Here is a 57,671-nt window from a genome sequence, read left to right on the forward strand (position 1 = left end):
TTTAGAGTAACTTATTGATTAAATTCTATTAACAGTAAAAAAGTAAAATATACTGAGTGAATATTCATTTTTGAATCAATCTATTTTCACATTTTTGTCAAGATAATACTAAAATAAAATTATTACTGCTATTTTAATAGTTTTTTAATTAAAATATTAATGAATATAGATTTATTAAATCATTAATTAAAATGCTCTTTTTTTAAATATTGCATAATTATCATACTAATAAAATTAGTAATAAATAATATTCAATTTTTTGCATATAAGAAAAAAGCTATTTTTACCAATACAAGAACACAACATTAGGTTTTATTTAGCATTTTAAATGTGTAGAAGCAAAATAAATAAGCTATTCTTTGAAGCCTTGAAATACAGCTATTGCGGAAGAAATAGAAACTACGAAAACGTTTTAATTGGCTGTATAGTTTTTGTACAGTTATATAAAAATGATTATAAATAATATAAAATTAAATTTGAGTGTCTAAAAATCAATTTAAAAATGAAAAAATTTACTTTACTTATTATGTTATTCTTATCGATGATAGGAATCTCGCAGAACTTACTCACCAACGGTGATTTTGAAAATGGCACGACAGGTTGGGCATTTGGCTCTCCGGGTACAGTTGCAGGTGGTGAGGCTTTTTACAGCAGTACTAACGCTGGAGGAAATCTTTGGGATACCCAGTTAGTGCAAGCCGGAATGTCATTTACCTCAGGCACAGAATATACATTGACTTTCAAGGCTCGAGCGAATGCTAACAGAAACATAACTGTTGCTATTCAAAATGTAGGCATTTGGAATGATCAATTCAGACAAAGTTATGCCCTTACCACAACAATGCAAACATTTACGGCAACCTTTATTGCTCCTTCTACCAACGGAAACGTTCAAATCGGTTTCTTGATGGCTGGACAAGGTAGTACAGATGCCGTCTATTTTGATGACGTTGAAATCGTTGAAAACGAAGGTGGTGGTGGAGATATACCACCTGCACAACCAGTTGGATTCGTGGCAAATACACCAACTTCTTCAAGTGTATTTATGGCCGTGGGCCCAAATAATGTTGGTGGTGAAATTGAATACCGATTATTTTATTCTCCAACAGCAACAGCTCCTGCAAATCCTTTAAATGCTACTCAATACTTTTTTGGTAGTACGCCAGGCGATGGAAATGGTTTTAGTGCATTTGGATTTACATTGACAGGACTAGATTCAGGAACAAATTATACATTTTGGTTGTATCAATATAACTCTACAACCGGATTATATTCCTCTCCCAATGCTGTAACTGCAACAACTACTTCTGCTGGTACTGTACCACAACCTGTTGGTTTTGTTGCCATTAACCCAACTTCAACGTCAATGTTTTTAGCAGTTGGGCCAAATAATGTTGGTGGAAATATAGTTTATAGGTTATTTTATTCACCAACTGCAACCGCTCCAGCAAATCCTTTGAATGCAACTGAATATGTTTTTGGATCCACTCCCGGTGACGGTAACGGAACAGCTGCATTTGGATTTAATTTATCAGGACTAAGTTCATCCACAAACTATACATTCTGGTTGTATCAATATAATACGGCAAGTATGATTTACTCCACTCCGGGTATGTCAACAAATACTACATTATTTGCTCCGGCTCCGCTAGTGCCTCCAACTACAAACGCACCGGTGCCAACACGTAATCCAACTAATGTTGTTTCAATATACAGTGATAGTTACAGTGATATTGCAACAAATTATGATCCAAACTGGGGACAATCAGGACATAATTTAGTGAATCCAACTTTTGAAGCTGTTTCAGGATCGGGAAATAATATTTTACACTATGCAAATTTTAATTACCAAGGAACTGAAGTTACTGCAACTGATTTGTCTTCAATGGAATTTTTGCATATTGATCTTTGGACAAATGCTGCTACCTCTAATGCTATAATCCAAGTAAGCCCAATTAACGCAGGCTCTGGTCCTGCAGAAGTTTTAGTGACTATTAGTCACATTCAAGGACAATGGGTTAGCGTAGATATCCCTAAAAGTGCATTTGGAGGCATGACATGGGATAACGTTGTTCAAATGAAATTTGCCGCGAATGGTCCGGGAAGTACAACACCAATTGATATCTATTTGGATAATGTTTATTTTTGGAACAATCCAGGTGTTAGCACAGATGCAACTTTAAATGATTTACAAGTAGATTTTGCATCAGTTGATGGTTTTGATTCAGCTCAACTTACCTATACTTATAATATTCCATTTGGTACAACCGAAATCCCACAAATAACATCAGCTACACCAAATAGTGGAGCTGCTTCTGTGGTAATTACACAAGCTTCAACTTTACCTGGTAGTGCTACTGTTTTAGTTACAGCAGAAGATGATTCAGTACAACAAACGTATACTGTTAATTTCTCGTTTCCGCCACCTCCTGCTCAACCGGTTGGTTTTGTAGCATTCAACCCAACGGCATCAACTGCATTTTTAGCTTGTGGCCCGAATAATGTTGACGGAAATATAATTTACAGATTGTTTTATGCTCCAACTGCAACCGCTCCGGTTGACCCCACTACCGCACCAGAATATAATTTTGGTGACACAGCTGGTGATGGAGGCGGAGCTGGTCCTTTCGGATTTAATATCCCAGGACTAAATTCAAGTACAAATTACACGTTTTATTTATATCAATATAACATTGAAACCAGTCAATTTTCTTCTCCTGGTACTGCTTCTTTAACAACTTTATGTTTACCTGTAGATTGGTATAATGATATTGATGGAGATGGCTTTGGAGTTGATTCAACAGTAATTAATAGTTGTGATTCACCGGGCACAACCTATGTATTAGTTGGCGGCGACTGCGACGACACTAACAACACGGTTTATCCGGGAGCGACAGAAATCTGCTACGATGGATTAGACAATGATTGTGATGGTATTATCGACAATGGTTGTACACCAATAGTATCGGTTGTTCAACCGGCACAATGTGGAATAACCTTACCAACGATTGACAGTTATGTTTATGCTAATTTGGTTGCAGGAGCACAAGGATACCGTTTTAGAGTAACCAATTTATCAACCAATGAAGTACAAACCATTGACAGAGCCTTACGTGTTTTCCGTTTTACACAATTAACAAACTATGCCTTTGCAACAGAATATTCGGTTGAAGTTTCAGTGCGAATCAATAATGTTTGGCAACCGTTCTACGGGACACCATGTAATGTTTCTACACCGGATACTACTACACAAGTCCAAGCTTCTCAATGTAACACGGTTATCAGTAACGTGAACAACGCTATCTTTGCTGATATTGTACCGTTTGCAACGGGTTACCGCTTTAGAGTAACCAATACGTTGAATCCAATCGATGTACAAACTATTGATCGTCCGATTAGAGATTTTAGAATGAATTTGTTGTCAAACATTCAATTCAACACAACGTACAATGTAGAGGTAGCGGTTAGAAATACAGACGGAGAGTATTTATCGTATGGTCCTGTTTGTAACATCACTACACCATTGTTCCCAACAGTAGGATTAGAAGATGCACAATGTGATGAGTACTTAGTAAGTTCAAATACAGAAATCTTATATGCGGAATCCTATCCGGGTGTTGAGCAATACAGATTCTTATTGGAGAATGTTGGTTTAGCTTACAGCCAAACGGTTGATAGAGCCACAAGAACAGTTACATTGAATAACTTCTCAGGTTTAGTACCGGGTGAGATGTATACTGTACGCGTAGCAATTCGCTTAAACGGCGTATGGGGACCTTACGGAAAATCTTGTAGTATTATTACTCCCGGAGGAGAAATTATACTAATCCGTCCAGGGGACTCAATGGGAGGAACAGAATTTAAAGCAATTGCTTATCCAAACCCATTTGAAACAAGCTTTACCATTGATGTAAGAACGTCAAACACTGAAGCAGTAAGTTTGACTGTGTACGACATGACGGGCAGACTTTTAGAAGTGAAAGAAGTGAAAGCTCAAGATGTAACTAACTACCAATTCGGAGAGGGTTACCCTTCAGGTGTTTACAACTTGGTTGTAACACAAGGGGAAGAAACGAGAACCGTACGAATGATTAAAAATTAAGTTCTAAAAATTTAAGCAAAATAAAAATGCCTCTCTTCATTGAGAGGTATTTTTTAATTTGTATATTCTACGAAATTTTTTATATTTTGAGAAAGTAAAAGAGAGTATGTCACGAAAGGTGAAAACAAAAACAGTTATGAAAAACATTAAAATCTTACTCGCTACATTTAGTTTTATTGTATCCGTAAACAGTATTCAAGCACAAGTGGGAGTCGGTACAACCAGTCCAAATGCTGCTTTAGACATCACTTCTACCAACGAGGGTTTATTGATTCCCCGAGTAGCTTTGGTAAATACAACAACGGTAACAGTTTTAACCGGAACGACTTCTGAATTGGTTTATAACACAGCCACGACCGGCGATGTAACCCCAGGATTTTATTATCTAAGCACGGCTACAGGCCCTTGGATAAGATTAGCCACAGGAGGTTCAGGTTGGCAAATTACAGGAAATACCGATATTGTAGACAATGTTAACTTTATGGGAACTGCTGCAGGAAACAATGTAGACGTAGCTTTTAGAAGAAATAATGTGGCTGCCGGAAAAATAGCTTCGACCAGCACTTCGTTCGGTGTGGGAGCCTTGACTGCCGGAACAGCATCCAATAGTACTGCTTTTGGTAATAATGCTTTATTACTTAATACAGGAGACAACAATGTTGGTGTAGGAAACGCAGCATTAGCAGCTAATGTTTCCGGGATTCAAAACACGGGAATTGGAAACAGTGCTCTTACATCTAACACAGGAAGTGCTAATTCTGCACTTGGATTTGAGGCATTACGAACTAACTCTAGCGGTAATAACAACACAGGAATTGGTTTTGAAGCCATGCGTGGAAATACCACTGCAAGCAACAACACCGGTATTGGTTTTCAAGCCTTGCGAAATAATATTGTAGGTACAGATAACACTGCTGTTGGTTTTCAAGCATTAAATAACAGCAGATCTAATTTTAACACTGCAGTAGGTGTTCAGGCAGCTACGTCAAATTTTAATGGTACATCTAATACTGCGGTTGGTTATCAAGCGTTATCAGACAACACCAATGGTTCTCAAAACGTTGCTATTGGTGAGCGTTCCCTAGGAAGAAACTCAGGAAGTGCGAATACTGTAATTGGGTGGGAAGCCATGTTTGGCACCGCATCCACTTCTAGTAATTCAACAGCAATTGGATGGCATGCGTTGTTTGCCAACCGAGGCAATAACAATACTGCGGTAGGTTGGAATGCTTTACAAGGCAATACAACCGCCATTGGTAATACGGCTGTAGGTTCAGAAGCACTAAACAATAACACTACCGGAGCAAACAACACAGCCGTTGGACGTTTTGCAGGCTTTGCCGCAACTTCTTCCAATGGAACATTTATTGGATATAATGCCGGTGCCTTTTCAACAGGAACTCAAAACACTGCTGTTGGAGCGAATGCATTAGATGAAAACGCAGCTACAGCACGAAATGTAGCTATTGGTTATAATGCCTTAACAAGTAACACCGCTAGTAACAACACTGCAGTGGGCCATAGTGCTTTACAAACTGTTGGAGCAGGCTCCGGAAATGTGGCCATAGGTTATCAAGCAGGTTTTGCCGAAACAGGTTCAAATAAATTATATATTACAAATTTTAATTCAACACCTACAACATCCTTGATTTATGGTGAGTTTGCTCCAACAAGAATTCTAAGAACAAATAGCACTTTTCAAATTGGTGACCCGACCGGAACGGGGTACCAATTTCCGGTGGCTCGAGGAACAAACGGACAAATTTTAGAAACGGATGGAACAGGTGTTTTGAGTTGGGTTGACCCAAATGCTTCAAAATCAGTAGCGAGAGCTACTTTATTGGCTAATCAAGCTCTTGGAACGGGTGGCTGGGAAAAGATTAGTTTTAATAATGTAGTATTTGACACTAACACTGAATTTGCGGTTGCCAATAACCGATTTGTTGCTTCACAAGCCGGTTATTATCAAATTAATGCCGGTATGCATACAGACAATCAAAGTAACAATCAATTTTATTCAATTGGTGTATATGTAAATGGTGTTTTATATCAAGAAACAAGTGGAAATCACTTTGGTAACGGCCCGGTTCATCGAAACATTAATTGTATGGTAAACTTAGCCGTTGGCGGATATGTTGAAATTTATGTTCAAAATTATCAAACCGGCGTGGTCGTAGATAGTTTTCCGGCTAAAACATTTTTTGAAGTGCAAAGGGTGAGATAAATTCAATTATTTCACAATAAACAATGTGTAAAGAAAAAAAATCGATACACTTTCAACCCGATAATCGTAAACCGTGATTATCGGGTTAATTATTTTATTTAAACATAATTCTTCTAAATTAAACCAACTTTGTCAATCAGTAATTTCTATTTTCAAACATAGCTCTCTATTTTTTAGCAAAAATTTGATAGAATCTATATATTTGAAGTTTATTATCTATTTACATTTTCTTGTAATCAAAAAAGATTTTCAATGTCAATCTACACTCGCTCATTATTATTTCTTATTTCAATTCTTTTTTGGGGTTGTTCTTCTACATTACAAGGCAATGAAAAAAAATGCTCTAAAATTTTAAAGAATAATTTTTCTGAGATTCAAGAAGCTAAGTTTATATCCGTTATCAATAAAGATTCGTTATTTCTAAATGAAGTACAATACGTTTGCGTTTATTCTTCAATGTATACTAAAAAAGGAATGTATGATCGATTTGGTAAATGGAATAAAGTAATTTATCCTCAGAAAAGTACTCATCCTATTTTGGTTTGGGAAAATGTGGCTCTATTTCCTGCTGACCCTACTTTATTTACCGTTGCAGCTTTGGGGTTAGAAAGTAGATCGAGCATTTATGCCTCCGTGCTTGTTTTTGACCAAAATAGAGAAGATATGCTACGGGAAAACAGTCCTTATAAAGCAAAATTAATTGATTATTTTGGTGAAATGATTAAATCAGACGACAGTTTAAATAGTAATTTTTATGAAACGTATTGGAAAATGGTTGATTCTGAAAGATGGGAATTGATAAAGAAAAGTAAAAAATAAAATAATGACCAAAAACATTTTCACCCCCGAAGTAACTCAAGAATTAATTAACCGCATCAATCAAATCACTCCAACCCAGCAGACTTTGTGGGGAAAAATGAGTGCCGACCAAATGTTGGCTCATTGCAATGTGGCTTATGCGTATACGTTTGAACCCGAAAAGTTTAAAAAACCTGGCTTTTTAATGGGTTTTATGCTAAAGACTTTCGTAAAAAAAATGGTGACCGGAGAAAAGCCTTATCCCAAAAACAGCCGGACATCTCCTGAGTTTGTTGTGGTTGGTTCAAAAGATTTTGAAGCAGAAAAAGCAAAACTCATTGCGTATGTTTGCAAATGTCAAGAATTGGGGGAATCGTATTTTGAAGGAAAGGAAAACCATTCGTTTGGAAAAATGACTTCCAAAGAATGGAATGTTTTATTTTACAAACATTTGGACCATCATTTATCGCAGTTTGGAGTGTGATTTCCATAAAATAAAATACTATATAATTTTAAAAGTGACTCCTAGAAACTAGGTTTTTTTTTACTTTTCTAGTAAAAACTATTAAATTGCAGCTCAAGATTACAAAAGAAAATAAAAGAAATGAAAACTACTTTTTTATTTATAACCTGGCTTTTTATTCATTTTAACGAAACCTATCAATTTGATTATCGGTTAGTGTATGAAAATATTTCCGTAAAAAATAATACTAGAAAGATTCAACACTTTTATACCAACAGCGAAAATAATCATTTTCATGCCGTTACTTATAATCTTGAAAAAGACACCATGAAATTCTATTTCCGAGACAATAACAAAATGACGATAATGCTAAATTTGGAAGGGAATTATAAAAGCCCGGGGAAAGTTGTTATTCCGGACTCCCTCACAACTAATTGGAGTGGAAAAAATATAGCTAAAGAGCATTATTTTTTTTCTAAAATGAACGATACAATTTTAGGTGAAAAAAAATATACTCAAATTAAACTTTCCCCTCTAAATCCAAAAAGAGCAAAACGCAAAAAAATTGGTTATGAAATCTATTTAGTAGATACAAATATCAAGATGAAACCCTTTTTTAACGAATCGCTTGCGTTTGAGGTTTGGAGAGAGAAAAAAAACTTTCCAGATGGACTTGTCGTTGAAAAACATTATTATTCTTATGACGGAAAACTTTCCTACAGTCAAGTTTTAAAAGAAGCATCTCCGGTTAGTTTTGAATTGATAATTAAAAAGTAGGTCTATAAAAGTTTATACCGTCTAATATAATTAAAATATAAATATATGAAAAACATTTATGTATTCTTAGCCTGTTTATTATTAATCGCTTGCCAAAACAATGCTCAACCGCAAGATCCGATTCCTACACACGAGTCATTTACTATAGAATCCAAAATACTGACTGAAACACGCACCATTAATGTGTGGACACCACCAAATTATAAATCAAGTAGTGATTCACTCGCTGTTTTATATATGCCGGATGGTGGCATAAAAGAAGATTTTCCGCATATTGCCAATACGTTGGCAGAACTTATCGCAAGCAAACGCATTAAACCGGTTATTTTGGTTGGTATTGAAAACACAGTGCGTCGCAGAGACCTTTCGAGTCCAACCGAAGTGGAAGAAGACAAGAAAATTGCTCCCGTGATTGGCGGTGCTGAAAAGTTTAGAGAATTTATTGCAAGCGAACTTTTTAAAGAAGTTAACCAACGCTATCGCACCAAAACTGAAAAAGGAATCATTGGCGAATCGCTTGCCGGGCTTTTTATCGTGGAAACACTATTTAATCATCCTGAACTGTTTGATTTTTATATTGCGATGGATCCTTCACTGTGGTGGAATAATCAACATTTGGTAAAAAATGTAAAAACCAACTTAGCTCAATTTCCTGCATCGCCAAAACGGTTTTGGTTTGCGGGTTCCAATGCGAAAGACATTGCGAAACACACGAAAGAATTAGCCAAAATCCTAACCGAGGTAAACCCGACCAACCTAAAATGGACCTATTCCAACGAACCTAAAGAAAAACACCATACGATTTATCGGGCCACGAAAGAAAAGGCTTTGGTTTGGGCGTTAGGGAATTAATGGGGAAATTAGTCAATGTGCCAATTAGTCAATCGGAGGAGATTTTTGGTAGATTAGTGTTTAAAAGAAGATGAATAATACTAAATAAATCCATTTTCATCTATTATAGCAAAGCTATTAAAATCAGCTTGAATCTATTTCATCCGTTCAATCCGTGTTCCATTAACAATTAAGTAGTTTATGAAATCTACAAAAAAGAACAAGAGCGACAAAACTCAAACGTGGAGTGTCGCTCTTGTCAACCTAACCAATAAATAAACAAACTTTATATAAACAACTAAAATTTAGTTGGTAATGTATTTTTCAAATTCTTTGGTCTTCACTCTTGCTTTTAAATCGTGAAGCAAATTATATAAACCAAAGAATGTTCTGTTAATGTATAAAAAGTGTTTTGAACCTCTGTTGCCGTTCATTTTTCGCAATTGGGTGTCTTTCGAGAACTCCTCGCCCATTTTGGCAATCGCTCCAAAAAATTTTTCATCTGAAAAATCAAAGAAATCGCCGTGAAACGGTTGCGTAAATAAACTCAACAACTGATGAAACAGCTTGGTGAAATACTCGATTTCTTTGGGTGAATCATCGGTTCGTAATATTTCTAATTCAAATAACTTTTCATTAAATAATTTTGGGTTTCCAATGATTTCCGGACGAGCCAATTCAAAATACGGTACATAAAACTCTTCCGGAACTTGTTTGATACAACCAAAATCAATCGCAATTAAATTCGCATTCTCATCAATTAAAAAATTTCCCGGATGCGGATCGGCGTGCACTTGTTTTAAATGATGCATCTGGAACATATAAAAATCCCATAACGCTTGACCTAACTTATCGCCTTTTTCATGGTTAGAATTGTGAGCTGTAAACTCTGATAGATGTTCACCTTCCATCCAATCCATCGTTAAAATTCGTTTTGACGAAAGTTCTTCATAATACTTCGGAAATCGCAAATTCGGAATCATTGCACATGCTTCGGCAATAAATTTTCCTTGTTTTAGCTCCAAGTCATAATCTGTTTCTTCCATTAATTTATGTTCAACCTCCTTGAAATATTTCTCAGAATCTTTTCCTTGAAGGTTGAACATTTTAATAGCAAAAGGTTTCACTATTGCCAAGTCTGAACTGATACTTTCCGCTACGCCCGGATATTGAATTTTCACAGCAAGATTTTTCCCATTCTTTGCGGCTTTGTGCACCTGACCGATGCTGGCCGCATTAATTGAATCAGGCGTAAACGAATCATATAGTTGTTCAGGATATTTTCCCAAATAATTTTTAAATGTCTTTCTTACCAAGGGAGCACTCAACGGCGGCACCGAAAATTGTGCCAGCGAAAACTTTTCAACATAGGCTTTCGGCATAATGTTTTTCTCCATGCTCAGCATTTGAGCCACTTTCAACGCACTTCCTTTCAAATTCTTGAGTCCGTCATAAATATCCTCTGCATTGTTCTCGTTCAATTTATCTTTTGTCAAACTCGGATTCACTACTTTCTCGCCGTAATAAGCAATGTAATTTCCTCCTACTTTCAAACCGGTTTTCACCAATTGTCCCGCACGTTCAATTTTGTTGGTTGGTATTTTATCTAAAGTTTTCAACGGCTAATAATTAAATTTTTCTTTCCAAACAAATTTTCCCAAATCCATTAAACTGTCCAATGGAGTGGTGTCTAACACATCAAAAGTAGCTTTCACTGCTTTTTCAATCATCACGTCAGTTTTTTCAAATCCTTTGGAAGTATCTTCCAACCAAAATTTCAATATAAATAAAAACTCAACCCAAGCACATTCTATATAAAGCGGTTTTGCAATCTTGTTGACTTTAAAATCCTCTTCCGAAGTCTGCGTGTTCATCATATCTACGATAAAACTTTTAAAATGGTTTCGAAAAGTTTTTAATTGTTGTAAATTTTTCAACATGTTCTTTTCTTCCTTCAAAGCGAACACCACATAACTTCTATTTAATGTCAAAATTTCAATCAGTGAAAAATACAACGTAAGCAATTTATTTTTGTTAGAATAAGTATCATAATTCTTATCCGACTCCACTGCATTTTTTACATTTTCAAAAAATTTCAACCATATGTCTTGTTTCAATGCTTCCAACGAGCCATAAAAAGCATAAAAATCACTTTCTACGATTTTATTTTCTTGACAAAATTGATATACATTTTTAGGTTCTGCATTGTGTTGTAACACCTGATCCATGTATATGCTTATAATTTCATCGTCGGTAATCGGCTTTTTCTTTGATGATGCTTTCTTTGTTGCTGTCATTATTGGTCTAATTTATTGACTGTAAAGATACTGCTTTGTTTAACTTTTATCAAAATTATTTAAACAAAATATTTGTTAAAGTTTTTTCAAAAAAATTAAGTAGATATAGAAATTAATCTCTACGTCAATTTGTCAGGTTCATTGAATTGGTATTGCTTTTGTGTAGGGAGATAGTAATAATGTTTAACTTAAAATTCAAAATATGACAACCGGAAAAATTAATGTTTCTGTAGAAAACATCTTTCCTTTAATTAAAAAGTTTTTATACAGTGATCACGAAATTTTTCTTCGTGAATTAGTGTCTAATGCAACCGATGCTACTTTAAAATTAAAACACTTAACCAGCATTGGTGAAGCCAAAGTGGAATACGGCAATCCGAAAATTGAAGTGAAAATTGACAAAGAGAACAAAAAGCTTCACATTATTGACCAAGGTTTAGGGATGACAGCTGATGAAGTGGAAAAATACATTAACCAAGTAGCATTCTCCGGTGCTGAAGAATTTTTAGAAAAATATAAAGATTCTGCCAAAGATTCAGGTATCATCGGACATTTTGGACTTGGTTTCTATTCTGCTTTTATGGTGGCTTCCAAAGTGGAAATCATCACCAAATCCTATAAAGACGAACCGGCTGCTCATTGGACGTGTGATGGAAGCCCGGAATTCACTTTGGTTCCAAGTGATAAAACTGAAAGAGGAACCGAAATCATTCTTCACATTGCTGAAGATTCTTTAGAATTTTTAGAAGAATTCAAAATCCGTGAATTGTTAAAAAAATACAACAAATTCATGCCTGTGCCGATTAAATTCGGAACCAAAAAAGAAACACTTCCAAAACCGGAAGATGCACCTGAAGATTACAAAGCAGAAGAAATTGAAGTTGATAATATCATCAACAACCCCACTCCGGCTTGGACAAAAGCTCCCACGGAATTGAAAGACGAAGATTATAAAGAATTTTACCGCGAATTGTATCCAATGCAATTTGAAGATCCGTTGTTCAGCATTCATTTGAACGTGGATTATCCATTTAATTTGACCGGAATTTTATATTTCCCAAAAATGTCGGCGGATTTACAAATTCAAAAAGACAAAATTCAATTGTACCAAAATCAGGTTTTTGTAACCGATAATGTGGAAGGCATTGTACCTGAATTTTTAGTGATGCTTCGCGGAGTGATTGACTCTCCGGATATTCCGTTGAATGTTTCGCGTTCGTATTTGCAATCGGATGGCAATGTGAAAAAGATTTCCAACTACATTACCCGAAAAGTAGCGGATAAATTGAAGTCGTTATTCAACGAAAACCGAGAAGATTTTCAACAAAAATGGAATGACATTAAAATTGTGTTGGAATACGGAATGCTGTCTGAACCGAAATTCTATGAAAAAGCAGGCGAATTTGTGTTGTATCCAACTGTTGATGAAAAGTATTTCACGTTAGCTGAATTAAAAGAAAAAATTGCTGCCAATCAAACCGACAAAAACGGAAAAGTAGTGGTGTTATATGCATCCAACAAAGAAGCACAACACGGCTACATTGACATAGCTAAAGAAAAAGGGTATGAAGTATTGTTGTTAGACAGTCCGATTGTATCCCATTTAATTCAAAAATTAGAAGCCGATAATGAAAACTTGACGTTTGTTCGTGTCGATTCGGATCACATTGACAAATTGATTCAAAAAGAGGACACACAGATTTCAAAATTATCGGAAGAAGAATCAACCAAATTGAAAACAGTTTTAGAAGAATTGGTTCCTAAAGCAACATATACCGTTCAATTAGAAGCCATGGATAGCAATGCAGCACCCTTCATGATTACACAACCGGAATTCATGCGAAGAATGAAAGAAATGAGTCAAACCGGTGGCGGTGGAATGTTTGGAATGGGGAACTTCCCGGAAATGTATAATTTGGTGGTGAATACCAACTCGAATTTGGCATCGACAATACTTTCAACAGAAGACAAATCAGCTCAAGAACATCTGGTCAAACAAGCGATGGACTTAGCCAAAATCTCGCAAGGATTGTTGAAAGGCGAGGAATTGACAGCTTTTGTGAAGAGAAGTTTTGAGATGATTAAGTAAAAGTAATAAGTAACTAGTAATTAGTGATTAGTGATTAGTAAAACCTGTGAGTAGAAACTTGCAGGTTTTTTTTATGGCAATATTTTAAGATTTTTAACGTATTGTATTGTATAGTCTATTAGAAATGAAATATATTTTTGCTTTTTGTTACATTTTATCGACTTCATTTGCTTTTTCGCAGCATGGAATTTCCAGATTCAGAGAGTTTAGCTGTGATTTTGATAAAAATGGTACGTTGGATAAAGCCTATTGTACTTTAGAAAAAGGTGAATCTTTCAGTTCCATACAAACAACCATTTATTTTTATGAGGAAAACGAAATCATTAAAGAGTGCATTTCAAAAAAAATGATTTTTGAGGCAAATGATACGGAGAATAATCCTCAATTAATTTATGTAGCAGTATTTAATTACAATGAGGAAGATAATTCGATCTCGTTACTTATTCGTCGAAATAAAATCGATTATTTTTTTAGTTTTGTATATGATAATTATGATTTTGACTTACTATATCACAACGAAACTGACAAAAACGATTATTTTCGATACTTCAAACAAATAAATTTTCGAGAAAAAAAAATCATTATAAACAAAATAGATCCGGAGTCTAATGAGAATTTAATTTATAATTTTCCTTATGTAAAAAGTACTATCCCGAAGCTATCTGATTTTGAATTTCGTTCTATTGAATGGCCTAAAGTAAAATAAATTCTTATTGATTTAATTAATAGAGTTTTAAACTTCGTAAAAGTTCTGATTTTTACAAATTAATTTTCAATTTAATTATCGAATAATGAATGAAGATTAACGAACTTTGAACTTGAAACTTCAAACCTGAAACCTGAAACCTGAAACCTGAAACCTGAAACTTGAAACTTGAAACCTGAAACAAAAAAAATGACCCTCACTATCGACACTCCCGCTCTACTCTTTTCTGCCACATCTTTGATTTTATTGGCGTATACCAATCGTTTTTTAACCATTGCACAAATTGTACGGGGTTTAAAAAAGACCTATGATGAAAAAGAAAACAAAAGCATTTTGATTGAAATAGCTAATTTAAATCTGCGATTAACATTGATTCGCTATATGCAATTGGCTGGTGTACTCAGCTTATTTCTATCTGTTTTTGCAATGTTAGTATTGTTTTTTGAATATCAAATGCCGGGTATTATTCTTTTTGGCGGTAGTCTTTTGATGCTGCTCATTTCCTTAGGAATTTCGTTTTGGGAAATTAGTATTTCTGTCAAAGCCTTACGGGTACATTTAAAAGATTTAGTAGATTAAAAAGCATTGATTACACCTAAATAAATAGGCATTCCAATGGTGATATTGAATGGGAAAGTGACTGCTAATGCCATAGGTACAAAAATACCGGGATTAGCTTTGGGTACAGCCATTTTCATCGCTGCCGGTACGGCAATGTAAGAGGCACTGGCCGCTAGAACAGCAAACATAAATCGGTCACCGTTGGATTGTGTTATAAATCCACTCAAAATGGCTACAACAATTCCGTTGATTAAAGGAATTAAAATGGCGAATAATGCAGTAAACCAACCCCCTTTTAAAAAGTCACCTATTTTCTTTCCACATACAATTCCCATATCCAATAGAAAAATGGCTAAAAATCCTTTAAAAATATCCGTTGTAAAAGGTTTAATTCCCATGGCTTCTTTATCACTAGCTAAAAATCCGATAATTAAACTTCCTATAATTAAAAAAACACTTCCATTTGTGAATGAATGTTTTATAATAGAACCCATTTTTCCATTACAAGAATTTTTTTGTCCAAATAATCGAATCAAAATGACTCCAACTATAATTGCCGGTGCTTCCATCAAAGCCATGACTGCAACCATGTGACCGTTAAAGGAAATATTTTGAATTTCTAAAAAAGAAACTGCAGTTACAAATGTTACGGCACTGACTGAACCATATGCCGCTGCTATCGCTCCAGAATTTTCAATTGATAATTTTCTTTTCAAAATAAAGAAAGTATAAAGCGGAATAGCAATAGCTACAATTATTCCAAAAAACAAAGCCCATAATATGGAAAGATTGAGTTCACTGTGAACTAATTCCTGACCACCTTTGAATCCGATTGAAAACAAAAGATATAATGAAATGAACTTTGAAGAATTATTCGGAATTTCCAAATCGCTTTTAAATCGTACTGCTAAAATTCCAAGTACAAAAAAAAGTAAGGCCGGATTGGTTAAGTTTTGAAGTAAAAGATCTAGTTTCATTAAATAAATATGTTATTAGGTGTAAAATTAGTGTCTCTCTTACAAGCTCTTATCAACCTGTCATTGATGGCTTTTCCTAGGCCAACCTCCGGAAACTTTTGTGCAATGAGCAAGTCAAACCCTTTGTCATCAAACTTATGCATGGCTGCATATAGATTTTTTGCTGCTTCTTCTAAATCACCACCAGGTGATAAAACTTCAATTTGATAATCGGTGCAAAGTGTTTTTTATCAAATACAATTAGGCCAATGTTTTTCCCGATTAAATTTGATGCCGTTTTAATAGGATTGTCACATAAAATCATTGGGGTTTTTGGAGCATAATGTTTGTCCAACATTCCCGGTGCAATGGGGGTTTTTTGAGTATGTTTTCTAACACTAACGGGGCCTACTACTGACTCTAACATTTCTATTGAAAGAGATCCTAGGCGATAAATTACAACTTCATTATTTTTAAAACCGATGATGGTTGATTCAATTCCTTTGGAACAAGGTCCCCCATCCAAAATAACATCGAGTTTGTTTTTGAAATATTTTTCAACGTGTTTGGCCGAAGTTGGACTTATTGACCCAAATGGATTAGCACTTGGTGCTGCCAGTGGAACATCAACTGTTTTTATTAATTCCAAGGCGAGCGGATGATTAGGCATTCGTACGGCAATAGTATTCTTTCCGCCTGTAATTATAGTTGAAATAGATTTATTTTTTTCAAAAATCATAGTTAACGGACCCGGCCAAAACTTATCCGCTAAACGGTAGGCAACTTCAGGGACATTAATTGCGATTTTATTTAAAGACTGCAAAGAATCAATGTGCACAATTAGCGGATTAAAATAAGGGCGATCTTTTATTTCAAATATTTTTTTTAGTGCATTTTCATTGTAAATTGATGCTGCTAATCCATAAACCGTCTCGGTGGGTATGGCAACCACCTCGCCTTTGTTTAAATAAAAAGCTGCTTTTTTAACAGATTTTGTAATGCTTCCTCTTTTGTTAGGGGTTGCAGTTGGAGCAGAATTCGGGTGATTCATAGTGTTTTCCATTTGGATATTCTTCAAGCGTTGTGTGACTACATTTTTGACAGGCATAGCGTAAAGCTAAAGTTGATGAAGTGGGAGATTTACACCAATTGCAAGGAAGTCCTTTAACAACTTCCCTAACATCATAGCCTGGTGTTTGACAATTTGGGCAAAGTGAAGCAACTTTCTTTATCAGCTTTTGTGTTGCTTGCTCAATTATTTGCATTCGAGTTGGATTTCGGTGAGCCCGCATGTCTGTCTCCGCCCAAATCTCTTTCGAATGTTCAGTAAGAGAATCATAACTTAGTTTTAACTGTTCCCAATCCAAAATGTCTTTATGAATTTTTGAAAATTGGTTTTCCCCATCTTTTAAAAGTAAACCGTGCGATGGAAAGTGAACCTGTTTGGCAAACTCAATCAATTGTTCATAAGATTGAATTTTTTCTCCGGAAAAATTAGTTTCTAAACTAACCGCTCGAGCAATAATTTCAAGATTATTTTTTTGATCAATCAGAATTAATAATTCATCATCTGCTTGAGCAAAAAACAAACTGGGATGCGGACCAAATGAACCCTCAGAAGCAATTCCTAAATCATATCCATAATGGTTCATAGCATCAAGGCATTTTTTCCTTACTGTTTCCAAGGCGTTACTAGTTCTGGTAATCTCGCCCGAAAAAGTGCCAAACTTGTCCGTATCATAATCCGTCGGTACAAAAACATCAACATGCATATTCGCTTTGACTAATGGTAAAATCACTCTTTCTTTTTGGTGTTTTGTAGCAATGATGAGTTTTCTTCCATTAAAAAACTTCATGTTTCTCTTTCTTTTCAACAGCTATTATTTCAATTGTTCCAGTAATTTGAATATCAGCATTTGACTTTTCTAATTCTTTGATGGTTTCTTCAATTTTGAGTAATGAATTCTTTAGTTCAGCAACCCTTTTTTTAGAATGAGGTAATTCTATTCCATATCTTTCATAGGCACTGAACATTTCCAATTCATGAAAATTAATTTTATCTTTTACCAATGTAAACAAAACATTTTTGGCTTCTGTGGGTTGGAATGTTCCGTTGATGAGATCGAAGGTTAAATTTGTTTTCATAGTGATGTGTTTTTAAAATGTTCAATTTTTGATTATTCAATTTTCAGTTTCTTGGACTTAAAAAAATAGAGTGTAAACAAGATTCCGAGTCCTAAATAAAAATTTAAAATAACATTATTAGGTTGTATTAAGGTTGCTATTAAACCTGTAAAAAGCCAGACTAAAGAGTAAATAAAACCGAATTTGTTAATTATTTTTTTCATTAGATAAAATTTAATAGTGCAAATTTCCTTAAAACATTTTATATATTTTTATTTATATTTGTAATGAAATACATAAAAAATATTTATGCATTATACGTTACACCAATTAATCATCTTTTTAAAGATTACAGAAACCAAAAGCATTACTAAGGCTTCGGAGGCGTTACATTTAACACAACCGGCTGTTTCTATTCAATTGAAAAAATTTCAGGATCAGTTTGATATTCCGCTAACAGAAGTAATTGGTAGACAATTGTATGTAACCGATTTCGGCAAGGAAATTGCACTTGCTGCCCAAAAAATTGTTTACGAAATTCAGGCCATAAACTATAAAACTTCCTCGTTTAAGGGACAATTATCCGGTCGTTTAAAAATATCGGTGGTATCTACGGGTAAATATGTAATTCCCTATTTTATTACCGATTTTCTGAAAGAAAATTCAGCCGTAGAATTAGAACTTGATGTAACGAACAAACTTAAAGTGATTGAAAGTTTGCAATACAATGAAGTAGACTTCTCTCTCGTTTCCCTTTTACCGGAAAATATGGATATTGAAAAAATTGATTTGATGGAGAACAGGCTTTATTTTGTAGGAAACAAAGAATATATTTTTTCGGAAAAAATGAATAACAAATCCATCATTGAAAATATTCCTATCATTTATAGAGAAAAAGGTTCCGGTACTAGACAGGTGATGGAGCGATTTTTAGAATCGAACAAGCTTCAATTGGTTAAAAAAATGGAATTAACTTCAAATGAGGCAGTAAAACAAGCTGTTATTGCTGGTTTAGGTTGTTCCATTATGCCGTTGATTGGTATTAAAAATGAGTTAAACAATGGCGATTTACATATTATTCCAATCAAAGGATTGCCTTTAAAATCAACTTGGAGTTTAATTTGGCTCAAACAAAAAAATCTCTCTCCTGTTGCAAAAGCATTCACGGAATATTTATTGAGTAATAAAACAAAAATAATGAAAGAGAAATTTTCTTGGTTTTAAAATTACTCGACAATCCACAACAAAACCGGTTGCTCAACGGTTTTAATTTTTCATCCAAAACTGTCATAAATTAATCGAAAACAGCTGGACAACCCCAACTTAATGGTGAATATCTTGGATAAATTTCATCTTTAAAACTGCATTCCATGTGTGTAAAACCACTATACGTTTAACCTTATTATTGTTGGTTGATTCCAAACCGTGCAACCAATATTTCACATTAATACCCCATGAACTGTAATCGAGTTTTTTAATCTTAAATTTGCTTTCATTGAGCAATTGCTTTTGGAAACATTACTAAATCTTGCTGTTTTATATTTATCAGGATTATCTTGAAATACATCACAGACACAGTGTGTCACTGAATTTTTATCAAAAATTGTTTTAGATTTAAAATCATATACAAAAAAGCGATTTTTTACCGTGTAGATAAAAATATCTATTTAAAATAAAAATTTTGATTGAATTGCTTTTCTTTACAAAAAGTCATTACTTCATTGTGAATAGGAGTGTAATTTTTCATCTCCATTGTTGTTGACGTATGGTTGAGATAGAAGAAACTCAAAACGAAGAATAAGAGTAACTTTTTCATAGACTTTTTTAGTTCTAACTAAAAATTATTTAAAAAAAAGTATTATCAGCACAAAAAACCCTAAACCCTAAAACTTGAAACCTGAAACTTACCTCCTTAAACTCACAACTTTTCCTTATCTTTGCCGGCTTTTTAAAATAAAATTATGTCTACAAACCAAGTTTTAAAAGGAGTTTTTTTAGTTGGTTTAGGAGCCACCAGTTATGGTATGCTCGCCACTTTTGTTAAACTTGCTTATCAAGAAAGTTTCACCACTGCCGAAGTAACTACGGCTCAATTTATATTGGGTATAATTGGTGTTTTGATTATCAACTCTTTTCAGCGAATTAAAAATGATAACACCCTTGTAAAAGCCACAAAAAAGAACATTTTTCAGTTAATGTTGGCAGGAACTTCATTGGGAATGACCAGTGTTTTTTATTATTTATGTGTTAAATATATTGATGTTTCTGTTGCCATAGTCTTATTAATGCAGACCGTTTGGATGGGTGTACTACTAGAAATGATTTTAGACAAAAAACTTCCTTCTCTACAAAAAATGATTGCTGTTTTGATTGTTTTGATAGGAACTATTTTAGCAACAAACCTTTTTAAAAACGAAATTAGCTTAGATTGGAGAGGATTGTTTTGGGGAATTCTTGCCGCTGCTTCTTTTACCACCACAATGTTTACTGCCAATCGAATTGCGTTAGGAATTTCTGCCGCTCAAAGGAGTTTTTATATGCTATTAGGAGGAGCTGTGATTGTTTTTTTCTTTGCTCTAATCACGCAAAACACACCATTTAATTTTGAGATTTTTTTTAAATGGGGAATCATTTTAGCTCTTTTTGGTACAATAATCCCTCCGCTGTTACTGAATGCAGGGTTTCCCTTAACCGGAATTGGATTAGGAAGTATAGTATCTTCATTAGAATTACCGATTTCTGTTTTCATGGCTTTTTTTCTTTTGAATGAAGAGGTCAATTACATACAATGGATTGGAATTGCTTTAATAGTTCTCGCTATTATAATTATGAATCTTAACTTTACTAAAAATATTTAAGCAATTTCTTAATAGAATTAATTCTACAAATATAATTTTTTAACATTTTTTTTATAAATTCGCAATACTGATTTTGGTTTTTATGAATTTACCTTGGCATCTTTATTGCATGGCGGCTATATATATTTTAGCCGGATTCAATCATTTCAGACGTCCTCAAATTTATATAAAAATAATACCTCCCTATTTTTCCAATCCTAAAAAATTGAATTTAATTGTAGGATTCGCCGAGGTAATTCTAGGAATTCTTCTGTGTGTACCACAAATTACAATGTTCGCTTCATGGGGAATTATTGCTTTGCTCATAGCCGTTTTTCCGGCAAATCTATATATGTATCAACATAAAAAAGTCTCTTTCGGACTACCTAAATGGTTACTTTTCATACGATTACCTTTTCAAATAGCCTTAATAAAATGGGCTTTTCTATACACTAAATATTAACTAAATAAACTGAACATGAAAAAACTTTTTGCAGAATTTTTTGGAACCTATTGGTTAGTTTTCGGCGGTTGCGGAAGTGCTTTATTTGCGGCAGGAATTCCTAATTTAGGTATTGGTTTTGCCGGCGTAGCTTTAGCCTTCGGTCTAAGTGTTTTAACAATGGCTTATGCAGTGGGTCATATTTCCGGCGGACATTTTAATCCGGCTGTATCATTTGGCCTTTGGGCAGGTGGTCGATTTGATTCGAAGGAACTTGTCCCTTATATCTTCTCACAATGCGTGGGAGCTTTAGCGGCTGCAGGAACACTTTATTTTATTATGAACGGTCAAGACAGTTTTCTTGGAATTGACAACACCAAGGCGGGTGCTTTTGCTTCCAATGGTTACGGTGCTTTTTCGCCTTCAGGTTATTCTATGATGGCCGCTTTTGTTACCGAATTTGTTTTAACTCTGTTTTTTTTATTGGTTATTTTGGGAGCAACAGATAAATTTGCAAACGGTAAATTTGCCGGTATTGCCATTGGTTTAGCATTAACGTTAATCCATTTAATCAGTATACCTATAACGAATACTTCTGTAAACCCGGCTCGTTCTACATCTCAAGCTATTTTTGTAGGTGGTGAACCTTTGATGCAACTTTGGTTGTTTTGGATTGCTCCTATTGCCGGAGCTTTAGTCGCCGGACTTATATATAAAAACGTATTACAAAACCACAAAAACTAACAAATTTCAATCCTAAGATTACGAAAAGCGGTAGTAATTTCTATCGCTTTTTTTTATTTTTACACTATGAACCTACTATTTCCCAAAGAAAAAATAACATTTAACCTGCCGGATGCAACAATCGAATATTATCAGGGCTTTTTTTCTGATGAAAAAGCAAACCTATTATTTGAACAATTAATAACAAAAATCCCTTGGCAACAAGACAATATTACATTATTTGGGCAAACTCATCTTCAACCTCGACTTACCGCATTATTTGGTAATGAGGGTAAAAGTTATTCCTATTCTAGTATTATTATGCAGCCCCACAAATGGAATCCGTTATTACTCTTTATTAAAAATGAAATTGAAACTGTTTGTCAAGAAAACTTCACTACAGTACTTTTGAACTTGTATCGAGATGGAAAAGACAGTAACGGTTGGCACGCAGACAACGAAAAAGAGTTAGGAAAAAATCCCACTATTGCTTCTGTTAGCTTTGGGGAAGAAAGAATTTTTCATCTTCAACATAATTCTATCAAAGAAGCAAAATTAAAAATCAAGCTCGAACATGGCAGTCTATTGATTATGAAAGGTACTACTCAACACTTTTGGAAACACCAACTACCAAAAACATCTAAACAAATAGGTCCGCGAATCAATCTGACTTTTAGAATAATCAAATAGTCTTTATATTTTAGTACTTTAGTAAAAAAAATCACTATGAATCTGCTTATCGATTACTTTGAAACCATCCCTTCTCTTCACAGAGGGTTGATTTTGGTGGGTGGTATTACTTTTTTTTGGTTGATTGAGAATGCTTTTCCGCTCTTTAAGTTTAATTACAACAAATACAACCATGCCGGAATTAATATTTTTTTTACAGTAACCACAATTATTGTCAATTTTGCAATGGCTTTTATACTTCTATTTGTGGCTGATTTTACCATAAAACAGCAATTTGGAATTTTGCAATGGCTTCCCGAAATGAACAGTTGGTTGTATTTGATAATTGGCTTATTACTTTTAGATTTAATAAGTGCTTATTTAGTCCACCTCGTTGAACATAAAATTAAAATTTTATGGCGATTTCACCTTATTCATCACACCGACACTTGGATTGATACTACTTCAGCAAACCGACATCACCCGGGAGAAAGTGTGATTCGATTTGCTTTTACTATACTTGGTGCTTTAATTGTAGGAAGTCCTATGTGGATGATTTTTCTTTATCAATCACTTTCGGTTATTTTTTCACAATTCAATCATGCTAATATTCCACTTCCAAAAAAACTGGATAAGCTATTGAGCTATTTAATTATTTCTCCGGATATGCACAAAATTCACCATCATTATCAATTACCCTATACTGATAGCAATTATGGTAATATTTTTTCTATTTGGGATAGAATTTTTGGAACTTACTCGTATTTAGATAGAGAAAAAATAGTCTATGGAATTGACACACATATGCAACCAAATGAGCATAATGAATTGGGTAATTTAGTAAAAATACCATTTCAAAAAAGTCTTATTCCAAAAGACGAATTAAAAAAAGTATAGTGGTTTGAAAAAGTAATTTATTTTTTTCTTAATATTGATTAAAAATTTAAAAAAAGTAATAAAAAATTAATGTGCTTTTGAACTAATGAAAAAAAGTAAAAGAGTGGAACTGACTCACGAAGAAATAGAACGCGTGATCAGTATGGCTCAAGAGGAAAAAAAACCTTTTGAGGTACTTAAAGTTGAATTCGGAATTTCAGAAAATGAAGTAACCGAAATAATGAAAAAAAGACTTTCTAAAGACAATTTTGAACTTTGGAAAAAGAAAGTTGCAGCCAACAAACCCAAACCCAAACCCATCATTGACGACTTTGATGATGATTTAGACAGCAAATATTATATCAAAAACAAATTTGATTAGTATAAATTTAACTCTTGTTCGACAAGAGTTTTTTTATTTTAACTTTTCTTTGTTATATTTTTACTGTGCTTATGGAAACAACAAATGTATTTAACATCAATCAATTAGACAGAATCATAGAAATGGCATGGGAAGATCGCACACCATTCGAAGCCATTACTTACCAATTTGGTATTTCTGAACAAGAAATTATTAAACTTATGAGACGGGAGATGAAGCCCTCCAGTTTCAAAATGTGGCGTGAACGGGTACAATCTAGAGCTACAAAACATGCCAAGCTTCGTGAAAAAGGAACCAATCGATTTAAATGTAAACTCCAAAGACAAATTACAGGAAATAAGATTTCGAAAAGATAAAAACAAAGCACACACTTTTACTAAAATGATTTGTAATTTTATAGAATTTTGAACCAAAATCAATCCTAATGAATAGAGTTGTTTTAATTTTTGTGCTTTTGAGTTGTTTTATCCCTTATGCTCAGGAAGATATATCCGGAAAATGGTTTGGGAAATTAAATGTTATGGGTAGTGAATTGTTTTTTAGTTTGGAATTTCAAAAAAATGAAACTGCTTATTCAGGAACAATGGATATTCCTCAACAAAATGCAAAAGGAATTCCGCTTTCATCGGTTACTTTTGAAAACAAAACATTAGTATTTAATTTTGAACAAGCCAAATTTTCATATTCCGGCAAATTGAATGAAAATAATGAATTCGAAGGCATTTTTTCTCAAAACGGACAAAACTTCCCCCTTCATTTGAGCCGAACACAAACACCTTTAAAAAAGTTAAACCGACCACAAGAACCAAGCCCCCCTTTTGATTATATTATAGAAGATGTCACTTTTTCGAATAAAAAGGACAAGATAACGCTGGGTGGGACATTAACCACTCCAAAGACCGGTAATTTTCCAATAGTAATTTTAATTTCTGGAAGTGGACAACAAGACAGAAATTCTGAAATTCTCGGCCATAAACCTTTTTGGGTAATCGCTGATTATTTAACAAAAAATGGGATTGGTGTTTTACGAATCGATGACCGTGGCGTAGGAGAATCCGGAGGCAATCCGGCGACTTCCACCACGCATGATTTTGCAGGAGATATTGAAGCTGCCGTCTCTTTTATTAAAACTAAAAAAGGTATCCATACCAAAAAAATAGGATTAATTGGTCACAGTGAAGGTGGTATGATTGCCCCTATTGTTGCTTCCAGAGATAAAAGCATCAGTTTTATTGTATTGTTAGCTGCTCCCGGAATTCCGTGTGACGAATTACTCATGGAACAAACTTTTTTAATTGCCAAAGTGAGTGGAGCAACAGATAATGAAATTGCTGAAGTGCAGAAAATAAACAAAAGTGTCTATGATTTAGCGAAAAGTGACTTAACTAATGAAGCATTAAAATCAGATTTAGAAAAGGTCTTTGTTGCACAATTATATAAAGATTCAGCATCCATAAATTTAAACGAAAATGAAAGAACGTTGATGATAAATCAACAAGTGGAAAGTGTATCATATCCTTGGTTTAGAAATTTTTTGCGATTTAAACCTGAAGAATATCTTAAAAAAGTAAAATGCCCTGTGCTTGCTTTAAATGGAGATAAAGACCTACAGGTTTCTGCTCAATCCAATTTAGATGGAATTAAAATAGCCTTAGCAAAAGGCGGCAACAAAAAAATCACAATCAAAAAATACCCAAATTTAAATCATCTTTTTCAAGAATGTATAACGGGTTCAACAGAAGAATACCGTGAAATTGAACAAACCTTTTCTCCACAAGTTTTATCAGATATGAGAGAATGGATACTTAATCAAACCAAATGAGTTTACCAAAATCGTAAAATTAAAATAGTGTAATAAATCTTTTTATTGTCCTTTGTAACATTATTACTCATATCACTACTTATGATAAAATTTATACCTTTATGAAAAAATCGTTTTTATCGCTTGTATGCACAAGCAGCTTTTTGATTTTAACTAGTATAATTGCTTTTGCACAAAACAAAAGCAACGAAATTCAAGTTGAGCTTGATTTAGTAAAAATCAATAACGACCGAGTGTCTGTTAAAATTACTCCACCAAAAATTAAGACTGAGGAAACAACATTTTTCCTACCCAAAATAGTTCCCGGAACCTATTCGGAAGACGATTACGGCCGATATGCAGATAATTTTAAAGCTTATGATAGCAAAGGAAAAGAACTCACTGTCGCCAAAATGGATGAAAATTCATGGGCTATTAAAAACGCTAAAAAGTTAGCTTACGTTTCTTACTTAATTAATGACACTTTCGATTCAGAATCAGGCACTCAATTTGGACAAGGTGATATTTTTTCACCGGCTGGAACAAATATTTTAGAAGGTGAAAATTTTGTGATTAACACACATGCTTTCATTGGTTACTTTAAGGACTTAAATGAACTTCCATACCAATTAAAAGTAATAAAACCAACACATTTAAATGGTGCTTCGGCTATGATAGATTTGGATAATAGTGATACCGTTGATGTTTTCAAAACTTCTCGTTATGCTGAATTGGCCGATCATCCAATTATGTACACCAAAGGCAAAAGTGCTTCGTTTATGGTAGATAATATGGAAATTATCATTAGTGTTCATTCTCCGAAAGGCTTATACACAGCTGAAGATTTTAAACCTGCTATGGAAACAATGATGAAGGCTCAAAAAAGGTTTTTAGGTCCTATTAACAACACAAAAAAATACGCTATTTTACTCTATTTATCTGATTACGAAAAAGAAGATGCAAAAGGTTTTGGGGCTTTGGAACACAATACGTCAACAGTAGTAGTTTTTCCTGAGGCGATGCCGGCTGATCAACTTAACCAAAGTATGATAGATGTAGTTTCCCATGAGTTTTTCCACATCGTTACACCTTTGAGTGTACATTCCAAAGAAATACACTATTTTGACTTTAATACCCCTAAAATGTCTCAACATTTGTGGATGTATGAAGGAATCACAGAATATTTTGCTAATTTATTTCAAGTCAATCAAGGGTTGATTGATGAAAGTGAATTTTATGAAAGAATGGCAGGAAAAATAACTAATTCTAAACGATTTAGTGATACAATGCCCTTTACTAAAATGAGTGCCGAGGTTTTGAAAAAAGAATATAAAGATGCCTATTTGAATGTTTATGAAAAGGGAGCCTTAATTGCCATGTGTTTAGACATTGAACTTAGAGAACTAAGTTATGGAGAAACGGGAATATTAGATTTAATGCAAAAACTTTCTAAAGAATATGGCAATGAAAAACCGTTTGAGGACAACGAATTATTTGATAAAATTGTTTCGTTAACCTATCCGGAAATCAGAACGTTTTTAGAAACTTACGTGTCGGGAAGCACTCCGTTGAACTATGAAGAATTTTTCGGAAAAGTAGGTGTAACCAAAACCAAAGTGCAAATTCCCGGAAACATTTTCTTAAAAGGACAAGTTCCTTACATAACAGTAAACCCAACTTCTAAAGAAATTATTATTCTGCCCGGTATCGAATTAAACGACTTTATGAAATCGTTAGGCTTACAAGGTGGTGATATAATTGTATCCATCAACGAAACAAAATACAACTTAGACAATATTTATGATATGATAGTGGGAAGTATGTCATGGCAGGAAAATGACCCAATAACTTTTGTTATTAAAAGAGAAGATAAAGAACTTACCTTGAAAGGAAACGTTACAATTCCGATGGATGAAATTGATGGCTATCAAGCAACCGACGAAACTAAAAAAACACTACGCGAAGCGTGGCTCAAAGGATAAAAAGAAAAACTTTTTTCTAATCCCTGAATCGAAAGTTTCAGGGATTTTTTTTAAACAATTACATACTGATTTAATTTTTGAGTTCGTGCTTCTTTTTATCATACCAATAAAAAAACAATTCAAAAATTTTGAAAAAATCCCTATTTTGCAGCCAAATTAAATGGAATGAAAAAAGCTCCTTACATTACAGACGATACTATCGTGTTCGGTTTATTACTTTTTCTGTTAGCTTTTGTATTTTATACATCTTCCATCAAAGAAGGTTTTTGGAAAAAATTCTACGTCATTTTTCCTTCGTTATTAATGTGTTATCTGCTTCCTTCTGTCTTTAGTTCGCTAAATATTATTTCTCCTGAATGGAATGAAATAGCTGAAAATGGAGAATCAATAACAAAAAAATCGTCCATTTATTTTGTGGCCAGTCGCTATCTTTTACCTGCTGCTTTAGTTTTAATGACTTTGAGTATTGATTTAAAAGCAATGTTTAAATTAGGCCCCAAAGCGTTAATCATGTTTTTTACCGGAACAATTGGTGTTGTTTTGGGTGGACCTATCGCTATACTCATTGTGTCTATTTTTTCACCTGAAACTGTTGGGGGTAATGGTTTTGATGCCGTTTGGAGAGGACTTTCAACTTTGGCAGGAAGCTGGATAGGTGGTGGAGCAAACCAAGCAGCTATGTTAGAAGTATTTAAATACAATCAAGAAAAATACGGTGCAATGGTACTGGTAGATATTGTCGTAGCAAATATATGGATGGCGGTTCTATTGTTTGGAATTGGAAGAAAAGAGAAAATAGACGGTTGGTTAAAGGCCGATAACAGTTCAATTGAAGAACTAAAAAATAAAGTTTCGACTTATGCAGCAAGCGTAACCAGAAACCCAACTCTAACCGATTTAATGATTATTTTGGGAATCGCCTTCACGGCAGTCGGACTTTCGCATTGGGGAAGCAACTCTATTTCAGATATTTTGAAAGCAAATTTCGAAGCCGTTAACGACCCCACTAGTTTTGTCTCCACATTCGGAGACCGCTTCTTTTGGATGGTAACTTTTGCTACTGCACTTGGTATCATTTTCTCCTACACAAAACTCAAGGAATACGAAGGAGCAGGTGCCAGTAAAATAGGAAGTGTATTCATCTATATCTTAGTTGCTTCCATCGGAATGAAAATGGATCTAGGTTCCGTTCTCAGCAATCCCGGACTATTAATTGTGGGGCTGATTTGGATGGCCTTTCACGTACTTTTATTAGTCGCCGTTGGAAAAATAATCAAAGCTCCCTTTTTCTTTCTCGCCGTGGGAAGTAAGGCTAATATTGGTGGAGCAGCCTCTGCACCCATAATCGCTTCTGCATTTCACCCTTCTTTAGCAAGCGTTGGCGTACTGCTAGCGGTATTTGGTTATGTAGTGGGAACATATGGAGCTTTGCTTTGTGCCTATTTAATGGAAATTTCAGCACCAATTCAATAATTTAACAAAAAACGATTTAAAAAAAATGAAAAAAATCGCATTGCTTTTCGTAGCATTCAATCTCTTTATCGCTTGTAAAAAACAAGAAAACAACAACGAATATAACCTTCACATTAGTGGAAATATAAAAGGAATTAAGCAAGGTAAATTATATATTCAAACGCTTCAAGATTCTACTTTAATGGTAATGGATTCCATTATTTTTGATGGAAACTCAGTATTTGAAAGCCATTTAAAAATTGATTCCCCCGAAATGTTGTATTTATTTTTAGACCGCGGACAGTCGAATTCTCTTGATAATAACCTAGTGGTTTTTGCTGAACCCGGAAACCTCTCTATCGAAACTTCTTTGGAAACTTTTTATGCTAATGCTCAAATAAAAGGATCTAAAAACCATGAACTTTTTCAAGATTTTCTTAAAATCAACTCCCGATTTACCAACGAACAACTTGTATTATTGGAAAAAGAAATTAAAGCTAAACAAGAAAACAACCTGTCTACGCTAGATAGTATACAACAGGCAAATGAAAAGTTAATTAAACGGAAGTACTTATACACTATTAACTTTGCTTTGAACCAAAAAGAACATGAAGTGAGTCCTTACATAGCTTTATCTGAAGTACACGATGCTCAATTGAAATATTTAGACACCATTCAAAAAGCTATGTCTCCTAAAGTAGCCAATTCCAAATACGGCAAAATGCTTACAAAATATATTGAAGATAGAAGAAAAGAGGAGAAATAAATAAGTTATTCAACTTCAAAATAGTTGACCGTTGCTAGGTGTTTATCGTTTCAAACTAAAGTGTGATTTAAATGACTTTGGTAGACCATTTTCAAAAAAATCAATTGTAAACCAATAATCGTTTGAAAAAACAGGTTGCCCTTTATAGGTTCCATCCCAGCCAGTTCCTAACGGGCTGATTTGCTTTATCAACTTACCATAGCGGTCAAAAATATAGATAACTGAAGTAGCATCTACCCCTAAAATGTTCCAAGTATCATTTATACCATCTCCATTCGGAGTAAAAAATTTGGGATAATTAATAATAGTAGCTGTTCCAGTCAAATATGTACAAGAACTATCATCTATCACGGTGATAGTGTGAAAACCGGGAGCTACATTATAAAACACATTAGAAGTTTGGAAGTTAAAATCATCCAGTTGATAGTAAAACGGTCCCTCACCGCCTACAACAGTTATGGTAATTGTTGGGGTTTCACTAAACGCTTCTGAATGTTCAATAACTAAACTTTCTCCCAAAACAGACTCAATAACCATTGCATTGACAATTGGTGATATACATCCTGAAATAAGATGTGTTGCTACAACAGCATATTCACCAATTTGATTTGCTTCGTAAGTATTCCCGTCAGCGTTTGGAATTATTTCTCCTTCAAAATACCAGGTAAAACCATGTGTTGAAAGATCAAGTCCGGTATCAAACAAATAATATTGAGCAGTACTGTTTTCTGAAATACAAATGGCCCCATCCGTTAAGGAAGGAATTGGAATTGCATATACTTCTACAACAATTGAAATTGGACTTCCGGCACAACCGTTGTAAGAAGGAGTAACTGTATAAGTAACAGTTCCGCCAGAATCGGTTGAAAGCACCTGGATAATTTGATCTCCACTACCGTCCAAGGCTCCTGTGACTCCATTTTGAGTAGCTGTCCAAGAAAAAGAAGTGCCAATCAAATTTGAGGAAAGTGAAATTGCCGTTGTATCCTCGGAACAATAAGATAAATTTCCCATATATGAAGCAATCGGTAACGGATTGATGGTAACAGTCTCAATATCGGCAATTAATTGAGAACAAAACGGGCTTTGCAGTAATTCTGCACTAATTAATTGAAATACAGTAGTTGAAGTAATACCCGCTGTGGTATAAGTTGCTATACCATTTTGATCTAATGTTATTGTTTGATTAGGTTCATTATTACTACTATAAAGTACCTTTGTGTTTGGTGTTCCGGTAAAGGTTAAATTTACTGGGGTTCCTGAACAAACAGAAGCAGTATTAATAGAAAGCGAGGCAGTTGGTGGTTGCACAACTGTAAAGGTAGTTGATTGATTGACTGCTTGCGAACAACCATTTACGCCTAATGTCCTTACTTCAATGAGTGTAACAATTGTAGTGCTTGTAATATTGGAAAACGCAACAGATTTCTCTCCAGCAGTATTTAAAACAGTAGATTGACTAGATCCTCCATTAATAGAATAAAAAACCGTTGCGTTTGGGGTTCCAATAAATTGTATAGTTCCTGTTTCACCTGAGCAAAGTGATTGACCTCCCGAAATAGTTGCTGTTGGCGGTTGATTAAGTGTAATCGTTACAGAATCTGAAATCAGTTGATTGCAACTAGACAAAATTGAAGAAGCTACATTGACCAAACTATAAGTGGTAACTGCATTTAAAACAGGTGTCGATAAACTCGCAAAACCACTACCATCCAAGGTAATAGATTGATTTGTTCCTCCATCAATAGAATAGGTTATTTCGGCATTTGGTGTACCACTAAACGAAACAACTGTGCTGTTTCCCATACAAATAGGTGTTACAGCAGAAATAGTTGCTATTGGAAAAGGCACAATAGTCAAGGATACCGGCGTTCGGGTATTGCTATGGCAATTTGAACTTAAATCAAAAGTCTCTGCATAATAAATTCCGGCTGCTGTAGGAGTAAATGTCGTTGAATTAGACTGTAACAGATTACCTTCTGTGATTGCGTCATACCAATCTACTCCTTGACCTGCTTCGGCTGTAACCGAAAGCATTGGAAAACTGTCACTACTACAAATTACAATATCTCCGTTACTCACTGCTGCTGCGGGAGAATTTTGAAAGGATATACTGAAAACGTTTGATATTGTAGAACAAAAATCATTATTCAAATTTGCAATATCTTGTGCTACTTTTGCTCTAAAATATGCGGAATCAGTAATATTTGTTGCTGTGTAAGTTGATGCATTCTCTCCTGAAATATCTGTCCATGAAACGCCATCACTACTGTATTGCCATTGGTAATAATGTGGTAAAATACCTGTAGTAGATGCTTGAAGGGTTAATGACAATGGAATTTCATCTGAACAGGCCTCATAGTTTTGTCCTGAAAGAGGTGGGCTAGTAATGGTTGTTAATTCACCACAAGCTCTAAATTCAATATCATCTATTGCCAAGTCATTTCCACAACCCCCGACTCCATTATTCTTCATTTTTAAAACCACAGATGTTTCGCTGCCGGTTGTAAATACTATTGCAAATTGTTGCCAAATGGGCGAAGCAGTACCTATAATATTTCCGGTATCGCCAGAACCTAAAAGTACTGTCTCTGTTTCATTCCAAATTTCAAACCGCACATTAATCGGAATTTCACTTGCACCACAAAACCAAGAACCGGGATTATAAACATTCATCACCCAAGCCGAAAATTCAAAAGTTGTGTTAACACATAATCCTGTGACAACTCTTTTGTAAAAATCTCCTGTGGTACTGGCATTGGCATTAACAATAAGAGCCTTTCCATTCACTCCATTGGAAACATCCGGTGTGTGATCAAGCGAATAATGCCAAGTACTGTATAGATTGGTACGATAATAAAGTGTATAACTGCCATCGTTTGGGCTACCGACCACAAAATTATAATTGGTTGTTCCCGGAGCTAGAGCCGGACCATAATTAGTACCATTCCCAAAATTTTCAGTAAAAATAGGTTCTCCTTTACTTCCCGTACAAAAGCCTAATTGAGCAAAATTGACAAGCGGACAAAATAAAATTAATAATATAATAAGTTTAACGAATCGATTCATTTTAGTAAAAAATAATACAATGCTCGTACTTAATTTAATAGGGTTTATTGATATAAATCCAACCGGTTTTAGTCTCGATATCTTCAAAATTGATTACAAAATAATAAGTTCCATCCGGCAATTCATTACCCTTGTTACTTTGCCCGAACCACTCGTTACGGTAGTTTGCTTTAGTATATACAGCTACTCCATATCGATTAAAAATTTGTAAATCTGTTACATTGTAGGACGAAAGATCAAAACTATCATTAAGACCATCATTATTAGGTGATATTCCTTTTTGAATTTCACACAAAGTACTCAAAACTTCTACCATTTGTTCTTCGGAACAACCATTTTGGGTGACAACTAATCGGTAAATTCCTCCTGAAGAAATAGTAACCGAATTTGCATTTCCAATTAGAACATTTAACGGATTATACCATGCATAAGAAATTGATGAGTCGTTTGATCCAGCATTTGCGGTTAACATATAAACAGAACCCTGACAACCTTGTGTAACTGAAAATTGTGGAACTGGGTTCACAATAACAACGACTTCAACATCTTCAGTAGTACATTGTCCTACATCCGGCGTAAAATAATATGTTGTTGTAACTGAACTATTTAATTCAGGAGACCAAGACCCTATTATTCCGTTTAAAGATGTCGTAGGTAAAGGATTTAGCTCCTCTCCAAAACATATTGGGTCAACCTCTTCAAAAATGGGGTTTACAAGTGGCAAAACTTCAATAGTCAAAGTTGGGCTAGCAATGCAACCTTCGGTATTATTTGGTGTAAAAGTGTAAGTAGTTGTAACTGTATTATCTAACTCGGGTAGCCAACTCCCCTCGATACCGTTTAAGGACGTAGTTGGTAACATTACTGAAGAATCACCCGAACAAATTGGACCTATTATATCAAATTCAGGTACAACCAAAGGGTTGACGGTTATCGTAACATCTTTTTGATAAACACAAGTTAGAGTTTCAGTTAAGGATATATCATCTAAAGCAAAATCGTTACCATTACTAGCTGACTCTAAATTAAAAATACAAATTGTAGCAGTAGTATTGGAACCGGAGTTCCATAAAAAAGAATGTAAAGTCCATTGGCAAGTTACAGAAGGTGCATCTAGCGTTTCACTTAACGTAACTCCATTAATCTGCACTTGCATTTCGGCTGGATTCTCGGGAGCTACTGAGGCAATATAATAGGAAAAAGTATATTCTGTATTAGGTTCAACATTAATTACATTTTCATTACACCAAACCCTAATCGTTCCGGTTGGATCAGTTGAACCATCAAAGACCATTAGATTTCCGTCTCCTGAGGTATGGTCTCCACACGATGCAAAAGCTGCAAACCATGCATTGGGATTCAGAACGATATCATATGATGCTTGAACTCCAAACGGATTGGGGTCTGCAACTTGACTGTAATCAGTAATGAATCCAACATTGCCTTCTGTAAAATCGCCATTAAAAACAAGATTAGTCGGGGATGATTTTTCGCCTGAACTAACAGTATAGGTTGTTGTGACTAATGGGCTTACATTAATTATGGAACTGTTTGGATTAGTAAGAGAATTATCTGCCGGATTTGCTGTCCATACATAAGAACCATCTCCGCCAACAACCGAAATTTCAGTTGTTTCTCCGGCACAAATTGTTGTAGGTTCGCTTATCACTAAATCGTTTGGAGCTGATAAAACAATATTGTCTACCGTAAATTCCTCTCCACTATTATCGATCAGTGAAATAGTATAGGTTCCTTGAGGTAAATTGGAAAATATTCCATTGGAATTTGATTGTGTTACTGTTCCGGTTAAATTAAAATTTCCGTATGGTAATGATCCTCCAATTACAGAAACGGTAATAGAACCGTCTGTTGTTGTTGGACAAGTTGGATTTATTGTAGCATAAGAACCCTCTAAGGGTAGTGTTCCTTCTTCAACAACAAAATCATCAACTGCAAAATCATTCCCTAAAGCACCTGCATTAAGCGTTCGCAATCTAATTAGTATGGCAGGAGCAGTTGCAACAAATGAATAACTTACTTTTTGCCAACCTTCTTCAGGTAATGGGGCTAACTTATTTAGAATAGGTGGACTTATGTTATTTACACCAACAAAGAAGGCTCCAATGTCTGAACGCGTAGCATTTGTTGTCACTTCATTTGATACAGATTTTATCCAATAGCTAAAAACATAACTATTTCCTACTGTAAAACCACCAATAGCTCCACCGGTATCACTCGTTGTCCAAAAAAAACCTCCTCCGGTAGTTGCACCATCATATACCAACATATTTCCGGTCCCTGAAGTATGGTCTCCACCTGAAATATAATTTGAATTCATTAACAACGGATTGGTGGTTCTAGCATATTCGCCTGGATTGCTAATGCCTGTTAATGGGTTTATTAATGAATAATCATGTACAAAAAAACCAACTCCACTACCTCCTGATTCAAAATCACCATTGTTTAACAAATTTTGTGCTGTACCGCTTGATGTGAATACAATTGTAGATATTAATAAAGTCAGAATTGATTTCATAATAGATGACATTTTAAATGAGATTAGCCTCATTTTTTTTATTATCAATAAAATTAATTGTATTTTATTTCGGATTTTAAAATTTTTGGTTATAAAAACTATACAATTCCTACTATTTTACAACATAAATTGTAACGTTGAAAAAACAATTGTTTTACAATAACAAACTCACTAGTTTAATGTAATTTTATTCACTTTGATGTGGTAATGTATAGTAATTAATTACCTTTTGACTCTACTTTTTTATTAATTTTGAAGACTAACTAAATAAAAAATAAAAAAAATGAGTCCGATTGTAAAGAATATTTTAGCTGTTATTGTTGGCATTGTTGTTGGAAGTACTGTTAACATGGCATTAATCAATATTAGTGGTTCAATCATACCCCCTCCGGATGGTGCAGATGTCACAACAATGGAGGGATTAAAAGCATCTATTCATTTGTTCAAGCCTGTTAATTTTATTTTTCCATTTCTGGCACACGCTTTGGGTACATTATTTGGAGCATTTCTTGCGGCAAAACTAGCGGCAAACAATAAAATGAAATTTGCTTATGGTATTGGCTTTTTTTTCCTGTTAGGAGGAATTGCTAATGTAGTGATGATTCCTGCCCCTATGTGGTTTAGTGCCTTAGACCTGATTGTGGCTTATCTGCCAATGGCCTATTTGGGAGGAAAAATGGCAACAAAAGTTTAATATTCTTTAAATGGATTCCTTTGAAAAACTGCTATCTGCTCAAGATGAATGTTATGTTATTGATAAAAACTTACCTTATAACCAATATGTTTCAATAGATTTATCCGTTGACTCTGACATTCTGTATGGAAAGAAATTATTAAATTCTCAAGACTATACCTTTTTTATAGCGAAATACCTCCATCAAAAGAATGCAACTGTTGGATATGGAGGCTATTTAGAAAAGAGAAACTTATACCGAAGAAGCAGTATTTTTAATTCATCCTACAAAGAAGAGCGAAATATTCACATTGGATTAGATTTATGGACAAAAGCAGAAACACCCGTTCTTGCTGCTCTTGATGGAGTAGTGCATAGTTTTCAAAACAATAAAGCTTTAGGAGATTATGGGCCAACAATTATATTGAAGCATACGTTAAATAATTGTGAATTTTATACGCTATACGGTCATCTATCGTTAGAAAGTATAGCTTTGCTAAAAATTAATCAAAAATTCAAAAAAGGTGAACCAATTGCCTATTTGGGTGAAACATCAGTAAACGGTGATTATGCTCCACATTTGCATTTTCAAATCATTAAAGATATAGAAGAATTTTATGGAGATTACCCGGGAGTTTGTAGTGAAAAAGAATTAATAAGATACAAAAACAATTGTCCAAACCCAAATTTACTATTAAAGATCTAAAATGAAAAAAATCGCCTTTGCTTGCTTTATAATATTATTAGTAAGTTGCAAATCGGGCAAAACAGTCTCTATCACTGCGAAAAATAGTGACAAAACTGATTTTATCAAAATGAATTTGAGCGAAATCAGTACAACACAAAAAAACAGAGCATATACACTTGGTAAGCGTGTATTAATGACCTGCAATACTTCTTCTTTCAAGCCTTTTACAACTGATGAAGCTACTGATGAAGTTTTACAAAACATCAACAAGGATAAAATTTCAAAGACTTGCCAAAATATTCTTCAAGTATTTGGTCAATTTAAAGATTTACAACTAGTAGAAGTGTTACGCTTTGAAGGTAATCAAACTACTGTTTTCAGATACAAATGTGATTACGAGAAAAAATACAAAATAAAAGAACTACAAGTTAGCATTAACGACGAAAATAAAATTACTGCCATCACAACAAAAGACTGGAAAGATGCATACATCCCATAATCTAATTTTAAAATTCTACGATTCATTTAGTAAGCTTGATGCAGAAACAATGATTAGTTGCTATCACCCAAAAGTTACATTCAAAGATCCGGCTTTTGGGCATTTAAATTATGATGAAGTTTGTACGATGTGGAAAATGCTCATCGAAAAAAGTAAGGGTAATCTATCCATTGAATTTTCGAATATTAAAGTAACGAAAAAGAGTGGGAAGGCCAAGTGGATAGCAACGTACACCTTTAGCCAAACCAATAGAAAAGTTAAAAATGTAATTCAGGCAAAATTCAAATTTAAAGATGGACTAATTATTAGTCACACCGATTCATTCAATTTCTGGTTTTGGAGTGGTATGGCATTGGGTTGGAAAGGATACCTTTTGGGATGGACACCTTTTTTTCAAAATAAAGTTCGACAACAGGCCACCGCATCCTTAACAAAATACATGGCTAAAAGTTAATCGCTTTTGTATCCCAGCTTATAGAAGGATTATATTGTATTCTTCCATTATAAATCTCTAAAGGACAACCTATGTTGTTTGTATAAAGCCCACCCGTACCCAATCCTTGTGGCATAGGGTTTTGCAAGGTAAATGTCCATTGGGCGATGGCATTCAATCCAATGTTACTTTCTAATGCAGACGTAATCCACCAACCAATTTGTAATTCATCTGCAAAATTTATCCATTCATTTGCTCCTGTAAAACCACCTACCAAACTTGGCTTTAAAACGATATAGTGTGGTTTAACTCTTTCTAATAGTTTACGTTTATTTTCAATTGAAAACACGCCTATCAGCTCTTCATCTAATACAATTGGAATAGGTGTTTTTTCACACAATTCTACCATACTTTCCAATTGATTTTTTGCGATTGGTTGTTCAATGCTGTGTATATTATAGGTAGCTAATTGATTTAATTTTTCGATGGCTTCTTTCGGATGAAAAGCCCCGTTGGCATCTACTCGTATTTCAATTGAATGCTCATCGAAATGCTGACGAATAAATTGCAACAGACCCAATTCTTTTTCAAAATCTATTGCTCCAATTTTTAATTTTACACATCGAAAACCCTGCTTTAATTTCTCTTCAATTTGAGCCTTCATATACGATTCTTCACCCATCCAAACCAATCCGTTAATTTCCATACTTTCTTTACCTGAAGTAAATTCAGACGGAAACAATTCAAACGGATGATGACTTTCTAATGACAAAAATGCTATTTCTACACCACATTGAATAGAAGGGAATTCAAGTAAATTTTTCCAAAGTTCTTGAGGCCCAATATGAATGTTTTGACAAACCCACTTTAGTTTTTCTTCAAAATCAGGTCGATCATCACTACTTAATGTCCGTAAAATTCCACATTCACCTACACCTCTTTTCCCCTCATTTTCCAGAATGATAAACCATGTTTCTTTTTGAGTTAAAATTCCTCTAGAAGTACCGGAAGGCCTTTTAAAATCTAATATGTATTTTTGGTAAGTTGCTTTCAAAAAAATTACAATTCAATGCTTCCGCCAATTTCTAACAACATTAAATCTTTTCCGTTAGTAAAGAATTTTTTGATGGCTTCTGTTTGATTGATTTCAACATAACCAAATGTATCATAATGAACCCCTAAAACCTTGTCACACTCAACAAACTCAGCAGCTGTTATAGCATCTTCAACATCCATCGTAAAATTATTTCCAATGGGAAAAACAGCTAAATCTAGTTTTGTACGAAGTGGAATCAGTTTCATATCCATTGTTAAGGCAGTATCGCCTGAAATATAAATGTTTTTATGTTCTCCCTCAATCACAAAACCACCCGGATTACCGCCGTATGTTCCATCGGGAAAAGAACTGGAATGGATGGCGTTCACATATTTCACTTTCCCAAAATCAAACTGCCAACTACCACCGTGATTCATAGGGTGATTTTGAAATCCTTTATTGCCATAATACGTAGCTATTTCCCAATTGGAAACAATTACAGCATTGGTTCTTTTTGCGATGGTTTCTACATCTAAAACATGGTCTTGGTGGGCATGTGTCAGCAAAATAAAATCAGCTTTTAATGAATTAATATCTATATGAGTAGCTTTGGGATTACCTGAAATAAATGGATCCACCAAAATATTTTTTCCGCTTAGCTCAATACCCAGTGACGCATGACCGTAAAAAGTAATCTTCATAATTCATATCTGTTTAGAATTAAACAATAATATCTGAAATAAAGTAAATTAAACACAACGATAATAACAAGGAAACCATAAAAGTGCTAATTGCCAATCGTTTTAATTCTGGGTCAAAATCTGCCGGGTTTTGAGTTTTATGAACGCGGAGTAAATGGCTGATTATGGGAAGAAAAACGATTAAATAAATATATTGATCAATAGCAAACTGTTGTAGAATACCAAAACACATTAATAATACCATTGCTGTAATTAACAAGAAATAATGGTATTGTTTCGCTTTTGCACCCCCAATTTTTACCACAATGGTATTTTTTCCAGCTTTTTTATCCGAAACCTCATCACGCATATTATTTAGATTAAGCACACCTACACTTAAAAAACCAATTGCAGTAGCCGGTAACAACAAATACCAATCAAACACTTTAGAAAACATAAAATAAGAACCATAAGTGCTAACTAATCCAAAAAATACGAACACAAAAATATCTCCGTAACCTTTGTACCCATAAGCACCTCTTCCCACAGTGTATCGAATGGCAGAAGCAATAGCAATAATACCCAATGCTAAAAACAAAAGTGAATAATAAAAATATGCAAAACCAAAAGCGGTATAAATTAATAAAACAGCCGACAAAAACGTTAATAGAGCAGTAATAACAATGGCTCTTTTCATCGCTTTTGGGGAAATAACTCCACTTTGTAAAGCTCTTTGAGGGCCAATTCGGTCTTCATTATCGGTTCCTTTTACTCCATCGCCGTAGTCATTAGCAAAATTTGACAAAACCTGTAACCCAATAGTAGTGACGATTAACAAACCAAAAATTTTCCAACTGAATACCTGTGTTGGAGTCAGCACATTTTCTGTAGGTTTTGACAATGCATAAAAACTTCCTACTAAAATTCCTGATATTGAAAGCGGTAGGGTCCTAACCCGAGCAGCTTCTATCCAATGCTTCATTATTGTTCAATTTATTATACAAAAGTAAGTTAATTTTACTAATCTACATCCAATTTCTATTGCTTCGTTCCACTTCATACAACCAATAATTAATCCATGGTTTTAAGTCGCTGTAACTAGCAAAATTAAATGACAAATCGCCAGCCGCTGTATGAAACGTTAAATGAACAACGTCTGCTCGTTTGTGCCATAGATATTGTTTAGTGGTAATCCCTTGAATTTTAAACGGTTCTATTATTTGATGTTGTACATCCCAAGCGTTTCCTTTTAAAGTAATAAAGTCATTACTTAGCATTAATCGATAATTTTTAAATTGAAAAAACACCAAAATTCCAACCAAAAAAATATAGATAATCATAATAGGAAAATAATCCTGCAATACTTTAAAAGCAAATAACCCCAATCCGGTGAATAGTGTACATGGTAGTATAACTCTCAAAAAAATGGCTTTAATAATATACCTATAATTTGGTTCCAGAATCTTAATTATTTTGGGAGTATTCCCCAAAATCATTTGTAAAATAGCGTCTTTTTCGGTCTGACTGCAACCTGGAACTTCAATATCATTACTATTCTTTCCTTCCGATTCTGTTTCGTCTGTTGAAGAAGCCTGTTTAAGTCGTAAATCAAATAAATTAAGCTTTCGTTGAAAAAAGTTTTGGCTATACGTTGTTATTTGAACTTTTCCCGGTTTGATAAGTGTATTTTTTTTTGCGAATAATCCATGTGTAATGGCTAAAGCCTTGCGTTGAATTATCATTTGGTAATCAAAATACTTAATCACGGTTCTTATTAAATTGATAAGTAAGACCACAATTAAAATAGCCATTAAAAAAAAGGAGATTGAAAAATAGCCCAACCCCCTATCGACCAAACCGGTTACTTCTTCTTCGTCTACCTCAAAAGAATTAACCACATCTTGAAAGCCCCCGTAAAGTGTTCCTATAAAACCAATTAGCAACGCTATACTTCTACCATAATTAGATGTCATACCAACCTTTAACAGTGTTAAAATACCAATCTTCAAAAAAGGTTCACTTGCAGTAACACTCATATTATCAGCATTCATTTCTATTGCGTTTTTTTCAAACGACAATAACTTGTTTTTCAAGTGTATTGCTACTTCATTATCAACAGCTCTAATACTTGCTTCTTTTTTGTTGCTCCCGGCCGTATCAATATCTACACTAAAGACACCAACCAATTTTTGTATAACGGTTTGATTAATATTAACCTGCTGAATTTTGTCTAACTGAATAGTAATTTTATTTTTGGTAACCACTCCTTTTTGAATTACAAACTCCTGTTTTTCTTCATCCAAAAAGTAAGTAAAATTGATATATTTTGCGTAGGCTATAAATCCTATTAAAACCAATAAAAATAAAAGACCAAAAACCAACATATACATCTTACTCCAATCAAACCTATAGATAACAAGTAAAATTGGAGCCCACAATCCACGAATGATTCCTTGCAAAGTATCGGCAAACATTATGGCAATTCCTTTGACAGATTGTCTTTGCGGTTTACTAAAATCGTAGTACATTGTTTACTATTGTATTTCGTTCTCCGATTCTTTATTTGAATCGATTGCGGAATTTTTTTCTTTACTTTCTTCAAAACCTAAAGGTTTTTCAATATCCGTATTGTCATTTTCAAGTACGGTAATCTTGTTCAGTAAAAATGATTTTATTCGTTCAGCATCCTCTTTCGACAAACCTGAAATACGTAAATCACTACCACCTCCACCGGCAGTATAGACTTGTAATTCACTCAATTGATACATCCTTGAAAAAACTCCTTCGTGTATGGCTACATGTTGAATTCGGTTAAAAGGTATTATTGTTGTAGTAGTTGATAAAATTCCCCTTCGGTACAAAATATCATTATTGCGAAGGGCATAGCCTTTTCGTTTGAAATTAACCGAAGAAAGCCAGAATAGAAGAATGATAAAGCTAACAAGGAAAACGATAAAAAGTACTACATTTTCACGAACAAATTGATTAAAAATAATAAATAAAGAAATTCCCGCGGCTATTACTACCGAAAAAATTGCATTTGAGAGATAAACAACATTTAAGTAGTTTTTTTGTAGTGGTTGAAAAGAAACTGACTCAAAATCAGGTAACTCATAAAACGAAACTGTTGGATTTGTATATTCTTCCAAAGCTTTTTAATTAAATAATTAGGGAATCCATTTTTTTTCGAAGTTAGGCTTTCTTTTCTCCAAAAAAGCATTTCTACCCTCTTTCGCCTCATCAGTCATATAGGCCAAACGTGTTGCTTCTCCAGCAAAAACCTGTTGACCAACCATACCATCATCTGTTAAATTCATCGCAAACTTGAGCATTTTTATAGAAGTAGGTGATTTGGCTAAAATCTCTTGTGCCCATTCATAAGCTGTAGATTCTAACTCATCATGAGGAATTACTGCATTAACCATACCCATTTCAAACGCTTCTTGGGCAGAATAGTTTCTTCCAAGGAAGAATATTTCACGTGCTTTTTTTTGTCCAACCATTTTTGCTAAATATGCTGAACCGTAACCTCCGTCAAAACTAGTTACGTCTGCGTCCGTTTGTTTAAAGATGGCGTGTTCCTTACTCGCCAACGTCAAATCGCACACAACATGTAAACTGTGACCACCGCCTACAGCCCATCCCGGCACTACAGCAATAACAGCTTTCGGCATAAAACGAATCAATCTTTGTACCTCTAGAATATTTAATCGATGCATGCCATCTTCACCAACATAACCTTGATGTCCTCTTGCTCGTTGATCACCTCCGCTACAAAACGAATAAATTCCGTCTTTCGGTGATGGTCCTTCTGCTGAAAGCAATACAACTCCGATGGATGTATCTTCTTGAGCATCATAAAAAGCCTGATACAATTCGGCGGTTGTTTTAGGTCGAAATGCGTTCCTTACCTCTGGCCTGTTAAAGGCAATTCGTGCTACTCCATTACATTTCTTATAGGTAATATCCTCAAATTCTTTTACGGTTTTCCAATTAATTCCTGACATAAAATACTATTTTAGCGTAAAAATACTATTTTTAACTTTTGAAATAAAGAAATTTTAGCCTGAAAAATACTTCGTTTTTATTAATCGGTTTAGCATTAGGTTTTTATATTTCTTAGAAGTCAGTAAAAGTGATTATATTTGAGGAATTGATACCGCATAACATTAAAAATATTTATTTAGTTCACCACTTTAATTTTATTTTATGAAAAACATTTTTATTATCCTATTTGCTTTTCTAACGTATTCAACTGTTTTAGGTCAAACTGAAAATCCTTCGGTTTTTGTCATGAATCTTACAGCAGATGCACTAGAAAGTAAAACTACTGTTAAAAAAGACGAAATAGCAATAGACAAAATAAATTACTTGACGGAACAAAACGGACTAGTAATATTAGCTTATGAAAGTATTTACCCTTTAGACTATATTAATTCTTTAGAAAAAGAGAAATTAACAGATCTTATACAAGTTGTTAATCAAGAAGGTTTTGAAAAATTAAACGGCTTGATGGGGTCTTTTCCTGAAAATCCGATTGAAAAAAAGATTCAATTCAAAAACGCTTCTGAAACGATTCAAACAACCGCAACAGTAAATGGTATGAATTTTGAATCTACCACTTTACGCAGTCAGAACAATTTTTTACAAATAATTTTTATTGGCGACGTAAAATCAAAAGAGGCAAAAGATTTTATGTCTCAATTAGAAATTATTGTTGTTGAATAATATGAAAAAAGTTAGTTTAATTTTAAGTTTGTTCAGTGTTTTGGTTGGAATATCACAGCCTTATGAATTTCAAACCATTAAAGAAATACCTTGCACTCCGGTAATTTCGCAAGGAATAACCGGAACATGTTGGTCATTTTCTACAACCTCTTTTTTGGAAGCAGAAATCATCAGACTCACCGGAAAAAAGATTGATTTATCGGAAATGTATACTGTTCGAAATACCTATCCCAAGAAAGCAGAAAATTATGTTATGCGTCAAGGAAAAGCTCAGTTTAGCGAAGGCGGTTTATCGCATGACGTTATTAATAGTATTCGAGAGTTTGGCTTGGTTCCCAATTCAGTTTACAATGGCATAAACGGTGAAGAAAATAAACACAACCATACTGAATTACAAGCCCTTTTGGAAGGGATGCTGAAAGTTTTTGTTGAAAATCCGAACAAAAAATTATCTTCAAACTGGAAGCCTTCTGTACAAGCCGTTTTAGATATTTATTTAGGAAAAAACCCTACTGAATTTATATTTGAAGAAAAAAAATATACGCCAAAATCCTTTCTAAACTACACAAAAATTAATCCGGCTGATTATGTTTCGCTCACATCATTTACAGATCAAGCCTATTACTCTTCATTCATCATTAATATTCCGGATAACTTCTCTAACGGAAGTTATTATAATCTACCATTAGATGAACTTATTCTAAATATTGATGAAGCTTTAGAAAAGGGGTTTACCTTGGCGATGGATTGTGATGTAAGCGAACCCTATTTTTCAGGTAAATATGGTATTGCTGTGGTTCCGGAGAATGAAATAGATAATAAAACCATTTTAACAGAAATAAAACCGGAAAAAAATATCACTTCTGAATTCCGCCAACAAGAGTTTGAAAACCTTTCCACCCAAGATGATCACTTGATGCACATTGTAGGAAAAGTAAAAGACCAAAAAGGAAATATCTACTACAAAGTCAAAAACTCTTGGGGCAGCGAAAACTTAGGGAATGATGGGTTTATTCATATGAGTGTTTCCTATCTAAAACTAAAAACTATTTCTGTATTAGTGCATAAAGAGGGTTTAATGACAAAAACAAAAAAAGCATTGGGTTTATAAAAATATGGTTACTTTTAAATCTTCTGTTTTACTATTCACAGGTGTACTGTTGGTCTTGATAGCTGCTTTTATGTTTTATATGGCATCAATCATTCTTTGGCAAGAAGGAGGAACGCTTGAAGTCGTTATTGGTTCAATTGTTATGTACACGCTGGGTGGTTTATTTATTTGGATTTTAGTAGACACAAGATATACAATCAAAAACTCGTTTCTTTTTTATTACAGTGGTCCTATTCGTGGAAAAATTGCTATTGATTCCATTCGTAAAATAAAACAACAAAAAGGTTGGATTAATGAAAGTTTTATTAAACCTGCTTTGGGAATAAACGGATTATATATATACTATAATAAATATGACGACATCTATGTTTCACCCAAAGACAAGGAGGCGTTTGTTAATTACCTGTTGAAAATTAATCCTAAAATTGAAATAATTTAGATAATTTTTAGTTTTAAAAGTTTAGTTTTGTTTTCAAATCAACTAAACATTCCGTTTTCGCATGTCAAAATTACCAATTGCTATTGCAATTTTCATTATATTCTTCAACTTTTCCTGTCAAAAAAAAGAAGAAACACCACTTTTAGCAGAATACTTGCCTGAAGAAAAAGTTCTCCCGTTAGATTCATCTTTAATCAACATCCCGATGACTTTAGAATTGTATCCTGTATCCGATGCTTATACAGCTGAAAAAGAAAAAGCCATAGCTGAATTTTATACTAAAAAAATAGGATTATCGGATTTCAGCGGTGCATTGTTAGTTTCTAAAAACGGAAAAATTATTTTTGAAGACTACAAAGGCTATGCTAATTATGCCTCAAAAACGCCGATATCGAAAACGACCGCCTTACATTTGGCCTCTGTGAGTAAAGTGATGACAGCAACTTTGGTTTTAAAATTAGTTCAAGAAAACAAAATTGATTTGAACGAAAAAGTACAAACATATCTACCCGACTTTCCCTATCAAAACACAACCGTAAAAACGCTCTTAAATCACCGCAGTGGCTTACCACATTATTCTCGTTTTAGTGAAAGTGTAAAAGGATGGAATACAAAAAAAACTATTACAAATGAAGATGTTTTAGATTATTTAAAACGCTATAAGTTTGCTTTACTTGCTAAAAATGACACTAAGTTTAACTACTGCAATACAAATTACGTTATGTTGGCTCTCATCATTGAAAAAGTAACCGGTAAAAAGTATGCTGAGGCAATGCAAGAGCAAATTTTTTCACCATTGGGTATGAACGATACATTTGTAATTGACTTTGTAAACCAAAAAAACACAGTAAGCCAATCCTACAAAACCAATTATGTTAACCACGGTTGGGATCAATTTGATGCTATTTATGGGGATAAAAATATATATTCTACACCCCGTGATTTGGTGAAATTTGACTTAGCAACTTATGCTACAGAATTTCTTCGCAAAGATTTATGGGAAGAGGCACTAAAAGGGTACAGTTACGAAAAAAAAGGAATAAAAAATTATGGATTAGGTATTCGTCTTCGGGAATGGGGAACAGGTCAGACTTTACATTATCACAACGGATGGTGGCATGGCAACACTTCATCCTATACCACCTTGAAAAATGATACTATCGTGATTATTGCACTTTCTAATAAATATACACGTAAAACTTACCAAGCAATGAAACTTTCTGCCCTTTTTGGTGATTATCCTTTTGAACTAGATGAGCAAAATTAATTTCGTTGCTAAAAAAGACTTACTATTTAAATTACACGTATCTCAGTATACACTTTGCCGAAAATAACTTATCCTATTTTAATAGAAGTCATGTTTAATGAACCGCCAACAAGTTTATCATTAAAAAACTGCAATTCGCCATCTGAAGCTGTTTGTAAACCCAATGTATAAATTAATGGCAAATAATGATCCGGTGTTGGAATAGCTAATTTGGCTGCTTTGTTTAACTTCTCATAATCAATTAATGCTTTATGATCTCCATTTGCTATTTTTTGCTTCAAAATTTCATTCATTTCAATCGCCCAGTCAAAACCAAAATTGTTTACATTTAATTTATCCCAAGCTACCATTCTCAAATTATGAATCATATTACCCGAACCAATAATCAACACACCTTTTTTTCTTAAATCAACAATTTCTTTCGCTAACTCATAATGATAAGCAGCAGGCTTATTATAATCAATACTCAGCTGTAATACGGGTATATCTGCTTTAGGATACATGTGCCTAACCACAGTCCATGTTCCGTGATCTAAGCCCCAATCATGATCTAAACCAACTGTTGTTGATTGAATCATATTAGTTGTTTCTTTAGCTAAAGACGGATTCCCTTTAGCGGGATATTGTACATCAAAAAGAGACTGCGGAAATCCTCCAAAATCATGAATTGTTCTAGGATTTTCCATGGCCGTTATATGAGTTCCTTTTGTAAGCCAATGAGCTGAAATAACCAAAACTGCTTTAGGTTTAGGAATTTGTTTACCAAATGTTGCCCATGTTTTTGAAAATTCATTGTCCTCTATCCCATTCATGGGAGAGCCATGACCAATAAATAAAACCGGGAGCTTTTGATCTTCTTCATTCAATTGATCTGCCCAATTTAAAAAGGGATGTAATGATGCCATACTTATTCCTCCAATTATTTTTTTTATAAAATCTTTACGTTTCAAAGTTCAAACATTTGTATATACAAATATATGAATACTATTTAACAACTGAGTTAAAAAAAATTAAAATATGACCATCAATAATGACTTGGAAAAAGGAAAATCAAATAAAATGAAAAAATAGCAAATAATGGAACAATTTAGTTTTCGGTTAAATAAACCCCATCCGCTTTGACTAAGATTAATTTTGCACGATACAACATACCGATTGCCTTTTTAAAGGTTTTTTTACTCATCTTCAAAACCGATTTAATATCTTCCGGATGACTATCATCAGTAAGTCGAAGGAAACCTTTGTTAAGTTTTAATTCTTTTAATATAATTTGAGCACTATCTTCTATGTTATCCAAACCAATCTTATGGAAAGTAACATCAATTTTTCCATCAGGGCGAACTAATTTAACGTATCCATTTCTTTTATCACCCGGACGAATCTTATCATCATATACTTCATTTTTGTAAACTAATCCACGAAATTGACCATTAATTATGACATTAATTCCGATATCGGTTATATGAGAAATTATTAAATGTACTTCCTCTCCTTTTTCTAATTCTGAAGGCTTTTTGTCTAAAAACTGATTTATTTTACTTGAACCAACTAATCTATTTGTTTTGGTATCCAGAAATAAATGTACTAAATATCTTTTCCCCTCTTCCATCGGACGTGCTTGTTCTTTAAAAGGAACAAATAAATCTTTTTCCAGGCCCCAATCTAAAAAAGCTCCAAAACGATTAGTATAATTTACCCTTAAAAAAGCAAAATCACCTAGGGTGATATAAGGTTTAAGTGTAGTAGCTACCGGACGTTCTTCGTGGTCCAAATACACAAAAACACTAAGCTCATCACCTATTTCATATTCCTTTGGTATATATTTCAACGGAAGCAACACATCCTCTTTTCCGTTAGTTAAAAACAGACCCACTTGTGTGCTTCGGGCAATTTTAAGAGTATGATAAACGCCAAGATTCAACATAGGAATGATTTTGGGTAAAAGTACAAAAAATGAACTAGGTTACAATTTGATTATCAATCAATATTAAAAGACTAATTGAGTATCAATAAACAGAATCTATGATAACAAAAAAAGGATAACCGGTAAGTTATCCTTTTAAAAATTGAGCCGATAGAGGGACTCGAACCCACGACCTGCTGATTACAAATCAGCTGCTCTAGCCAGCTGAGCTACACCGGCATCTCAATACGAGTGCAAATATAATTTTGAAAATGAATATTCCAAAACAAAAAAGCACTTTTTTTATCAAAAAATCAGATTACAAAGCGTTAACCTTTTCAACTAATTGAATAGCAGCTTCTTCTAACTCTTTTTCAACTTTTTTTAAGTGAGCTTTTCGATTATCTACTTTTTTATCATTTACTTTTGTAATTAAGGTATCAAAAGTAGTAATTGCCTCATCAATCAACGCATTTGATTGTTCAGTTGGTTTACCTGTTGTTGTCATTTCATGGTAATAAACTGCCTCAATAATATCGCCCATCACAAAATTGATATCTTTCTTTAAATTTCTAATACTTGCCATCTTATAAAATTTACAATTGCTGTGCAAAATTACGTAAAAATTTAGAATTAAATAAATTGGTTAAAAAAAACTAAACTGTTATTTCAAGAATAGAGGCTAAACCTCTTAACCTAAACTTATTCAAAACGGCTGGAAGTAAAACAGTATCTCCTGTTTGATACGTATATTCTTCATCATTCCAATACAACTCAAAACTACCTTCGGTACACATCAAAACCATAAAAGAATCATCGTTCTTATCAATCAACACTTCTCCGTTAAGTGGAATAATATTGGTTTTAAAATAAGGGCAATTTACTAAGGATATACTTTCATTTTCTACAGGAGAATATTCTTTTTTTGAAGAAGTTGCGTTATAATTGATAGCATCTAAAGCTAATTCGGTATGCAATTCACGACCATTTCCGTTAGCATCTATCCGATCCCAATCATAAACTCGGTACGTAATATCGCTGGTTTGTTGAATTTCGGCAATTACAATTCCGGCTCCAATTGCATGAACGGTACCTGTTTCAAGTAAAAAGGTATCTCCTTTTTTTACTTTAATTTTGTTAAGAATAGAAGGTAATGTTTTATTTTCAAGGTGTTTCAAATAATCTTCCTTATGTGAATTTTCATTAAACCCAATAATTAAACGAGCATTTTCATCCGCTTGCATCACATACCACATTTCAGTTTTACCAAAAGAATTATGTCGTTTTTTAGCTAACTCATCATTTGGATGTAATTGAATTGACAAATCCCCTTTTGCATCTAAAAATTTAAAAAGTAAAGGAAATTGTTTTCCAAAACGAGCATAAACTGTTTTGCCAAGAATTTCTTTTGGGTACAAATTAATTAACTCATTGAGATTTTTACCTTTATACAATCCACTATTTACAACGCTTACATCATTTGCTATAGTAGAAATCTCCCAACTTTCTCCTGTGATTTCAGATCTAATGGGTTTATTCAAATATTCTTTTAACTTGGTTCCGCCCCAAATGCGTTCTTTTAAAATGGGTTCAAATGTGAGAGGATATAGCGATTTCATTGGTTTAATTGAAATGTCAAAAATAAGCAATTGAATTGATACTATTTCTTATCAAAACTTATAGTATTTTTTTTAGCATTTGAAGTGCTTTCTGAATATGAATTTTTCCTGATAAGTTATCAAAAATTAATCGAATAATCCCCTTTTCGTCAATCACATAGGTTACCCGACCCGGAATGAGTCCGAATAAAGCAGTAGGAACACCAAACAAATTGCGTATTTTTTTATCTTTATCCGATAAAAGCGTGAAAGGTAGCTGGTGTTTCTCAGAAAATTTTTGATGCGAAGTAATTGAGTCACCACTTACCCCTATCACTTCTGCTCCTAAATCAATAAAATCTTGATAAGCATCTCGGAAACTGCATGCTTGTTCCGTACAAACTCTCGTATCATCTTTTGGATAAAAATAAATGACAGTAGGCTTTCTTCCAATTACTGTTGAACTGTCAAAAATAATTCCTTTAGAATCTTTTGCGGTAAAATTTGGAACACTATCACCAACTTTTAGTGCCATTTTAACTTCCTTTATAGGTTACAAAATTTCTTGGAGTTTCGTATAAAACGACTTCTAAATCAAGAGAATCTTTAATGAGAGCTCTCAATTTATTCCAAATTACAACGGCAATATTTTCGGCAGTCGGATTCAAATTGGTAAAATCAGGCACATCTAAATTGAGATTTTTATGATCAAACGCATTTTCAATGTGTTCCTTGATTAAATCAGACAAAATTTTTACATCCATCACAAAACCGGTTTCTTTATCTATTTCTCCGGTTACACTTACAATCAAGTCATAATTGTGTCCGTGAAAATTAGGATTGTTGCATTTTCCAAAAACCAAATCGTTTTTTTCCATCGACCAATCTTTGCGATACAATCGGTGAGCGGCGTTAAAGTGAGCTTTTCTGGAAACCGTAACTCTCATTTTATTGATTTTTGATATTGATTTTTATTACAGTTTGTGCTCTTCTAGATAATGGTAAAACTCATCAAAAATGATTTTAAACCAAACGGTATAAATTTCAGATTGTGTTTGAATATCGTCTTTAATCGCTTCAATACTCATCCATTTCCAATTTTCCACCTCATCAGTGTTGATTTTAGGTTCTTGATTAAAATAACCTATCATCACGTGATCCAATTCATGTTCGGTTAAACCGTTATCAAACGGAGCTTTGTAGATAAAATGAAACAATTCCTTCAATTCTGTGGTAAAACCCATTTCTTCCTGCAATCTTCTGGTTCCGGCTTCTGTGTTAGTTTCACCTTCCCGTTGGTGACTACAACAAGTATTGGTCCATAATAAAGGTGAATGGTATTTGTGATGGGCTCGTTGTTGCAACATCACTTCGTTTTTATCATTCAAAATAAAAACGGAAAAAGCACGATGCAAAACAGCTTTTTCATGAGCTTCAAGTTTTTCCATCAGACCGATGGGTTCATCTTGTTCGTTTACTAAAATTACTTTTTCTTCTGTCATAGCATTTTTATAGCTTTTCAAAGGTAAGAAAAAGTTCGTTTTTATTTTGATTTATATGGAATTGTGAAAAGTTTAACGGGTGTTGAATCAATTTTAGTAATTCAAACTCTCCTTAATCTTTAACGCACATTTTTCTCCATCAATGGCAGCAGAAACAATTCCACCGGCAAAGCCTGCTCCTTCTCCACACGGGTACAAGCCTTTGATTTGAAGATGTTCTAATGTTTGAACATCCCGTGGAATGCGAACAGGAGATGATGTTCTGCTTTCCGGTGCGTGCAAAATGGCTTCGTTGGTTAAATAGCCTTTCATTGATTTGCCAAATAGTTGAAAACCTTCACGCATAATTTGGGTTAAAAAACCTGGAAAAACCTGACCCATTTCCACTGATGTGGTTCCGGGAACATAAGAGGTTTTGGGAATTGAAGCGGAAACTTTGTTTTGTGTAAAATCGATCATGCGTTGTGCAGGAACTTTTTGAGTCTCTCCTGCCAAATGCCACGCTTTTTGCTCAATGGCTTTTTGAAATTCCATTCCGGCAAGCGGACCAAATTTGGCAAATGGTTTAAAATCATCCAATTTTAATTCAACCACAATCCCTGAATTGGCGGTGGCCTGATCTCTTTTGGAAGGCGACCAACCGTTCGTTACCACTTCTCCCGGACTTGTGGCACAGGGAGCAATCACCCCACCCGGACACATACAAAAAGAGTACATACCACGACCATTTACTTGTTTTACGATGGAATATGGAGCAGGTGGCAAATAGTCACCTCTGAAGTCGCAACTGTATTGTATTGAATCAATTAATTCTTGCGGATGTTCTGCCCGAACGCCTAATGCAAAAGGTTTTGCTTCAATAAGGATTTTTTTTCTATTTAATAATTCAAAAATATCACGAGCAGAGTGTCCCGTTGCTAAAATGACTTTATTCGCGGAAATCGTTTCTCCTTTTTGGGTAACGATGCCTTGCATTTGATTGTTTTTAATGATAAAATCAGTGACACGGGTTTCAAACAAAACTTGTCCGCCACACTCAATAATTTTCTCCCGAATATCTTGAATGATTTGAGGTAACTTATTGGTTCCGATATGCGGATGAGCTTCTACTAGAATATCGGGAGATGCTCCGAATCCGACCAATAATTGCAAAATTCTATCCACATCACCTCGTTTTTTGGAGCGTGTATAGAGTTTTCCATCGGAATAGGTTCCTGCTCCACCTTCGCCAAAACAATAGTTGGAATCTTCGTTGACAATGTGGTCTCGATTAATGGCTTTTAAATCACGTCGACGACCACGAACATCTTTGCCACGTTCGATAACGATAGGTTTCAAACCAACTTCAATGAGTTGAAGAGCAGCAAAAAGTCCGGCTGGACCGGCACCAATGACAATTACTTCTTTTTGATTGGTAACATTTGGATAATTAGGTAATTCGATTTTTTGTTCAATAAACGGTTCACCATGAAAGAAAATCATCAATTTTAAATTGATTTTGATTGCTTTTTGGCGGGCATCAATCGAACGCTTTAGAATGGAAATATGCTGTAGTTCTGACAATGAAGTCCGAATCATTTTTGCCACATGATCTTTGAGTAAAAAATCATTGGCGGCCACTTCGGGTGCAACTTGAATGAGCAGTTCTTTGGGCATCGTATTCTTTTTGCAAAAGTAATTTTTTTATTTGTTTACCATAAAAAAAGGTTCAGCAAATGCCAAACCTTAATTTATTCAAATTTACTTTTTTGTTATTTCTTCAAAAATTTATAGTTCAACGTTTGGTTGTTAGTTTGAATACTTATCAAATACAATCCAGATTGAAGCGTTGAAACATCAATTGTTTGATTATTATTGAAACTATTTACTTCTTTAACTTTTGAACCATTGATAGCATAAATCGAAACTTTATCAATACTCCATTCCGATTGGTTGGCAATCGAAATAAAATTTTCTGCCGGATTTGGGTAAATCTGAATCAATTTTACTAATTGATTTTCTGTTAAACCCAATGCTACTTGATTATCTAAATAATCCGGAATTTCATTTGAATTTGTATCATCATTCATTGGATTATTATCGCCATCATAATCTTCATCAATTGTTAATACACCATCCCCATCATCATCATTATCCAAATAATTTGGAATTCCGTCTAAGTCTGTATCAACATTTGTTATTTCATCCAAACTTCTTCCCGCATCAAAAACGTATTCAAATTCCGTCAGAACCATGTCGCCATCATCGTCATTATCCAAATAATTTGGTATTCCATCACCATCGGTATCATCATTAGCTAGATTACCATCTTCATTTACATCTTCTAAATCAGTAGAAACATTATCAGTATCATAATCATTAGTACAATCTATCAGCGATAAAATTATAGGAGTAATAGCACCATTAAACGCTGCATATAATGTTTGTGTATTAGGGTTGATATTAACATAATTTGTACCCGGTATTGAGTTTCCTCCCAGCTCTGCATCCATAATTGTTTCATGAATAGTTACATTTTCGGCTGAATCACTAGTAATCGCTTCTTTTATAAGATCTAAGTTGAAGGAACCGTAACCATCTAAATTATCATCACAAATCGTATAAGCATAAGTTGTATTTTCTAACGGTCTTGCAAAACGCCAACCTTCTTGTGATGCAGACCAAGTTCCTGTATTTCTGTTGGGAGGTGATAATGAACTTGAACCATCTTGATTGATTATTCCTATTAGAGTTCTTCCGCCATTCCAGGTTGAGCAAATCGGTTTATCTACAATTTGTACATCAATAAAATTAAATGTTTCATATAAAATTAGTTGAAATGTACTTGTTAATTGAGAACATTGATAATGAGGTTGATTTTCAAATAATACAATAAACTTTCTGTAGGGTGCAAATCCTACTACTGCATAGGTTAACGAGCCAACTTGGTTTGGATTATACAGATCATGAAAGCTGGCAAATATTGAATTAGTAATGTTAAAACTTGGCTGCTCGATTTGAGCATTAAAGCTCCAAGGACTAAATCCATTTGCCAAAGCTATGTCAAAATTAACAAAACCATTTGTACTAATCACTAACTGATTATAAGTATTCCCATAATAATCGAAATCGAAACCAATTTGAATTGCACCTGAATATAAATCATCACCTGTTGACAATGCGTTTGCAGTTGTTGAATAAACCTGATGCGGAATTGATGTAACCGAATAATTATTTTGCGAAAAACTAAAGTTAATCGAGAACAAAAAAAGTAATAAAATTTTTGATAGGTAATTGTTTTTCATATAAATGTTTTTTCAAAGATATAAATTTAAACCATAATTTATTCCTTTTCTTGAAAAGCTTTCAAAACAAACGAAGCTAACCAATGTTCGCCTTCATAATTTCCATCAACTACTGATGGAAGTGAAAAATTAAGGTGTTTTTCTGCCAATGGTTTTAGATGAGAAAAGTGTTTTGGATACAATATAATTATATGATAAAAATTCCAAGCACGGCTGAAATTTAATCCATCTAAATGAACTAAATGACCATCGGTTCGGTCTGAAACTCGGGCTACTTCCCAATTAAAATCTTTCTTAAATATGCTTTTATTAAATTTTTTCAACCATGATAAAAAATCCTTTTCAGGTAAAATTCTACTCATGATTCCGATTTCCTCCATACAAGGCGAAAGAAAATCGGTACCGCTGGGTTCCCAGTTTAACGGACAATTTTCATCGGATAAAAATAATCGTTTGGCATTTTCGATAATTAAATTTTGAAAATCCTTGTTGTTTGAATAAACGGCATAATCCCACGCAAATGTGAGTCCGAATGCCGTGTTATTATGTGTTCCGGCTCGAACCGGATAAAGTAATTTCGGGAGAAATTCATGATAGCGTTGCACAATCAAATCGGATAATGGTTTGAGATTTTGGGCTAATTCTTTGGCAAAAGGTTGTTTGCTGATTTCTAATTCTAATTGCAGTTTTAATAACCAATTCCAACCATACGTTCGTTCAAACGATTTTTCGTGATTTTTAGAAAAATACTCCACTTCTACTTGTATGTTTTCTTTTGACAAATTGGTTTTTAACTTTTTAATTATCTCATTTTTATTCGCTAAATCTGGAAAGTGGTTCAACAAATAAACTAAACTCCAATGCCCATGCACAGACGAATGCCAATCGAAGCATCCATAAAAAGCGGGATGCAACTGTTTTGGGGAATGAATCTCGGTTGAATCCAACAATAACTGATTTAATTTGTTAGGGTATTCCTGTTGTAAACACTTGATAGGTAATGAGGCCAAATGATTGGCTTGTTCCAAAGTAAGCCTTTGTGCATTCAACCCCAACGAAAAAAAACATAGGCCAAATAAGAAGTTTTTCATAAAATGAATTTATTTTTGCTAAAAAAATGTCCAGAAAGATAAAATTAATTTGGGACTTTAGGGGTCCTGCCTCAGCTAAAACAGCTGAGCATCATGAAATTCATTTAAAAGAATTCATTGAAGCTGAAAAACTTCCTATAAATATAACCGGTTTTGAAATTTATAACGAAATGTACGCCATTGCTTTTATGGTTGTTACCGATGAAAAAATGATTGCTGTTCGCGATGCCTTACGACCTCATCGCGGGGAAATTTTTGAATAATTTTCAGTCGCAGTTTTCAGATTACTGTGACTGAAAACTGCTACTGAACACTAATTCGCTACTTCGCTAATGAATTTAATTCGCATTAAGCGTAATTCTTCAATATCATAATCACCGTCAAATTCCTTTAATGCTTCGTCAATTTTATCGGTTTCGGAATCCATAAAGTATTCTTGAATTTCTTCTTGTTGTTCTTCATCCAAAATTTCATCAATCCAATACTTAATATTTAATTTAGTACCGGAATAAACAATTTGTTCCATTTCCTTCAACAAGCTATCCATAGTAAGTCCTTTTGCTTTAGCAATATCTTCTAATGATAATTTCCGATCAATGTTTTGAATAATGTATAATTTATTGGCTGAATTTGCACCTGTAGATTTTACTACCAAATCATCTGGACGAATGATATCATTTTCATCCACATACCGTGCAATTAAATCTGCAAATGGCTTGCCGTATTTTTTTGCTTTACCTTCTCCTACTCCATGAACATTACTTAATTCCTCTATGGAAATAGGGTATTTTAGAGCCATATCCTCCAACGAAGGATCTTGAAAAACAACAAACGGAGGAACGCCTAATTTTTTGGCTTCTTTTTTTCGTAAATCTTTGAGCATTGCCATTAAAGCTTCATCAGCTGTTCCGGATGATTTTGAAGTAGCAACGATAGTGTCGTCATCTTCTTCACTGTACTCATGGTCTTCAGTCATCATAAAAGAAACTGGATTTTTAAGATAAGTCTTACCTTCTTCAGTCAGCTTTAAAATACCATATGTTTCAATATCTTTTTTTAGTAATCCAGACACCAGTACTTGTCGTATAAGTGCCATCCAATAACGTTCATCTTTGTCATTACCACACCCAAAAAAATCTTGCGAATCAGTTCGATGTGCTTTGATAACCGCATTGATTTTGCCCATCAACGTAAAAACCACTTCCTTCGATTTGTACAAATGTTTGGTATCTCTAACCACTTGAAGTAATTTAACAACATTCTCTTTTGCTTCTGA

Annotated in this window: 58 protein-coding genes and 1 tRNA gene (1 of these 59 cut by a window edge); 30 read left to right on the forward strand and 29 right to left on the reverse strand. The window is 34.0% G+C overall.

The window, feature by feature from the left end; all coding sequences use genetic code 11:
• The first annotated feature begins 502 nt into the window (after positions 1–502).
• The 6 genes from R2782_RS06850 to R2782_RS06875 all read left to right on the forward strand — a co-directional run bounded on the left by R2782_RS06850 (position 503) and on the right by R2782_RS06875 (position 9,216).
• Positions 503–4,102: a carbohydrate binding domain-containing protein gene (locus R2782_RS06850; RefSeq protein ID WP_371267347.1), complete on the forward strand. Its 3,600-nt coding sequence runs from the start codon at positions 503–505 to the stop codon at positions 4,100–4,102.
• A 136-nt stretch (positions 4,103–4,238) separates the two neighbouring features.
• Positions 4,239–6,326, forward strand: coding sequence for a beta strand repeat-containing protein (locus tag R2782_RS06855; RefSeq protein WP_371267348.1), 2,088 nt, complete (start codon positions 4,239–4,241; stop codon positions 6,324–6,326).
• 252 nt (positions 6,327–6,578) lie between these two features.
• Positions 6,579–7,145, forward strand: a complete 567-nt coding sequence (locus tag R2782_RS06860; protein ID WP_371267349.1) for a hypothetical protein — start codon at positions 6,579–6,581, stop codon at positions 7,143–7,145.
• 4 nt (positions 7,146–7,149) lie between these two features.
• Positions 7,150–7,608: a DUF1569 domain-containing protein gene (locus R2782_RS06865; protein ID WP_371267350.1), complete on the forward strand. Its 459-nt coding sequence runs from the start codon at positions 7,150–7,152 to the stop codon at positions 7,606–7,608.
• 120 nt (positions 7,609–7,728) lie between these two features.
• Positions 7,729–8,364, forward strand: coding sequence for a hypothetical protein (locus R2782_RS06870; RefSeq protein ID WP_371267351.1), 636 nt, complete (start codon positions 7,729–7,731; stop codon positions 8,362–8,364).
• A gap of 45 nt (positions 8,365–8,409) precedes the next feature.
• Positions 8,410–9,216 carry an alpha/beta hydrolase gene (locus tag R2782_RS06875; protein ID WP_371267352.1) on the forward strand — a complete coding sequence of 269 codons (807 nt, stop codon included), beginning with the start codon at positions 8,410–8,412 and terminating at the stop codon, positions 9,214–9,216.
• 284 nt (positions 9,217–9,500) lie between these two features.
• On the opposite strand, the gene R2782_RS06880 is transcribed toward R2782_RS06875, so the two are convergent.
• Together R2782_RS06880 and R2782_RS06885 are read right to left on the reverse strand one after the other, a co-directional pair.
• Complete coding sequence (locus R2782_RS06880; protein WP_371267353.1) at positions 9,501–10,814, reverse strand: ABC1 kinase family protein; 1,314 nt, start codon at positions 10,812–10,814, stop codon at positions 9,501–9,503.
• Positions 10,815–10,817: 3 nt separating this feature from the next.
• On the reverse strand, positions 10,818–11,492 hold the full coding sequence (locus R2782_RS06885; protein WP_371267354.1) for a TetR family transcriptional regulator C-terminal domain-containing protein: 675 nt from the start codon (positions 11,490–11,492) through the stop codon (positions 10,818–10,820).
• 202 nt (positions 11,493–11,694) lie between these two features.
• On the opposite strand from R2782_RS06885, the gene htpG reads away from it, so the two are divergent.
• The 3 genes from htpG to R2782_RS06900 all read left to right on the forward strand — a co-directional run bounded on the left by htpG (position 11,695) and on the right by R2782_RS06900 (position 14,866).
• A complete protein-coding gene (gene htpG / locus R2782_RS06890; RefSeq protein ID WP_371267355.1) occupies positions 11,695–13,581 on the forward strand; it encodes a molecular chaperone HtpG in 1,887 nt (628 codons plus the stop codon).
• Between the two features lie 124 nt (positions 13,582–13,705).
• Positions 13,706–14,287, forward strand: a complete 582-nt coding sequence (locus R2782_RS06895; protein ID WP_371267356.1) for a hypothetical protein — start codon at positions 13,706–13,708, stop codon at positions 14,285–14,287.
• A 189-nt stretch (positions 14,288–14,476) separates the two neighbouring features.
• Entirely contained in the window at positions 14,477–14,866 is a 390-nt protein-coding gene (locus tag R2782_RS06900; RefSeq protein WP_371267357.1) for a DUF2721 domain-containing protein, read from the forward strand.
• Here R2782_RS06900 and R2782_RS06905 read toward each other — a convergent pair.
• The 5 genes from R2782_RS06905 to R2782_RS06925 are packed head-to-tail and all read right to left on the reverse strand — an operon-like array spanning position 14,863 to position 17,949.
• Positions 14,863–15,825 (reverse strand): sodium-dependent bicarbonate transport family permease, encoded by a 963-nt coding sequence (locus R2782_RS06905; protein ID WP_371267358.1) that lies wholly within the window; start codon positions 15,823–15,825, stop codon positions 14,863–14,865. The two genes, R2782_RS06900 and R2782_RS06905, sit on opposite strands and share 4 nt — an antisense overlap.
• Positions 15,825–15,968 carry a Sua5 family C-terminal domain-containing protein gene (locus R2782_RS06910; RefSeq protein WP_371267359.1) on the reverse strand — a complete coding sequence of 48 codons (144 nt, stop codon included), beginning with the start codon at positions 15,966–15,968 and terminating at the stop codon, positions 15,825–15,827. The genes R2782_RS06905 and R2782_RS06910 overlap by 1 nt, the downstream gene beginning before the upstream one ends.
• A gap of 29 nt (positions 15,969–15,997) precedes the next feature.
• Complete coding sequence (locus R2782_RS06915) at positions 15,998–16,867, reverse strand: L-threonylcarbamoyladenylate synthase (protein ID WP_371267360.1); 870 nt, start codon at positions 16,865–16,867, stop codon at positions 15,998–16,000.
• Positions 16,818–17,660: a DUF6671 family protein gene (locus R2782_RS06920; RefSeq protein WP_371267361.1), complete on the reverse strand. Its 843-nt coding sequence runs from the start codon at positions 17,658–17,660 to the stop codon at positions 16,818–16,820. Before R2782_RS06920 ends, R2782_RS06915 begins: the two co-directional genes overlap by 50 nt.
• Entirely contained in the window at positions 17,647–17,949 is a 303-nt protein-coding gene (locus R2782_RS06925) for a hypothetical protein (RefSeq protein ID WP_371267362.1), read from the reverse strand. Before R2782_RS06925 ends, R2782_RS06920 begins: the two co-directional genes overlap by 14 nt.
• Positions 17,950–18,237: 288 nt before the next feature.
• On the opposite strand from R2782_RS06925, the gene R2782_RS06930 reads away from it, so the two are divergent.
• Entirely contained in the window at positions 18,238–19,152 is a 915-nt protein-coding gene (locus R2782_RS06930) for a LysR family transcriptional regulator (RefSeq protein ID WP_371267363.1), read from the forward strand.
• A gap of 99 nt (positions 19,153–19,251) precedes the next feature.
• On the opposite strand, the gene R2782_RS06935 is transcribed toward R2782_RS06930, so the two are convergent.
• Complete coding sequence (locus R2782_RS06935; protein ID WP_371267650.1) at positions 19,252–19,371, reverse strand: hypothetical protein; 120 nt, start codon at positions 19,369–19,371, stop codon at positions 19,252–19,254.
• Positions 19,372–19,591: 220 nt separating this feature from the next.
• Positions 19,592–19,744 carry a hypothetical protein gene (locus R2782_RS06940; RefSeq protein ID WP_371267364.1) on the reverse strand — a complete coding sequence of 51 codons (153 nt, stop codon included), beginning with the start codon at positions 19,742–19,744 and terminating at the stop codon, positions 19,592–19,594.
• A gap of 145 nt (positions 19,745–19,889) precedes the next feature.
• Here R2782_RS06940 and R2782_RS06945 point away from each other — a divergent pair, with 145 nt between their 5' ends.
• From R2782_RS06945 to R2782_RS06995, 11 genes are all read left to right on the forward strand, one after another.
• Positions 19,890–20,786: an EamA family transporter gene (locus tag R2782_RS06945; RefSeq protein ID WP_371267365.1), complete on the forward strand. Its 897-nt coding sequence runs from the start codon at positions 19,890–19,892 to the stop codon at positions 20,784–20,786.
• 82 nt (positions 20,787–20,868) lie between these two features.
• Positions 20,869–21,228, forward strand: coding sequence for a DoxX family protein (locus R2782_RS06950; protein ID WP_371267366.1), 360 nt, complete (start codon positions 20,869–20,871; stop codon positions 21,226–21,228).
• A 15-nt stretch (positions 21,229–21,243) separates the two neighbouring features.
• A complete protein-coding gene (gene aqpZ, locus R2782_RS06955) occupies positions 21,244–21,951 on the forward strand; it encodes an aquaporin Z (protein ID WP_371267367.1) in 708 nt (235 codons plus the stop codon).
• A gap of 66 nt (positions 21,952–22,017) precedes the next feature.
• On the forward strand, positions 22,018–22,620 hold the full coding sequence (locus R2782_RS06960) for an alpha-ketoglutarate-dependent dioxygenase AlkB (RefSeq protein ID WP_371267368.1): 603 nt from the start codon (positions 22,018–22,020) through the stop codon (positions 22,618–22,620).
• Between the two features lie 36 nt (positions 22,621–22,656).
• A complete protein-coding gene (locus R2782_RS06965) occupies positions 22,657–23,496 on the forward strand; it encodes a sterol desaturase family protein (protein ID WP_371267369.1) in 840 nt (279 codons plus the stop codon).
• Between the two features lie 85 nt (positions 23,497–23,581).
• Positions 23,582–23,857 carry a DUF2805 domain-containing protein gene (locus R2782_RS06970; RefSeq protein ID WP_371267370.1) on the forward strand — a complete coding sequence of 92 codons (276 nt, stop codon included), beginning with the start codon at positions 23,582–23,584 and terminating at the stop codon, positions 23,855–23,857.
• A gap of 71 nt (positions 23,858–23,928) precedes the next feature.
• On the forward strand, positions 23,929–24,213 hold the full coding sequence (locus R2782_RS06975) for a TIGR03643 family protein (protein WP_371267371.1): 285 nt from the start codon (positions 23,929–23,931) through the stop codon (positions 24,211–24,213).
• Between the two features lie 68 nt (positions 24,214–24,281).
• Entirely contained in the window at positions 24,282–25,679 is a 1,398-nt protein-coding gene (locus tag R2782_RS06980; RefSeq protein WP_371267372.1) for an alpha/beta hydrolase family protein, read from the forward strand.
• Between the two features lie 101 nt (positions 25,680–25,780).
• Complete coding sequence (locus tag R2782_RS06985; RefSeq protein WP_371267373.1) at positions 25,781–27,640, forward strand: peptidase M61; 1,860 nt, start codon at positions 25,781–25,783, stop codon at positions 27,638–27,640.
• A 165-nt stretch (positions 27,641–27,805) separates the two neighbouring features.
• Positions 27,806–29,113, forward strand: a complete 1,308-nt coding sequence (locus tag R2782_RS06990) for a DUF819 domain-containing protein (protein ID WP_371267374.1) — start codon at positions 27,806–27,808, stop codon at positions 29,111–29,113.
• Between the two features lie 25 nt (positions 29,114–29,138).
• The gene (locus R2782_RS06995) at positions 29,139–29,858 is read left to right on the forward strand and encodes a DUF4369 domain-containing protein (RefSeq protein ID WP_371267376.1); all 720 of its coding nucleotides are present in this window, start codon (positions 29,139–29,141) and stop codon (positions 29,856–29,858) included.
• A 42-nt stretch (positions 29,859–29,900) separates the two neighbouring features.
• On the opposite strand, the gene R2782_RS07000 is transcribed toward R2782_RS06995, so the two are convergent.
• Together R2782_RS07000 and R2782_RS07005 are read right to left on the reverse strand one after the other, a co-directional pair.
• Complete coding sequence (locus R2782_RS07000) at positions 29,901–32,927, reverse strand: T9SS type B sorting domain-containing protein (RefSeq protein ID WP_371267378.1); 3,027 nt, start codon at positions 32,925–32,927, stop codon at positions 29,901–29,903.
• 34 nt (positions 32,928–32,961) lie between these two features.
• A complete protein-coding gene (locus R2782_RS07005; RefSeq protein WP_371267380.1) occupies positions 32,962–35,463 on the reverse strand; it encodes a gliding motility-associated C-terminal domain-containing protein in 2,502 nt (833 codons plus the stop codon).
• Positions 35,464–35,746: 283 nt separating this feature from the next.
• Between R2782_RS07005 and R2782_RS07010 the strand changes: the two genes are divergently transcribed.
• The 4 genes from R2782_RS07010 to R2782_RS07025 are packed head-to-tail and all read left to right on the forward strand — an operon-like array spanning position 35,747 to position 37,777.
• Entirely contained in the window at positions 35,747–36,157 is a 411-nt protein-coding gene (locus R2782_RS07010) for a hypothetical protein (RefSeq protein WP_371267382.1), read from the forward strand.
• Between the two features lie 10 nt (positions 36,158–36,167).
• Complete coding sequence (locus R2782_RS07015) at positions 36,168–36,842, forward strand: peptidoglycan DD-metalloendopeptidase family protein (RefSeq protein ID WP_371267384.1); 675 nt, start codon at positions 36,168–36,170, stop codon at positions 36,840–36,842.
• 1 nt (position 36,843) lies between these two features.
• Complete coding sequence (locus tag R2782_RS07020; protein WP_371267386.1) at positions 36,844–37,323, forward strand: hypothetical protein; 480 nt, start codon at positions 36,844–36,846, stop codon at positions 37,321–37,323.
• Positions 37,307–37,777, forward strand: a complete 471-nt coding sequence (locus tag R2782_RS07025) for a nuclear transport factor 2 family protein (protein WP_371267388.1) — start codon at positions 37,307–37,309, stop codon at positions 37,775–37,777. The genes R2782_RS07020 and R2782_RS07025 overlap by 17 nt, the downstream gene beginning before the upstream one ends.
• On the opposite strand, the gene R2782_RS07030 is transcribed toward R2782_RS07025, so the two are convergent.
• From R2782_RS07030 to R2782_RS07055, 6 genes are read right to left on the reverse strand one after another with little or no spacing between them, the layout of a single operon-like run.
• Complete coding sequence (locus R2782_RS07030) at positions 37,767–38,810, reverse strand: o-succinylbenzoate synthase (protein WP_371267390.1); 1,044 nt, start codon at positions 38,808–38,810, stop codon at positions 37,767–37,769. The genes R2782_RS07025 and R2782_RS07030 overlap by 11 nt on opposite strands.
• A 5-nt stretch (positions 38,811–38,815) precedes the next feature.
• Positions 38,816–39,493 carry a metal-dependent hydrolase gene (locus R2782_RS07035; protein ID WP_371267392.1) on the reverse strand — a complete coding sequence of 226 codons (678 nt, stop codon included), beginning with the start codon at positions 39,491–39,493 and terminating at the stop codon, positions 38,816–38,818.
• 19 nt (positions 39,494–39,512) lie between these two features.
• Complete coding sequence (menA, locus tag R2782_RS07040; protein WP_371267394.1) at positions 39,513–40,454, reverse strand: 1,4-dihydroxy-2-naphthoate octaprenyltransferase; 942 nt, start codon at positions 40,452–40,454, stop codon at positions 39,513–39,515.
• Positions 40,455–40,497: 43 nt separating this feature from the next.
• Positions 40,498–42,000 (reverse strand): PH domain-containing protein, encoded by a 1,503-nt coding sequence (locus tag R2782_RS07045; protein ID WP_371267396.1) that lies wholly within the window; start codon positions 41,998–42,000, stop codon positions 40,498–40,500.
• Between the two features lie 6 nt (positions 42,001–42,006).
• Positions 42,007–42,621, reverse strand: coding sequence for a PH domain-containing protein (locus R2782_RS07050; protein WP_371267398.1), 615 nt, complete (start codon positions 42,619–42,621; stop codon positions 42,007–42,009).
• 18 nt (positions 42,622–42,639) lie between these two features.
• Positions 42,640–43,479, reverse strand: a complete 840-nt coding sequence (locus R2782_RS07055; protein WP_371267400.1) for a 1,4-dihydroxy-2-naphthoyl-CoA synthase — start codon at positions 43,477–43,479, stop codon at positions 42,640–42,642.
• Between the two features lie 202 nt (positions 43,480–43,681).
• Here R2782_RS07055 and R2782_RS07060 point away from each other — a divergent pair, with 202 nt between their 5' ends.
• From R2782_RS07060 to R2782_RS07075, 4 genes are all read left to right on the forward strand, one after another.
• Positions 43,682–44,200, forward strand: coding sequence for a hypothetical protein (locus R2782_RS07060; RefSeq protein WP_371267402.1), 519 nt, complete (start codon positions 43,682–43,684; stop codon positions 44,198–44,200).
• Between the two features lies 1 nt (position 44,201).
• Positions 44,202–45,311: a C1 family peptidase gene (locus R2782_RS07065; RefSeq protein ID WP_371267404.1), complete on the forward strand. Its 1,110-nt coding sequence runs from the start codon at positions 44,202–44,204 to the stop codon at positions 45,309–45,311.
• 4 nt (positions 45,312–45,315) lie between these two features.
• A complete protein-coding gene (locus tag R2782_RS07070) occupies positions 45,316–45,750 on the forward strand; it encodes a PH domain-containing protein (RefSeq protein WP_371267406.1) in 435 nt (144 codons plus the stop codon).
• A gap of 61 nt (positions 45,751–45,811) precedes the next feature.
• On the forward strand, positions 45,812–47,017 hold the full coding sequence (locus R2782_RS07075) for a serine hydrolase domain-containing protein (RefSeq protein WP_371267408.1): 1,206 nt from the start codon (positions 45,812–45,814) through the stop codon (positions 47,015–47,017).
• Between the two features lie 68 nt (positions 47,018–47,085).
• Here R2782_RS07075 and ygiD read toward each other — a convergent pair whose 3' ends face one another.
• The 11 genes from ygiD to R2782_RS07130 all read right to left on the reverse strand — a co-directional run bounded on the left by ygiD (position 47,086) and on the right by R2782_RS07130 (position 56,395).
• Positions 47,086–47,967, reverse strand: coding sequence for a 4,5-DOPA dioxygenase extradiol (gene ygiD, locus R2782_RS07080; protein ID WP_371267410.1), 882 nt, complete (start codon positions 47,965–47,967; stop codon positions 47,086–47,088).
• A 137-nt stretch (positions 47,968–48,104) separates the two neighbouring features.
• Positions 48,105–48,941, reverse strand: coding sequence for a S1 RNA-binding domain-containing protein (locus R2782_RS07085; protein WP_371267412.1), 837 nt, complete (start codon positions 48,939–48,941; stop codon positions 48,105–48,107).
• 145 nt (positions 48,942–49,086) lie between these two features.
• Positions 49,087–49,160: transfer RNA gene (locus R2782_RS07090), tRNA-Thr, on the reverse strand.
• 79 nt (positions 49,161–49,239) lie between these two features.
• Entirely contained in the window at positions 49,240–49,506 is a 267-nt protein-coding gene (locus R2782_RS07095; RefSeq protein WP_371267414.1) for a hypothetical protein, read from the reverse strand.
• 70 nt (positions 49,507–49,576) lie between these two features.
• Positions 49,577–50,539, reverse strand: a complete 963-nt coding sequence (locus R2782_RS07100; protein ID WP_371267416.1) for a type I phosphomannose isomerase catalytic subunit — start codon at positions 50,537–50,539, stop codon at positions 49,577–49,579.
• A 58-nt stretch (positions 50,540–50,597) separates the two neighbouring features.
• Entirely contained in the window at positions 50,598–51,053 is a 456-nt protein-coding gene (locus R2782_RS07105) for a peroxiredoxin (RefSeq protein ID WP_371267418.1), read from the reverse strand.
• A 1-nt stretch (position 51,054) separates the two neighbouring features.
• Positions 51,055–51,465 (reverse strand): 6-pyruvoyl tetrahydropterin synthase family protein, encoded by a 411-nt coding sequence (locus tag R2782_RS07110; RefSeq protein WP_371267420.1) that lies wholly within the window; start codon positions 51,463–51,465, stop codon positions 51,055–51,057.
• Between the two features lie 27 nt (positions 51,466–51,492).
• A complete protein-coding gene (idi, locus tag R2782_RS07115; RefSeq protein ID WP_371267422.1) occupies positions 51,493–52,020 on the reverse strand; it encodes an isopentenyl-diphosphate Delta-isomerase in 528 nt (175 codons plus the stop codon).
• Positions 52,021–52,113: 93 nt separating this feature from the next.
• On the reverse strand, positions 52,114–53,676 hold the full coding sequence (locus tag R2782_RS07120) for an NAD(P)/FAD-dependent oxidoreductase (protein ID WP_371267424.1): 1,563 nt from the start codon (positions 53,674–53,676) through the stop codon (positions 52,114–52,116).
• Between the two features lie 95 nt (positions 53,677–53,771).
• Positions 53,772–55,304 (reverse strand): T9SS type A sorting domain-containing protein, encoded by a 1,533-nt coding sequence (locus tag R2782_RS07125; RefSeq protein ID WP_371267426.1) that lies wholly within the window; start codon positions 55,302–55,304, stop codon positions 53,772–53,774.
• Positions 55,305–55,342: 38 nt separating this feature from the next.
• Positions 55,343–56,395, reverse strand: coding sequence for a DUF2891 domain-containing protein (locus tag R2782_RS07130; protein ID WP_371267428.1), 1,053 nt, complete (start codon positions 56,393–56,395; stop codon positions 55,343–55,345).
• Between the two features lie 26 nt (positions 56,396–56,421).
• Between R2782_RS07130 and R2782_RS07135 the strand changes: the two genes are divergently transcribed.
• On the forward strand, positions 56,422–56,658 hold the full coding sequence (locus tag R2782_RS07135) for a hypothetical protein (RefSeq protein ID WP_371267430.1): 237 nt from the start codon (positions 56,422–56,424) through the stop codon (positions 56,656–56,658).
• Between the two features lie 50 nt (positions 56,659–56,708).
• On the opposite strand, the gene recQ is transcribed toward R2782_RS07135, so the two are convergent.
• Positions 56,709–57,671 carry the final stretch of a DNA helicase RecQ gene (recQ, locus tag R2782_RS07140; RefSeq protein ID WP_371267432.1) on the reverse strand. 1,233 nt of this gene lie beyond the right edge of the window, so the window shows 963 of its 2,196 coding nt (coding positions 1,234–2,196); the start codon falls outside the window, past its right edge; it ends in the stop codon at positions 56,709–56,711.

This window comes from Flavobacterium sp., assembly GCF_041392085.1.
Taxonomy (GTDB): domain Bacteria; phylum Bacteroidota; class Bacteroidia; order Flavobacteriales; family Flavobacteriaceae; genus Flavobacterium.

Bases quoted from the DNA above. Each gene is read 5' to 3' on its own strand.
- R2782_RS06905 (WP_371267358.1), bottom strand. From the start codon at position 15,825: ATGAAACTAGATCTTTTACTTCAAAACTTAACCAATCCGGCCTTACTT.
- R2782_RS06870 (WP_371267351.1), top strand. From the start codon at position 7,729: ATGAAAACTACTTTTTTATTTATAACCTGGCTTTTTATTCATTTTAAC.
- R2782_RS07070 (WP_371267406.1), top strand. From the start codon at position 45,316: ATGGTTACTTTTAAATCTTCTGTTTTACTATTCACAGGTGTACTGTTG.
- R2782_RS07085 (WP_371267412.1), bottom strand. From the start codon at position 48,941: ATGTTGAATCTTGGCGTTTATCATACTCTTAAAATTGCCCGAAGCACA.
- R2782_RS06945 (WP_371267365.1), top strand. From the start codon at position 19,890: ATGTCTACAAACCAAGTTTTAAAAGGAGTTTTTTTAGTTGGTTTAGGA.
- R2782_RS07105 (WP_371267418.1), bottom strand. From the start codon at position 51,053: ATGGCACTAAAAGTTGGTGATAGTGTTCCAAATTTTACCGCAAAAGAT.
- R2782_RS06965 (WP_371267369.1), top strand. From the start codon at position 22,657: ATGAATCTGCTTATCGATTACTTTGAAACCATCCCTTCTCTTCACAGA.
- R2782_RS06855 (WP_371267348.1), top strand. From the start codon at position 4,239: ATGAAAAACATTAAAATCTTACTCGCTACATTTAGTTTTATTGTATCC.
- R2782_RS06975 (WP_371267371.1), top strand. From the start codon at position 23,929: ATGGAAACAACAAATGTATTTAACATCAATCAATTAGACAGAATCATA.
- R2782_RS06860 (WP_371267349.1), top strand. From the start codon at position 6,579: ATGTCAATCTACACTCGCTCATTATTATTTCTTATTTCAATTCTTTTT.
- R2782_RS07100 (WP_371267416.1), bottom strand. From the start codon at position 50,539: ATGAAATCGCTATATCCTCTCACATTTGAACCCATTTTAAAAGAACGC.
- R2782_RS07010 (WP_371267382.1), top strand. From the start codon at position 35,747: ATGAGTCCGATTGTAAAGAATATTTTAGCTGTTATTGTTGGCATTGTT.
- R2782_RS06915 (WP_371267360.1), bottom strand. From the start codon at position 16,867: ATGGAAAACACTATGAATCACCCGAATTCTGCTCCAACTGCAACCCCT.
- R2782_RS06995 (WP_371267376.1), top strand. From the start codon at position 29,139: ATGAAAAAAATCGCATTGCTTTTCGTAGCATTCAATCTCTTTATCGCT.
- R2782_RS07025 (WP_371267388.1), top strand. From the start codon at position 37,307: ATGCATACATCCCATAATCTAATTTTAAAATTCTACGATTCATTTAGT.
- R2782_RS06940 (WP_371267364.1), bottom strand. From the start codon at position 19,744: ATGAAAAAGTTACTCTTATTCTTCGTTTTGAGTTTCTTCTATCTCAAC.
- R2782_RS07075 (WP_371267408.1), top strand. From the start codon at position 45,812: ATGTCAAAATTACCAATTGCTATTGCAATTTTCATTATATTCTTCAAC.
- R2782_RS06920 (WP_371267361.1), bottom strand. From the start codon at position 17,660: ATGAAGTTTTTTAATGGAAGAAAACTCATCATTGCTACAAAACACCAA.
- R2782_RS06980 (WP_371267372.1), top strand. From the start codon at position 24,282: ATGAATAGAGTTGTTTTAATTTTTGTGCTTTTGAGTTGTTTTATCCCT.
- R2782_RS07000 (WP_371267378.1), bottom strand. From the start codon at position 32,927: ATGAATCGATTCGTTAAACTTATTATATTATTAATTTTATTTTGTCCG.
- R2782_RS07120 (WP_371267424.1), bottom strand. From the start codon at position 53,676: ATGCCCAAAGAACTGCTCATTCAAGTTGCACCCGAAGTGGCCGCCAAT.
- R2782_RS06985 (WP_371267373.1), top strand. From the start codon at position 25,781: ATGAAAAAATCGTTTTTATCGCTTGTATGCACAAGCAGCTTTTTGATT.
- R2782_RS06875 (WP_371267352.1), top strand. From the start codon at position 8,410: ATGAAAAACATTTATGTATTCTTAGCCTGTTTATTATTAATCGCTTGC.
- R2782_RS06960 (WP_371267368.1), top strand. From the start codon at position 22,018: ATGAACCTACTATTTCCCAAAGAAAAAATAACATTTAACCTGCCGGAT.
- R2782_RS07015 (WP_371267384.1), top strand. From the start codon at position 36,168: ATGGATTCCTTTGAAAAACTGCTATCTGCTCAAGATGAATGTTATGTT.
- htpG (WP_371267355.1), top strand. From the start codon at position 11,695: ATGACAACCGGAAAAATTAATGTTTCTGTAGAAAACATCTTTCCTTTA.
- R2782_RS06895 (WP_371267356.1), top strand. From the start codon at position 13,706: ATGAAATATATTTTTGCTTTTTGTTACATTTTATCGACTTCATTTGCT.
- menA (WP_371267394.1), bottom strand. From the start codon at position 40,454: ATGAAGCATTGGATAGAAGCTGCTCGGGTTAGGACCCTACCGCTTTCA.
- R2782_RS06925 (WP_371267362.1), bottom strand. From the start codon at position 17,949: ATGAAAACAAATTTAACCTTCGATCTCATCAACGGAACATTCCAACCC.
- R2782_RS07005 (WP_371267380.1), bottom strand. From the start codon at position 35,463: ATGAAATCAATTCTGACTTTATTAATATCTACAATTGTATTCACATCA.
- R2782_RS06950 (WP_371267366.1), top strand. From the start codon at position 20,869: ATGAATTTACCTTGGCATCTTTATTGCATGGCGGCTATATATATTTTA.
- R2782_RS07065 (WP_371267404.1), top strand. From the start codon at position 44,202: ATGAAAAAAGTTAGTTTAATTTTAAGTTTGTTCAGTGTTTTGGTTGGA.
- aqpZ (WP_371267367.1), top strand. From the start codon at position 21,244: ATGAAAAAACTTTTTGCAGAATTTTTTGGAACCTATTGGTTAGTTTTC.
- R2782_RS06850 (WP_371267347.1), top strand. From the start codon at position 503: ATGAAAAAATTTACTTTACTTATTATGTTATTCTTATCGATGATAGGA.
- R2782_RS07045 (WP_371267396.1), bottom strand. From the start codon at position 42,000: ATGTACTACGATTTTAGTAAACCGCAAAGACAATCTGTCAAAGGAATT.
- R2782_RS06990 (WP_371267374.1), top strand. From the start codon at position 27,806: ATGAAAAAAGCTCCTTACATTACAGACGATACTATCGTGTTCGGTTTA.
- R2782_RS06970 (WP_371267370.1), top strand. From the start codon at position 23,582: ATGAAAAAAAGTAAAAGAGTGGAACTGACTCACGAAGAAATAGAACGC.
- R2782_RS07020 (WP_371267386.1), top strand. From the start codon at position 36,844: ATGAAAAAAATCGCCTTTGCTTGCTTTATAATATTATTAGTAAGTTGC.
- R2782_RS07135 (WP_371267430.1), top strand. From the start codon at position 56,422: ATGTCCAGAAAGATAAAATTAATTTGGGACTTTAGGGGTCCTGCCTCA.
- idi (WP_371267422.1), bottom strand. From the start codon at position 52,020: ATGACAGAAGAAAAAGTAATTTTAGTAAACGAACAAGATGAACCCATC.
- R2782_RS07035 (WP_371267392.1), bottom strand. From the start codon at position 39,493: ATGAAGATTACTTTTTACGGTCATGCGTCACTGGGTATTGAGCTAAGC.
- R2782_RS06865 (WP_371267350.1), top strand. From the start codon at position 7,150: ATGACCAAAAACATTTTCACCCCCGAAGTAACTCAAGAATTAATTAAC.
- R2782_RS06900 (WP_371267357.1), top strand. From the start codon at position 14,477: ATGACCCTCACTATCGACACTCCCGCTCTACTCTTTTCTGCCACATCT.
- R2782_RS06930 (WP_371267363.1), top strand. From the start codon at position 18,238: ATGCATTATACGTTACACCAATTAATCATCTTTTTAAAGATTACAGAA.
- R2782_RS07110 (WP_371267420.1), bottom strand. From the start codon at position 51,465: ATGAGAGTTACGGTTTCCAGAAAAGCTCACTTTAACGCCGCTCACCGA.
- R2782_RS06910 (WP_371267359.1), bottom strand. From the start codon at position 15,968: ATGCATAAGTTTGATGACAAAGGGTTTGACTTGCTCATTGCACAAAAG.
- R2782_RS07095 (WP_371267414.1), bottom strand. From the start codon at position 49,506: ATGGCAAGTATTAGAAATTTAAAGAAAGATATCAATTTTGTGATGGGC.
- R2782_RS06885 (WP_371267354.1), bottom strand. From the start codon at position 11,492: ATGACAGCAACAAAGAAAGCATCATCAAAGAAAAAGCCGATTACCGAC.
- R2782_RS07055 (WP_371267400.1), bottom strand. From the start codon at position 43,479: ATGTCAGGAATTAATTGGAAAACCGTAAAAGAATTTGAGGATATTACC.
- R2782_RS07125 (WP_371267426.1), bottom strand. From the start codon at position 55,304: ATGAAAAACAATTACCTATCAAAAATTTTATTACTTTTTTTGTTCTCG.
- R2782_RS07130 (WP_371267428.1), bottom strand. From the start codon at position 56,395: ATGAAAAACTTCTTATTTGGCCTATGTTTTTTTTCGTTGGGGTTGAAT.
- R2782_RS07060 (WP_371267402.1), top strand. From the start codon at position 43,682: ATGAAAAACATTTTTATTATCCTATTTGCTTTTCTAACGTATTCAACT.